Annotated in this window: 27 protein-coding genes (1 of these 27 running past the window's edge); 12 read left to right on the top strand and 15 right to left on the bottom strand. The window is 73.0% G+C overall.

Annotation, left to right across the window (positions count from 1 at the left end):
- The 4 genes from GXP76_RS04545 to GXP76_RS04530 form a co-directional block, all read right to left on the bottom strand.
- Positions 1–1,499: the 5' portion of a PQQ-dependent sugar dehydrogenase gene (locus GXP76_RS04545; RefSeq protein ID WP_242570100.1), read on the bottom strand. It extends 1,780 nt beyond the left edge of the window; only the first 1,499 of its 3,279 coding nucleotides appear in the window; it begins with the start codon at positions 1,497–1,499; its stop codon lies off the left edge, out of view.
- Positions 1,500–1,618: 119 nt separating this feature from the next.
- Positions 1,619–2,590, bottom strand: a complete 972-nt coding sequence (locus tag GXP76_RS04540; protein ID WP_308354094.1) for a sugar phosphate isomerase/epimerase — start codon at positions 2,588–2,590, stop codon at positions 1,619–1,621.
- A 182-nt stretch (positions 2,591–2,772) separates the two neighbouring features.
- A complete protein-coding gene (locus GXP76_RS04535; RefSeq protein WP_242570099.1) occupies positions 2,773–3,726 on the bottom strand; it encodes a hypothetical protein in 954 nt (317 codons plus the stop codon).
- Positions 3,727–4,170: 444 nt separating this feature from the next.
- On the bottom strand, positions 4,171–4,569 hold the full coding sequence (locus GXP76_RS04530) for a helix-turn-helix domain-containing protein (RefSeq protein WP_242570098.1): 399 nt from the start codon (positions 4,567–4,569) through the stop codon (positions 4,171–4,173).
- Positions 4,570–4,688: 119 nt separating this feature from the next.
- On the opposite strand from GXP76_RS04530, the gene GXP76_RS04525 reads away from it, so the two are divergent.
- The 3 genes from GXP76_RS04525 (at position 4,689) to GXP76_RS04515 (ending at position 8,033) form a co-directional block, all read left to right on the top strand.
- On the top strand, positions 4,689–5,549 hold the full coding sequence (locus GXP76_RS04525) for an SDR family oxidoreductase (RefSeq protein WP_242570097.1): 861 nt from the start codon (positions 4,689–4,691) through the stop codon (positions 5,547–5,549).
- Between the two features lie 678 nt (positions 5,550–6,227).
- Positions 6,228–6,995: an NPP1 family protein gene (locus GXP76_RS04520; RefSeq protein ID WP_242570096.1), complete on the top strand. Its 768-nt coding sequence runs from the start codon at positions 6,228–6,230 to the stop codon at positions 6,993–6,995.
- A gap of 204 nt (positions 6,996–7,199) precedes the next feature.
- Positions 7,200–8,033 carry an SDR family oxidoreductase gene (locus GXP76_RS04515; RefSeq protein ID WP_242570095.1) on the top strand — a complete coding sequence of 278 codons (834 nt, stop codon included), beginning with the start codon at positions 7,200–7,202 and terminating at the stop codon, positions 8,031–8,033.
- A 40-nt stretch (positions 8,034–8,073) separates the two neighbouring features.
- Here GXP76_RS04515 and GXP76_RS04510 read toward each other — a convergent pair whose 3' ends face one another.
- The 5 genes from GXP76_RS04510 to GXP76_RS04490 are packed head-to-tail and all read right to left on the bottom strand — an operon-like array spanning position 8,074 to position 15,294.
- Positions 8,074–10,893, bottom strand: coding sequence for a DUF5682 family protein (locus GXP76_RS04510; RefSeq protein ID WP_242570094.1), 2,820 nt, complete (start codon positions 10,891–10,893; stop codon positions 8,074–8,076).
- Complete coding sequence (locus tag GXP76_RS04505; protein ID WP_242570093.1) at positions 10,890–12,002, bottom strand: AAA family ATPase; 1,113 nt, start codon at positions 12,000–12,002, stop codon at positions 10,890–10,892. The genes GXP76_RS04510 and GXP76_RS04505 overlap by 4 nt, the downstream gene beginning before the upstream one ends.
- Before the next feature lie 39 nt (positions 12,003–12,041).
- On the bottom strand, positions 12,042–13,406 hold the full coding sequence (locus GXP76_RS04500) for a VWA domain-containing protein (RefSeq protein WP_242570092.1): 1,365 nt from the start codon (positions 13,404–13,406) through the stop codon (positions 12,042–12,044).
- The gene (locus GXP76_RS04495; RefSeq protein ID WP_242570091.1) at positions 13,403–14,821 is read right to left on the bottom strand and encodes a hypothetical protein; all 1,419 of its coding nucleotides are present in this window, start codon (positions 14,819–14,821) and stop codon (positions 13,403–13,405) included. The genes GXP76_RS04500 and GXP76_RS04495 overlap by 4 nt, the downstream gene beginning before the upstream one ends.
- Entirely contained in the window at positions 14,791–15,294 is a 504-nt protein-coding gene (locus GXP76_RS04490; protein WP_242570090.1) for a hypothetical protein, read from the bottom strand. Before GXP76_RS04490 ends, GXP76_RS04495 begins: the two co-directional genes overlap by 31 nt.
- Positions 15,295–15,517: 223 nt before the next feature.
- Here GXP76_RS04490 and GXP76_RS04485 point away from each other — a divergent pair, with 223 nt between their 5' ends.
- Positions 15,518–16,546, top strand: coding sequence for an aldo/keto reductase (locus GXP76_RS04485; protein WP_242570089.1), 1,029 nt, complete (start codon positions 15,518–15,520; stop codon positions 16,544–16,546).
- 79 nt (positions 16,547–16,625) lie between these two features.
- Here the strand turns inward: GXP76_RS04485 and GXP76_RS04480 are convergent, their stop codons facing one another.
- On the bottom strand, positions 16,626–17,492 hold the full coding sequence (locus tag GXP76_RS04480) for an SDR family oxidoreductase (protein WP_242570088.1): 867 nt from the start codon (positions 17,490–17,492) through the stop codon (positions 16,626–16,628).
- A 304-nt stretch (positions 17,493–17,796) separates the two neighbouring features.
- Between GXP76_RS04480 and GXP76_RS04475 the strand changes: the two genes are divergently transcribed.
- From GXP76_RS04475 to GXP76_RS04455, 4 genes are all read left to right on the top strand, one after another.
- Positions 17,797–23,262: a type I polyketide synthase gene (locus GXP76_RS04475; RefSeq protein ID WP_242570087.1), complete on the top strand. Its 5,466-nt coding sequence runs from the start codon at positions 17,797–17,799 to the stop codon at positions 23,260–23,262.
- Positions 23,205–28,016 carry a type I polyketide synthase gene (locus GXP76_RS35515; RefSeq protein ID WP_374359815.1) on the top strand — a complete coding sequence of 1,604 codons (4,812 nt, stop codon included), beginning with the start codon at positions 23,205–23,207 and terminating at the stop codon, positions 28,014–28,016. The genes GXP76_RS04475 and GXP76_RS35515 overlap by 58 nt, the downstream gene beginning before the upstream one ends.
- A 64-nt stretch (positions 28,017–28,080) precedes the next feature.
- A complete protein-coding gene (locus tag GXP76_RS04460) occupies positions 28,081–43,860 on the top strand; it encodes a type I polyketide synthase (RefSeq protein ID WP_242570086.1) in 15,780 nt (5,259 codons plus the stop codon).
- Positions 43,861–43,899: 39 nt separating this feature from the next.
- Positions 43,900–47,808, top strand: coding sequence for a type I polyketide synthase (locus GXP76_RS04455; RefSeq protein WP_242570085.1), 3,909 nt, complete (start codon positions 43,900–43,902; stop codon positions 47,806–47,808).
- Positions 47,809–47,902: 94 nt separating this feature from the next.
- Here GXP76_RS04455 and GXP76_RS04450 read toward each other — a convergent pair whose 3' ends face one another.
- Positions 47,903–48,169 (bottom strand): hypothetical protein, encoded by a 267-nt coding sequence (locus GXP76_RS04450; RefSeq protein ID WP_242570084.1) that lies wholly within the window; start codon positions 48,167–48,169, stop codon positions 47,903–47,905.
- A gap of 361 nt (positions 48,170–48,530) precedes the next feature.
- On the opposite strand from GXP76_RS04450, the gene GXP76_RS04445 reads away from it, so the two are divergent.
- From GXP76_RS04445 to GXP76_RS04430, 4 genes are all read left to right on the top strand, one after another.
- Positions 48,531–49,331 carry an ABC transporter ATP-binding protein gene (locus GXP76_RS04445; RefSeq protein ID WP_242570083.1) on the top strand — a complete coding sequence of 267 codons (801 nt, stop codon included), beginning with the start codon at positions 48,531–48,533 and terminating at the stop codon, positions 49,329–49,331.
- Positions 49,331–51,856 carry an FtsX-like permease family protein gene (locus GXP76_RS04440; protein WP_242570082.1) on the top strand — a complete coding sequence of 842 codons (2,526 nt, stop codon included), beginning with the start codon at positions 49,331–49,333 and terminating at the stop codon, positions 51,854–51,856. Before GXP76_RS04445 ends, GXP76_RS04440 begins: the two co-directional genes overlap by 1 nt.
- A gap of 164 nt (positions 51,857–52,020) precedes the next feature.
- Positions 52,021–53,301, top strand: a complete 1,281-nt coding sequence (locus tag GXP76_RS04435; protein WP_242570081.1) for a sensor histidine kinase — start codon at positions 52,021–52,023, stop codon at positions 53,299–53,301.
- Complete coding sequence (locus GXP76_RS04430; RefSeq protein WP_242570080.1) at positions 53,265–53,909, top strand: response regulator transcription factor; 645 nt, start codon at positions 53,265–53,267, stop codon at positions 53,907–53,909. The genes GXP76_RS04435 and GXP76_RS04430 overlap by 37 nt, the downstream gene beginning before the upstream one ends.
- An 82-nt stretch (positions 53,910–53,991) precedes the next feature.
- On the opposite strand, the gene GXP76_RS04425 is transcribed toward GXP76_RS04430, so the two are convergent.
- The 4 genes from GXP76_RS04425 to GXP76_RS04410 all read right to left on the bottom strand — a co-directional run bounded on the left by GXP76_RS04425 (position 53,992) and on the right by GXP76_RS04410 (position 57,539).
- Positions 53,992–54,756, bottom strand: a complete 765-nt coding sequence (locus GXP76_RS04425) for a thioesterase II family protein (RefSeq protein WP_242570079.1) — start codon at positions 54,754–54,756, stop codon at positions 53,992–53,994.
- Positions 54,757–54,775: 19 nt separating this feature from the next.
- Positions 54,776–54,967, bottom strand: coding sequence for a ferredoxin (locus GXP76_RS04420; protein WP_242570078.1), 192 nt, complete (start codon positions 54,965–54,967; stop codon positions 54,776–54,778).
- A 28-nt stretch (positions 54,968–54,995) separates the two neighbouring features.
- Positions 54,996–56,225 (bottom strand): cytochrome P450, encoded by a 1,230-nt coding sequence (locus GXP76_RS04415; RefSeq protein WP_242570077.1) that lies wholly within the window; start codon positions 56,223–56,225, stop codon positions 54,996–54,998.
- A 90-nt stretch (positions 56,226–56,315) separates the two neighbouring features.
- Positions 56,316–57,539: a cytochrome P450 gene (locus tag GXP76_RS04410; RefSeq protein ID WP_242570076.1), complete on the bottom strand. Its 1,224-nt coding sequence runs from the start codon at positions 57,537–57,539 to the stop codon at positions 56,316–56,318.
- Positions 57,540–57,671 lie beyond the last annotated feature (132 nt).

Genomic DNA, 57,671 nt, shown 5'->3' with positions numbered 1-57,671 from the left:
CCCGCGTCGGGGTTCTGCCGGAAGAACCCGTCGCCGTAGTCGAGGACGTAGAGGGCCCCGTCCGGGCCGAACTCCAGGTCCATCGGGTTGTCCCACTGCGGGATGCCGTTCTGCGAACGCTCGCTGTTCGGCAGCACGTTCTCCAGCTTGCTCACGGGGCCGTCGGGCCCGTCGAGCGTGAACGCCGCGACGTAGTCCTGGGAGAACTCCGCGAAGAACGCCTTGCCGTCCCAGTACTCCGGGAACTTGCCCGGCGACGGGTTGTCCGCGTCGTAGTGGTAGACCGGACCGCCCATCGGGGCCTGGCCACCGGGACCGCCCGGACCGCGGAAGGAGGTCAGCTCGGGCCACGGCTGGTCGGTGTCCCTGTCGCCGTACCAGAGCGTGGCCGGCGCGGACTCGGGCAGCTCGGTCAGACCGGTGTTCCAGCGGGAGTCGTTGACCGGCTTCGCGCAGTCGAACGCGGGGCCGGGCGTGAGGGTGGCGAAGTCGAAGTCCCGGTAGGGCTTGGTGTTGTCACCCGTGCAGAACGGCCAGCCGCTGTTCAGCGCCTTGGTGGTGGTCTGCCACTCGACGTACCCCATCGGCCCGCGGTTCGGGTCGGCGGTACCGGCGTCGGGGCCGTAGTCGCCCCACATCACGGCGTCGGTCTTCTGGTCGACCGCGAGCCGGAAGGGGTTGCGCAGACCCATCACGAAGATCTCGGGACGCGTCTTGGCCGTGCCCGGCTCGAAGAGGTTCCCCTCCGGGATCTCGTAACTGCCGTCCTCCTGGACGTCGATCCGCAGGATCTTGCCCCGCAGGTCGTTGGTGTTGCCCGCGCCGCGGCGCTCGTCCAGACCCGGGTTGAAGCCGGCCGCGTCGTTGATCGGCGTGTAGCCGTTGACGTTCGGGCCGGACGCCGGGGTGTTGCCGCCCGTCGCGAGGTAGAGGTTGCCCTTGCTGTCGAAGTCCACGTCACCGGCCACGTGGCAGCACTGGCCGCGGTTGGCGTCGACCCGGATGATCTCCTGGGCGGTGGAGAGGTCGAGCTTGTCGCCGGTCCACTTGAAGCGGGTCAGGGTGTCGTACCCCTCCCACTGCTTCCAGTACGCGTCGGTCTGCCCGGCGGGCAGCGTCTGCGGTGCGGAGCCGGCCGGTGTGTTCAGCGGCGGCGAGTAGTACAGGTAGACCCACTTGTTGGTGGCGAAGTCCGGGTCCAGCGTGACCGTCTGCAACCCCATCTCGGAGTTCTGGTACACGTCGATGTGGTTGACGACCTTCGTGACACCCGTGCCGGGGTCGGTGAGCCGTACGTCGCCGTTGCGGGCGGTGTGCAGGACACGGCTGTCGGGCAGCACGGCGAGGTCGATCGGCTCGCCCGTGTCCTTCGTGAGGGTGACCTTCTCGTAGTTCGACCAGTCCAGGGCGTGTTCGTGGCCCGGGTGCGCCTGGGCGGCGGGCGCGACGGCCACACCACCCAGCGCGGGCAGTGCCACGAGCAGGACCCCTGTGATCATGCGTCTCAGGGTGCGGTGCACGGTGATGCGTCTCCTCGATCGCTGACGGTAAGGAGCGGAAGTGACGGTCGGGCGCCCCCGCGCGCGGAGGCGCCCGACTGCCTTCGGGGGAAGCCCTCTCAGCCGAGGAGCCCCTTGAGCGCGGTGAAGCTGCGCTCGGCCGCGCCGAGCGAACCCGGCGGATTGGGCTGGGTGTTGGGCGCGGTGTCCTGCTCCCAGATACCGACGTGCGAGGCGCGCGGGCCGATGTCGCGCACGAACTTCTCGTACGGAAGGTCGCCGGCACCGAACTCGACGATGTCGAAGCCGTTGGCGTTCGCCGAGTTGGCGTCGCCGTCCTTCATGTGGAACAGCGGGTAGCGGTAGGGCTGGTTGCGCACGTACGCGGCCGGGTCGAACCCGGGGTAGCGGTACTGGCCGACGTACGCCCAGTAGATGTCCAGCTCCAGATAGACATGGCGCGGGTCGGTGTTCTTGAGGAACACGTCGTACAGCCGGACCGACGGCTGGTCGGTGGCGAACGCGAACTCGCCCGCGTGGTTGTGCTGGTAGAGCTTCAGACCGCGCGCGGTCGCCGCGGCTCCCCAGACGTTGAACTCGTCGGCGGCGGCGCGGTAGCCCGCGACGGTGTTGACGTTCGTCGGTGCGTTGGCCGTACCCACGTGGGGCATGCCGAGGATCTGCGCGGCGTCCAGCTCGCCCTGGAGGTTGGAGCGGAAGTTGCCGATGCCGACGTGGCTGCCGACCGCGCGCAGACCGTTGTCGTCGAGCAGGGTGCGGATCTCCGGGAGGGTGATCTGCCGGCCCAGGATGGAGGTGTTCTGGGTGTATCCGGCGAACTCGATCTCCTTGTAGCCGATCCGCGCCAACTCGGGCAGGACGACGCCGAATCCGAGGGCGCTGACCTTGTCGCGGATGCTGTAGAGCTGGATGCCGATGCGGTCCTTCGGGATGGACAGGTTCTTCTTGGACACGGCGGCGGCGGAGGTCGCGGCGGCCCCGGTGACGGAGGCGGCGGCGAGCGCCACCGTGGTGCCGGCGGTGGCGCGCAGGAAGTCCCTGCGGTCGAACGACTTGCGTATGTGGCTCACGGTCACTCCTGGGGATGCGGAGAAGAGGGTAGGACCGGGGCGCGCGGCCGGGGCACTGCCCGGTGGTGCGCGCCACTGCGGCGGAGGGTGGGCCGCCGTGACCTGCCGGTGTCGCCGCGTCAGCCGCGACACACGCCGGGACAGGCGCCCTTACGGGCGCTGTCGCGGGCGTCGTCTGGGGGTCAGAGGCGGGACTTGCCCGCCTCGTGGGCGTCGGCACGCGCCTCGGCGGCGCGCTCGGCGGCCCGCTCGGCGAGGTCGGCGCCGCGGTCCTGCGGTGCGGCCTTCCTGGCGGAGCCGGCTGACGAGTCGCCGGGGGCGGCGGTCTCGCCGGTGACGGCGCCACGGACACGCGCCAACTCGCCCACGACCAGGACGGGGTTGTTGCCGGTCGCGGTGAGTGCTCCGCGCACGATCGAGTTGTCGAGCACGGAGTTGGCGGTGTTGTCGGTGACCGACAGGTTGCCGCCGAAGTACGAGGCGCCCGCGCAGGATCCGAGCAGGCCCTCGCCGCCGATCTGGAGGTTGTCGGCGTTGCCCGAGTACGTGGCCGCGCCGTACACCTCGCTGGCGCAGAACACGCCGCCGAGGGCGTTCCCGTCGACGGTGAGCGCGCCCTTGACGGTGGAGTCGTACACGTCGCTGTACTGGTTGTCCGCACCGGTCAGCGAGCCGTTGAGGGTGCTGCCGGAGACGTACAGCTCGCCCGCCGAGGTGTTGACGTTCCCGCCGAGCGTCGAGTCGACCGCGTAGATGAAGCCCTCGGTGACGTCGACCGCCTTGAGGCTGGACTTCTCCAGGTGCGTGCCGAACGCGGAGTCGGTGGTCAGCACACCCTTGACGGTGGAGTCGGTGAGGTCGAGATAGGCGTCCTCCTCGACGTTGACCGCGCCGTTGAAGGTGGCACCCGCCGCCACGAGGTCGGCGCCGGCCTCGACCGTCACCGTGCCCTTGACCTTCGTACCGGTGAGGGTGCAGGACTTCCCGGCCGGTACGACCAGGTCGTTGCTGACGGTCACGGCCCCGCCGTCACCGACACAGGTGGTGTAAAGAGCCGCCTGGGCCGAACCGGAGAAGGCCACCAGGCTCCCGGATGCCACCAGTGAGGCCGTGGCGATGAACGTACGGATCTTCATGTCGCTTCCCTTCAGCTGCGGTCACGGCAGAGTCGGTGACCCGGCCGGTTTCCCGTGTTTCGACGGGGGTGCTGCACGGTGCGTGTGCGACGACCGCGGTGACGACGGTCGCGCAGCGCCTCGTGACGGGCGGTGGCCCGGCCATGGGGGGAGAGACGTGGAAAGACTCGTGGGGTGAGGGGCGTTCGGGTGAACGCCGATCGGCTGCGGTGTTACCGCGACGAAACACATGTCCCGGTGGGCCGAGACATTAGAGCGACGCGTGGGGACTGTCCAGAGGTTCGGTACGAATCTCTGGAACTTTCTAATGATTCATCAAAAGATGTGAGGTGCCGGGAGAAAACGCGACGGACCGCACCCGGTGTCCGGCAGGGGAACGCTCAACGGCCGCGCCGCGCGTCGCTGTTCGCGGTAGTGAAGAAGGTGGGTGCGCGGGGCCGCCCGTCAGGTCGTCGCGGCGGGTGGCATGGGCTCGTGCGCCTCGTCGTACGCCTCGCGGGCCGTGAACACCGCGTCCAGCCGCCGCTCCGTCCAGCGCGCCAGTCCCCACACCTGCTCGGCCGCCTCGCGGCCCAGCTCGGTGAGCGAGTAGTCCACGCGCGGCGGGATCACGGGTTTGGCGTCGCGGTGGACGAAGCCGTCCCGCTCCAGGGTCTGAAGGGTCTGGGCGAGCATCTTCTCGCTGACGCCGTCGACCTGTCGGCGCAGTTCGCTGAACCGGTACGAGCGCTCCAGCAGCGCGGCGAGCACCAGTACCCCCCAGCGGCTGGTGACATGTTCCAGCACGAGCCGGGAGGGGCACATCCGCCGGTTGACGTTCGGTGGGGCAGCGCTTTCATCCATTCCGGTACCTTACTTCAAGGTGGGTACTTCCTCTTGGTTAGTGCGGCACATATCGTGGATCCGGACCGCCCGGAAACGGGCTGGATCATCCCGAACCGCACTCGTCAGATGGGCGCCACATGAGCATCGTCGTCACCGGAGCGACCGGACACCTCGGCCGTCTCGCCATCGAATCCCTGCTGGCCGCCGACGTACCGGCCGTCGAGATCGCCGCCGTCGCGCGGGACAGGGCGAAGGCCGCGCCGCTAGCGGCGCTCGGCGTCGAGGTGCGGAGCGGCGACTACGACAGCCCCGAGTCGCTGACGGACGTCTTCCGGGCCGGTGACCGCGTCCTGTTCGTCTCGGGCAGCGAGGCGGGCCGGCGCGTACCTCAGCACACCGCCGTCGTCGCCGCCGCGAAGGCGGCGGGCGTGGCCCAACTCGCCTACACCGGCGTACTGGGCGGACCCGACGCCGACTTCGACCTGGCCGCCGAACACAAGGTCACCGAGCGGCTGATCATCGAGTCCGGGCTGCCGTACACTTTCCTGCGCAACGGCTGGTACACCGAGAACTACACCGAGAACCTGGGACCCGTGCTGGAGCACGGCGCCGTCGTCGCCGCCGCGGGCGACGGGCGGGTGGCGAGCGCGAGCCGCGCGGACTACGCGGCGGCGGCAGCCGCGGTGCTGACCGGCGAGGGGCATCTGAACAAGGCGTACGAGCTGTGCGGCGACACGGCGTGGTCGTTCGCCGAGTACGCGGCGGAGCTGTCGGAGGCGACCGGGCGGACGATCGCGTACAACGACGTCCCCGGCGGGACGATGCTGGGCATCCTCACGGGCGCCGGGGTGCCGGAGCCGATGGCCGCCGTTCTCGTGGACGTGGACAGGGCCATCGAGCGCGGGCTCCTGGTCGGTACGACGGGTGATCTGTCCCGGCTCGCGGGCCGGCCGACGACGCCGCTCGCGGAGTCGATCGCCGAGGCGCTGAAAGCCTGACCGCGAGCCTGTCGCGGCGGGGCGCGGAGGTGCGGGGCGGGTCCGTGGTGGGCGCCGCCCGCGTCCGCTCGATCGCCGTCGTACGGTCGCCGGCCCCGCCCCGGACGGGTGGCGGCCCACCGATGTGGCGACTGTGCCGGGGCGTGCCGAGAACGCCCGCACCCCGGAGCCCGGCCCCGGCGCGTCCGGTCGGACCGCGGCTGTTTTCTGTTCGCAAGCGTGAAGTAGCCGAGGTGATTCGGTGGTGAACGGGGTCCTGGCCGGGGCCGGTACGGCCCAACAGGACGCCGCGCGTCCGCTCTCCGTGTCCGGCGCGCGCGCCGGACCGGCTCGCCGTCCGCACCGATGACCGGCCGGCCGCTGCGCGTGGAGTGAGCGCGGGCGGACGGTGCCGGTTCGCCGCCGCCGTGCGGTCCTCGGCGCCGGTGATCATCAGGTCGATGCCGCGGCCCGGGTAAGGGCCGAAGGCGTCGACGGGAGTGCGCGCGGAATCGGCGCCGGCGCGGCGGTACGGCGGCCCGGTCCGTGTGCGCCCAAGTCGCCTGATCCTTCTATTGGTTGATCTTTCACCACGCCGACACCTGTCGACGCTCGGGACGTCAACAAAGACCCAAGAAGATGATCCGAGCATGTCAAAATGACCGGTGCCCCCACGCCGCGGTCGATCAGGAGGACGCAGTGAAGAAAAGCTCGCGCATCCGCAAGGTCTCGTTCACCCTTGGCAGCGCCCTCGCGCTGGTCATCGCATTCCCCGGCAGTGCTCTCGCCGATCCGCCAGGTGCCCTGCCCGCCAACGCGGACGGGCTGGAGCAGACGTTCCAGCCGGCGTACGACTACGACACCGACGGCTGCTACCCCACCCCGGCCATCGGCCCGGACGGCACCGTCAACCCCGGCCTCAATCCCAGCGGCGCCCTCAACGGCCAGTGCCGCGACTCCTGGGACCTCGACAACACCAACGGATACTCGCGGTCCAAGTGCAACAACGGCTGGTGCGCGATCATGTACGGCCTCTACTTTGAGAAGGACCAGGCCGTGGTGGGCAGTTCGCTCGGCGGGCACCGTCACGACTGGGAGCACGTCGTGGTGTGGGTGCAGAACGACCAGGCCCAGTACGTCTCCACCTCCGCCCACGGCAACTTCGACATCCATTCCCGTGACCAGATCCGGTGGGACGGGACGCACCCCAAGGTCGTCTACCACAAGGACGGCATCGGGACGCACGCCTTCCGCGCCGCCAACAACAACGACGAGCCGCCGGAGAACCACCACGGCGGTTGGCAGTTCCCGCGACTGGTCGGCTGGAACGGATACCCGGCGGGTCTGCGCGACAAGCTGAGCCAGGCCAACTTCGGCAGCGCCGTCTTCGGCCTCAAGGACGGCAACTTCAACGGCCACCTGCAGAAGGCCAAGCCGGCCGGCATCCCGTTCGACCCCAACGCCTGACGATCGCCGCGATCGGGTCCGGGGGTGTGGCGTACACCCCCGGCCCGACGCCGGCGCCCGGAACCTCCTCAAGACCGCGACGGCTGCCCGCGTCGCGGTCTTTCGCCGTCCCCCGGGCTTCTTGACCTGAAGTCCGGTTGAGGTCCTAGCGTCGGTTCTGGCGCATCACCGCGCACCGCCGCCGCACCACAGGAGAAGCGACTCATGATCCTCGTGACCGGAGCCACCGGAAACATAGGGAGCACTCTCGTGCGGGAGCTCCAGGAGTCCGGTGCCGGACCGCTGCGGGCTCTCACCCGGGACCCCGCGCGGGCGGCTCTCCCGGCAGGGACCGAGGCCATGGAGGGCGACCTCGCCCGGCCGGCGTCGCTGAAGAGCGCGCTGGAAGGCGCGCGTTCGCTGTTTCTCGTCTCACGTATCGGCCCGGACGCCGAGATCATCCGGGCGGCCCGGTCGGCGGGCGTGGAGCACGTGGTGCTGGTGTCGTCCATCACCGTCCGGACCCATCCGCACCTCGGTCCCGCCGACGAGAACCTGACCGTCGAGCGGCTCCTCAAGGACAGCGGTATGACCTGGACGATCCTGCGGCCCACGCAGTTCGCCTCGAACGCCCTGTGGTGGGCGGCGGCCATCCGTGAGCGGGAGACGGTGCGCGTGCCGTACGCGGACGTCGGTCTCCCCACGATCCACCCCGCGGACATCGCGTCCGTGGCGCGGAAGGCGCTGACCGAGGACGGCCACCGGGGCCAGACCTACGCGCTCACCGGGCCGGAGCGGATCACGGCCCGGCAGCAGGTGGAGACCATCGCGACGGTACTGGGCCGGGACATCCCCTTCGCCGGCGTCGGCAGGGCGGAGGCCCGTCGCACGATGGCCGCCTTCCTGGGGGACGAAGCGGCGGACGCGGTCCTCGACGTGACGGGCGGCGACGTCAACGACGAACTGCTCGCCGTGCGCGACACCGTGCCCCGGATCGTCGGTGTCCCGGCCAGGACGTTCCGGCAATGGGCCACGGAGAACGCCGCCGCCTTCGGCTGAACCGGCCGGCCAGGGTGCCGCCCCGGCCGGCCGGTCCGCGTCAGGTGCCGGCCAGCAGCACCTCCAACGCCGCAGCCGTGTCCGGGTGACGGGCCGCGAGCAGCACGCCCGAGGGCGCGGGGTCCGCAGGCTGCCACGATCCCTCGCAGCCGAGCAGACCCGCCAGCGCGTCGCACGTCGCGGGGTGCGCGGCGAGCAGCGCGGCACCGGCCCCGGCACCGGGGGCGGACCGGGGTACCGCGGTCTCCGGCACTTCCCGCCAGGGCGGTGTCCACGCGTCCAGCGCGTCGAGCCGGCCGGGGAAGACCCGGCCCGCCTCACGGATCAGCAGCGGCGCCAGGTCCGCGCCGTCGGACCGCAGCGTACTGATCAGCTTCGGCAGCCACGGCAGCAGCACCGGATCGGGCAGCCGTGCGAACGCGTTGGACACCGCCTCCACGACGAAGTCCGCCAACTGCGGCACGGGCTCCAGCGCGTGCAGGAATCCGCTGAGATGACGCGGATAGGCGGGCACCACCAGGGGGTTGTCCAGCAGCTCGTCGCAGCGCGCCCGGAGATCGGCGCGCGAGAGCTGTCCGAGCTGGACCTGGGCCGCCCACAGCAGCGCCACCTTGGCCGGCTCGCGCGGATGCGACTGCGCGAACGCCAGCTCCAGTTGGGTCCGGTCGCAGCCCAGCGACAGCGCCAGGGTCTCCATGCTGAACAGGAAGCCCAGCATCGCGGCCACCTGCCGGACCTTCGCGTCCTCGTCGGTGAACGCCGTCGGCAGCAGGGTGCAGTAGTGCGCGTAACCGGTCTTGACGAAGGACTCGATCCACGGCGGCAGCACCGGCTCGGCCGTCCGGTAGTACGCGAGCAGCCTCCGCACCCGCCGCAGAACCTCCGGCGCGCCGTCGACGCTGCGCTCGGTCGCCAGGACCTCCAGGGCACGGGTGCCCAGCTCGTCGGCGAGGCGGCGGCTGCCCAGATACAGCGTCGCGTTCTCGACGGCCTCCAGGACGTCCGCCGTGGTCGCCTGCGGATCGTACGCGCGGCGCCGCAGGCGCTGCTCCAGGACCTGCTCGATGCTGACGCCCTCGTAACCCAGCTCGATCAGCGCCCGCTGATGGGTGCCCAGCGCCAGGTCCCACGACTCCTGGATGGGCCGCTCGCCGAGCCGCCGTTCGCCCATGATCGCCCGCGCGGCGCCGTACGGCAGCAGATGCCGCAGCATCCACAGCACGTCGGAGCACCGCTCCAGTTCCGGACTGGAGGCCATGTCCAGCAACGCCCGCTGTACACCGCGCTGTTCGAGCTTCAGCCCGAGCGGCGCGAGCCGGTCGTGCACATCGCGCGCGAGCGGCGGCAGCGCGTCGTAGCCGACCTGCCCGATCCGGTCGCCGCCCATCATGATCTCGACGATGCGGCGCACGTCGCGCCGCCCCGGCACGGTGTCCTTCTCGATACAGGTGATCGCCGCGTCCTGGAAGTCGTACGGCGTGGGCCTGGCCCGGTCGCGCATACCGGCCAGCAGGATCGACGTCTCGAACACGGCGATGGCGTCGGCGGTGGAGGAGAGATAGCCGTTGCGGCGCGCGGCGCGCACGATCTCCACCGACCAGCCGAGCAGCTCCGCCTCGTCCAGCCGGTCGAGCACGGGCGGGCGCCGCAGGAAACCGGACAGCTGGTCCGCGGGTGCGCCGGCGGCCTCGGGGAGGCCCGGCAGCGCGGCCTTCCCCGCTTTCGCCGCCTTCTTCGCGCCCGCCTGCCCCACCAGCCGGAACGGCTGGACCTTGGTGCGCTTCAGGTTCTTCGTCCACTGGGTCGCGGCGATGGACACGGAGCCGGGGGTGAGGCCGAACTGAGCCTCGATCGCCGTGTGGCTGGAGGGGATCAGCCCGTGCTGCCACACCGTCGCGCTGGGCGGCCCGATCTCGAAGGTCCCGGCGCCGTGGACGCCGAACTCCTCGACCCTGCTGGCCGCGTGGAACGCCCCGCAGATGTAGAGACAGTCCGCCGCGTCGGTGCCGGAGGCGGCGAGGTGCTCGCGCATCCTCGTCCACATGTAGCGCTCGCGGTCCTCGTCCACGCGCACCCGCCGCGCGTCGCCCGGCGCCAGCCTGCGGAACAGGCTGCCGATCAGCAGCATGACCTGCCGGTAGGTGTCGTGGTCGCTGTCGCCGAGCGGCAGCTCGACGTACTGGTGCCACCACTCCGACCAGTGCCGCACCCGGCCGTGGCGCAGCAGATGCTCCTCCAACTCGGCGAAGCGCGGCCGGAGGTCGCCGATCTCCACGCCGACGGCGTCGCCGTGCAGACCGGCCTCCTCCTCGGCCGGCGGCGACTCCGGGTCGGCCGGTTCGGCGGAGTCCGCCGAGCCCGCCGAGTCCGTCCCGTCGGTCTGCCACTGGAACACGTGGTCCGACGAGCGGTCCACCAGGACCAGCTCCACACCCGGTGTGTCCAGCGCGTAGGCGATCGCCTGGTACTCGGCCGACGCCTCGGTGATCGGCGCGACGACCGACAGCGGCGCCCAGTCGGCCGGGAAGCCCTCGACCTCGCTCGCGAACGCCTGGACCGCCACCGGGAGCCGGCAGTTGCGCAGCTCGGACAGGAGCGGCGCCATGTCCTCGCACAGCTCCAGATAGACGACCTTCGGCCGCTTCTCCCGCAGCCGCCGTGCCATGGCGACCGCCGAGGCCGGCGAGTGGTGGCAGACGGGGAAGATCTCCAGTGGTTCGCGGACCGCGCGGTCGACGTCGTCGACGATGCCGAGAAGGATGCCCTCCAGCGCCTCGGGCCCGTCGGCCAGCGTCGCGGCGGCCTCGCTCAACTGCGAACGCAGCGCGTCGAAGGCCGCCTCCTGCGGCGGGGCGCTCACGAGAGGGTGGCGATCGCGTCCCGACCGCCCTCCAGGAACTCGGGCCAGGCCCCGCCCTTGTCCTTGCTGCGCGGCTCGACCACCCCGTGCAGGTACTTGTTGAGGATCGCCAGGTCCTCGGGCTCGCGCCGGGCCAGGGAGCCGACGAGCGAGGAGGCGAGGGTACGGGCGGTCAGCTCGCGCTCACCGAAGAAGTTGCTGTGCAGGATCGCGTCCTCCAGCACGCCGATCTGCTCGGCGCTCGACAGGGCCGACTCCAGCTTCTCGTCGTCGCTGCCCGCCGCCGCGGCGGAGGCCCGCAGATCGGCGAAGCTCTGCAGAAGGACGTCCAGCAGTGTGGGGGGCACGTCCAGCTCGATCCGGTGCCTGCGCAGCAGCTCCTCGGTGCGGAAGCGGACGATCTCCGCCTCGCTCTTCCTGTTCGTCACCACCGGGATGCGGACGAAGTTGAACCGGCGCTTGAGCGCCGACGACAGGTCGTTGACACCCCGGTCGCGGCTGTTGGCGGTGGCGATGACCGAGAATCCGGGCTTGGCGAAGACGATGCTGTCGCTGTCCAGCTCCGGGACCGAGACGTACTTCTCCGACAGGATCGAGATAAGGGCGTCCTGGACGTCGCTGGTGGAGCGGGTGAGCTCCTCGAACCTGCCGATCGCGCCGGTCTCCATGGCCGTCATGATCGGGGAGGGGATCATCGACTCACGCGACTGGCCCTTGGCGATCACCATGGACACGTTCCACGAGTACTTGATGTGGTCCTCGGTGGTGCCGGCGGTGCCCTGCACCACCAGGGTGGAGCTGCGGCATATCGCGGCGGACAGCAGCTCGGCCAGCCAGCTCTTGCCCGTCCCCGGGTCACCGATCAGCAGCAGGCCGCGGTCGGACGCCAGCGTGACGACGGCGCGCTCGACCAGGCTGCGGTCGCCGAACCACTTCTGCGCGATCTCCCGGTCGAGACCGTCGGAGCGCTCGGACCCCAGGATGAAGAGACGGACCATCTTCGGCGACAGACGCCAGGAGAACGGCTTGGGGCCGTCGTCGACCGACTCCAGCCAGTCCAGTTCCTCGGCGTACTTGATCTCGGCGGGGGCGCGCAACAGGTCTGACATATTCGGGCCTTTCTTCTTACTGGGTCTCAAAGGTCGTGGCTAGGTGAGGAAGGTCTTGAGTTCGTGGACGAGTCCCCGGATGTGGCCGGAGAGGACCGGGGTTCCGAGCGCCTTGAAGCGCTCGCGGAACCACGGGTTGACCTCCTGGCGGCCGGAGCTGGTGACCGAGCCGACGGGTATGAACTTCACCCCGGAGCGGTGGACCGCCTCGATGCCCTCGAACAGGGGCTGGGAGCGGCCGAATTCGTAGAAGTCCGAGATCCACACCATCACCGTGCTGCGGGGTTCGGTGATCTTCGGGCGGGCCATCGCCATCGCCACGGGACCGTCGTTGCCGCCCCCGAGGTTGGTGCGCAGCAGCGTCTCGAACGGGTCGTCGACCCACGGAGTCAGGTCGATCGCCCGGGTGTCGTACGCGATCAGATGGACGTCCACCTTCGGCAGCCCGGCGAAGATGGAGGCCAGGATGGTGCAGTTGACCATCGAGTCGACCATGGAACCCGACTGGTCCACGACCACGATCAGCCGTTGCGGTGTCGTCTTGCGCGCGGTGTGCCGGTAGTAGAGGCGGTCGACGTAGAGCCGCTCCTCCTCGGGGCTCCAGTTGGTGAGGTTCTTCCAGATGGTGCGGTCGAGATCGAGGTTGCGGAACACCCGTTTGGGCGGCACGGAGCGATCCAGGGCGCCGACGGTGGACTTCTCCACCTGCGTGCGCAGCACCTCGGCGACCTCGTCCACGAAACGCCTGATCAGGGATTTCGCGTTGGCCAGTGCCACCCCGGACAAGTTGCCCTTGTCGCGGAGCAGTTGCTCGATCAGCGACATGCTCGGGGTGAGCCGCGAGGCGAGCGCGGGGTCGGCCAGCACCTCGCGCAGATGCATCCGCCTGACCAGATCGGCTTCGATGGCGCCCAGCTCCGGGCCGATCTCCGGGACCGTCCCGCCCGCGCGGCCGCCGCGCAGGGCGCCGGGCTCGCAGCCCAGTGCGCGCTCCAGCCAGCCGGCGTCGGCCTGCCACTGCGAGAGCTGTCCGGCGGTGACCGTGCCGGAGCCGGAGGCGAAGACGTTGAGCAGCACCTTCGACACCAGCGCCGCGCGCCGTACCTCGGCGGCGCGGTCGCGTTCGCCGGCGCCGTCGTCGTCCGCCGCGTTGGCGGACTCCGGGTCCGGCACCATCAGACCGTCGAACTCGGCCGCCAGCTCCGGGTGTCGCTGCACCGTCGTGTCCACCGACACCTTCGGGTCGAGCAGCGCGGGCGGCAGGCCGATGTCCTCGACGACGGCGAGGCTCGCCGACTCCAGCGCAGCCTGCTCCTCGGGGTCGAAGAGCCTGGCGAGAAGTCGCCAGTAGAGGACCTGGCGGCGGCTGTCGTGCGAACTCGTGTCAGCGTTCTGTCCGGTCATTTCCGCAGCAGCCTTCCCGCGCGCTCGCGCAGCACCGCCGCCGCGTCGGTGGCCGCCTTCTCCGCCTTGGCTCCGGCCTTGTCGGCCGTACCGCCCGCCCATGCCCCGGCGTGGACCGCGACGGGCTTCTTCCGCACGGTGGTCTCCACGGCGAGCGGCTGGACGGTGAACACCCCGGCGTCCCAGCGAAGGAGACCGACGCACGCCCCCGAAGCGGCGACGGCCTCGGCGGTGAGCGGTCCGGCGGCCGGAACACGGTCGGTGTCGACGGCCAGCCGGTGTCCCGTGACGGTGAACGCCACCCCCTCGCCGTCCTTCTCGGCCTCGTAGCCCTCCAGGAACACGGGCACCGCGATGCGCGACGGGTGCCGGTCCAGGGGAGCGGTCGCGGAAGCCGTGGCGGTGGACAGGGCGACGCGTGCGGTGGCGAGGGCGTCGGCGGGCTCGCCCGTACGGGCCCGCGCGTCGTCCCAGACCAGGTCGCCCTCGGCGGTGACCGGCATGTCGGTGAGGTCCATCGAGCGGCCTTCGCTCACGGCGGTCAGGAGCGACATGTGCGGACGCAGGAGCTGCCAGAGACCCGCTCCGACGACCGTGTCGGGCTTCGGCGCCGAGACGCTCGCACGGACCAGACGCGGCGCCGCGCCGTCCGCCGGCTCGAACACGGCGTGGACCTGGGCCTGTACGGCGGTCGCGTGCTCCTGCACGTCGACGCCCAGGGGCAGCAGACGGCCGGTGGCCGTACCGGTCGCGGGCACGTCGGCCGCACCGGGCACGGTCAGCACCATCGCCCGCGACCAGAGGTCCGCCCAGCGGCGGACGGGAACGCGCTCCAGGGCCGAACCCGGGCAGGACGCGGCGAGTTCGGCGGCGAAACCGTCGAGCAGCGCCGCCAGCCGGCGCAGTGCCGGGTCCGGCAGCATCGCGGACACGACGGGCGCCGCCCCCGCGACCACGTCGTGATCGATGCCCTGCCAGCCGCAGCGCGCCAGATCGGACAGCCAGGTACGGGCGGCCGTCAGCAGGTTCCCCGCCGGCTGTCCCGCGGGCGCGGGGACGCTCTCCTCCGCGCGGGGCCGGCCGATCGCCTCCTCGACACGGGCCGTCAGCGCGTCATGGACGGAGCCGAGGAGGGCGGTGCGGGCGGCGGCGAGCGCCACGAAGTGGTCCTCGCCCGCGGCGCCGGCCACCGCCTTGTCCGCCGCCTCGGTGACCACGCCGGCCAGCGGCGTCCCCGCGACGGCGCCGGCGAGTCCGGTCAGGCCGGTGTCCCGCACGGCGTGGGGACGGAGCAGGCCCACGACCAGGGCCCGGTCGAATGAGTCGACGGCCGCCAGGGCTTCGTCGAGCCCGTCGATGCTCTCACCGAGCAGGTCGGCTCGCATCACGCCACCGCCCTGGTCGGCGGGAACCACTGCATCTCCGGCAACGGCGCGGTGGTCGGGGCGAGTTCCAGATAGGCGAGGTGGCGCAGGAACCGGCTGAAGACGGTCGCCGCGGCGGTGGTGTCGCCCTGCGGTGGACGGGTGCCCGTCATCCCCGCGGTGAGGGTCTGCGCGGTCGGCTCGCCCTCGGCGGTCTCGACCCGCAGATAGCGGGCGACGCGCTCGGCGCCGTACTGGAGCACCGCCTCCTGGACGAGGGTGCGGATGTGGTTGCAGAACCCGCCCCGCGCGCCACCGCAGGGCCGGTTGTTGTTGGTGCTGCAGGCGTAGGCGTACGTGACGGCCGCGACCGACGAGACGTAGACCCGCGCGATGTCCGAGCCACTGGACACGACACCCTGCAGACGCCCGTCGGCCAGCTCGACGAACGGCACCTTCGCGAGCTTGCGCGGCCGCGCGGGTGGTACCACCCGCGCCGTGCTCGACCTCTCCCAATGTGACACCGCACCATCTCCTTTGCACCAGGGGGGAGTTCCTCGCCAGAACGGCGGAACACCCAAGAACCTAGCGGTGACCACTGACAACGCCGGTCGGGGCCTGTCCGCGGATACGCGGAGAGTCCTCGTTGCTAAACGGAACGATGTTCCGTATCGTCGATGTGGAACACGGTTCCGTTTCCGTCGGCGTACCGCGCCGCGACGGCATCCCCGATTCCGCAGGAGCGACATGAAGTACCGCACGCTGGGCCGCACCGGCATCAAGGTCAGCCCTTACTGCCTGGGCGCGATGATGTTCGGCGTCCTGGGCAACCCCGACCACGAGGACTGCGTCCGCATCATCCACAAGGCGCTCGACGCGGGCGTCAACTTCGTCGACACCGCCGACGCCTACTCGCGCGGCGAGTCCGAGACCATCCTCGGCAAGGCCCTCAAGGGCCGCAGGGACAACGTCGTACTCGCCACCAAGGCGCACCTCCCCATGGGGGACGACCCCAACCAGCAGGGCAACTCACGGCGCTGGCTCACCCGCGCGCTCGACGACTCGCTGCGCCGGCTCGGCACCGACCACGTCGACCTGTTCCAGATCCACCGGCCCGCGCCGGACACCGATGTCGAGGAGACCCTCTCGGCCCTCACCGACATGATCCGCGCGGGCAAGGTCCGGGCCATCGGCACCTCGTCCTTCCCCGCGTCGGACATCGTCGAGGCGCAGTGGGTCGCCGAGCGGCGCGGCCTGGCGCGGTTCCGTACGGAGCAGCCGACGTACTCGATCCTCAACCGGGGGATCGAGCGCGAGGTACTGCCCGTCTGCGAGCGCTACGGCATGGGCGCCCTGGTCTTCAGCCCGCTGGCCGGAGGTCTGCTCACGGGCCGCTACCGCAAGGGGCGGCCCAACGACACCCACCGGGCCGGCTTCGGCTTCAGACACCTCGCCGACGAGCGCCGCCTCGACGCCGTCGAGCAGCTCATCCCGGTCGCCCAGGAGGCCGGGATGTCGCTGACGCACCTGGCGACGGCCTTCGCGATCTCCCACCCAGGCGTCACCTCGGCGATCATCGGCCCGCGCACGACGGACCACCTGGACGACCTCCTCGCGGGCGCCGGAACCGTCCTGAGCGACGACATCCTCGACCGGATCGACGCCGTCGTGGCCCCCGGCACCGATGTGGGGACGCTGGACATGGCCTACGCCCCGCCCGCCGTCGGACAGGCCCGTCTGCGCCGCCGGGAGGTCGAGGAGCGCACCGCCGCCTGATCCGCCGGGCCACGCGGACATTCCGCCGGGCCGCGCCCTGCCCGCCGGGCCGCGCGTCCGATACGTCGCGCCGCCGGACTCAGCGACCGTGCTCCGGGGCGGGGGGACGGGGACCCGCCAGGGTCTGCGCGTACTCGACGAACTGGGGGAGCCAGTCGTCGAAGGCGACCTTGCCCACCATCTCGATCGCCGCCTCCGCCCCGTCGCCGACCGGCGCGTGCAGTGGTGTGGCGGGGTCCTCGGCGGCGGCGACGACGGCGTCCGCGACCACTCCCGCGTCGCCGGCCCCCTCGGCCGTGCCGAGCATGAACCGCCTCAGCCACGCCTCGTCGGCGCCGTACGGTCCGTCGCCGGCCACCTCACGCGCGAGCGCGTTGGTGTGGACGTCCGTCGCGAAGCTGCCGGGCTCCAGGCACACGACACGGATCCCGAACCGTCCGACCTCACCGGCGAGGGCCTCGCTGACGGCTCCGAGTCCCGACTTGCCGGCCGCGTAGAAGCCGCCGTAGGGCACCGACCAGGTGCGTCCCGCGAGCGAGCTGACGTTGACGACGACCCCACCACCCTGTCGTCGCATGGCGGGCAGGACGGCCCGTGTGGTCCGCAGCGCTCCCCAGAAGTTCGTCTCCATCACGGTCCGCGCCTCGTCGAGAGGCGTGGTCTCGACGGCGCCCACATGGTTGACCCCGGCGTTGTTGACGAGGACGTCGACGGCCCCGTGCGCGCTCTCCACCTCGCGCACGGCGGCCGTCGTCGAAGCGTCGTCGGTGACGTCCAGGGCGATGATCCGAAGATCGAGACTCTCCGCCTCGGCCCGCTCGCGAAGCCGGGCCGCCTTCGCGACGTTCCGCATCGAGGCGTACGTACGGTCACCGCGACGCGCGAACGCCAGCGCCGTCTCCAGACCGATCCCGCTGCTGCACCCGGTGATGAGTACCGTCGCCACGCCGACTCCCTTGTCCCTCGATGAGAAGCGGTTCCGGCCAGCAGATTAGAAGAGGGAACCGGACCCGGTTCAGCCCCTACGCGCCCCTACGGCGGGGCCCCGAACGCTCGCCGCGCCGCGCGGAACGCCGGCCGTGCCGGCCCCCGGATCACCGGGCGGGACCGCGCACGGGCCGCTGGGGGGGTTAGGGGGTGTTGGCCCTCCGGGCCCCTGCCTAGCCTCACTGGAGCGGGGAGACGTGATCACGAAGCCGTCTCGTCCGCTGCTCGGAGAGCTTCTTCGATTCCGATCGGATGGCGCGTTGGTGAACAACGACGATCAACTCCTCGACTACCTCAAGCGAACGGCCTCCGATCTTCGGGAGGCCAGGCGCCGGCTGCGCGAGTGGGAGCAGCGGGCCCACGGACCCGTCGCGATTGTGGGCATGGCCTGCCGCTACCCCGGCGGTGTCAGCACGCCCGAGGAGCTGTGGCGCCTGGTGGCGTCCGGGACCGACGCGGTCTCGGACTTCCCCGCCGACCGCGGGTGGGACGTGGAGGCGCTCTACGACCCCGACCCCGACGCACCCGGCAAGACGTACGCGCGCACCGGCGGATTCCTGCACGACGCCGCCGACTTCGACCCCGACTTCTTCGGGATCAGCCCCCGCGAGGCACTGGCCATGGACCCGCAGCAGCGCCTGCTGCTGGAGGTGAGTCACGAGGCGTTCGAGAACGCCGGGATCCTCCCCGCCGACCTGCGCGGCAGCAGGACCGGGGTGTTCGCGGGCGTCATGTACAACGACTACGCCACCCGCCTCGCGACCGTGCCCGACGACCTCGACGGCTATCTGAGCAACGGCAGCGCGGCCAGCATCGCCTCGGGCCGGGTCGCGTACACGCTCGGGCTCGAAGGGCCCGCCGTCACCGTCGACACCGCGTGCTCCTCCTCGCTCGTCGCCCTGCACTGGGCCGTCAGGGCGCTCCAGTCCGGTGAGTGCACGCTCGCGCTGGCCGGCGGAGTGACCGTCATGTCGACACCCGAGACATTCGTGGACTTCAGCCGACAGCGCGGTCTGTCCCCGGACGGCAGGTGCAAGGCGTTCGGCGCGTCGGCGGACGGCACCGGCTGGGGCGAGGGCGTCGGCATGCTGGTGGTCGAACGGCTCGCGGACGCCCGGCGCAACGGACATCCGGTGCTCGCCGTCGTCAAGGGCAGCGCGATCAACTCCGACGGGGCCAGCAGCACGCTCACCGCGCCCAACGGCCCCTCCCAGCAGCGCGTCATCCGCCAGGCGCTGGCCGGCGCCGGACTCACCCCGGCCGACGTGGACGTCGTCGAGGCACACGGCACCGGCACCTCCCTCGGCGACCCCATCGAGGCCCACGCGCTGCTCGCCTCCTACGGCCGCGAACACCCCGCCGACCGTCCCCTGCTCCTCGGTTCGGTGAAGTCGAACCTGGGGCACACCCAGGCCGCCGCCGGGGTGGCGGGGGTGATGAAGATGGTCATGGCGATGCGGCACGGCACCGTCCCGCCCACCCTGCACGCCGAGGAACCCTCCACCGAGGTCGACTGGGAGTCCGGCGCCGTCGCGCTCGTCACCGAACCGCGGGCGTGGCCCGCGACCGGCCGGCCGCGCCGGTCGGCGGTCTCCTCGTTCGGCATCAGCGGCACCAACGCGCATCTGATCCTCGAACAGGCCCCGGAGTCCGAGGCGGAAGCGGTCCCCGGGGCGACGGAGGCGGACGCGCCGTCCCCGCGCGCCGCCACCGTGCCGTGGCTGCTCTGCGCCCGTACGCCGGAGGCGCTGACCGCGCAGGCGCACAAGCTCCGCACCCACCTCACCCGCCCCGGCGCCGACGGTGCCCCTCCCGCCGACGTCGGATACGCGCTCGCCACCACCCGGACGCACTACGGCCACCGCGCGGTCGTCCTCGGCGCCACCACCGACGAACTGCTCGCCGGACTCGACACCGTCACCGCGCGGCGCGTCACCGACGGCGGCACGGCGTTCCTCTTCACCGGACAGGGGTCCCAGCGTGTCGGCATGGGACGCGAACTGCGCGCCGCCTTCCCGGTGTTCGCCGACGCCTTCGACGCCGTCGCCGCGCTCGCGGACCCCGATCTGGAGCGACCCCTCGCCGAACTGATCGAGGGCGACGCCGAACAGCTCACCCGCACCGACCACGCCCAGGTGGCGATCTTCGCCGTGGAGGTCGCGCTCTTCCGGCTCCTCGAATCACTCGGCGTACGGCCCGACCTGCTCGCCGGGCACTCCGTCGGCGAGATCGCCGCCGCACATGTGGCGGGGGTGCTCTCCCTCCCGGACGCCGTCACGCTCGTCACGGCGCGCGGCCGGCTGATGCGCCCGCTCCCGGCGGGCGGCGCCATGGCGGCGATCCGCGCCACCGAGGCCGAGGTCCTGCCGCACCTGACGGACGGCGTCGCGCTCGCCGCCGTCAACGGACCGGCGTCCGTGGTCGTCTCGGGCGTGGCGGCCGAAGTCGACGCCGTCGCCGCGCGGTTCACCAAGAGCCGCAGGCTGAGCGTGTCGCACGCCTTCCACTCACCGCTGATGGAACCGATGCTGGCCGAGTTCGAACGGGTCGTGCGCACCCTCACCTTCCACCCGCCGGCCGTCCCCATCGTCTCGGCGCTCACCGGAGCCGCCGCGGACAGTGAACTCGCCACCCCCGGCTACTGGGTGAGGCACGTCCGCGAACCGGTGCGCTTCGCCGCCGCCGTCACCGCCCTGCACGCACTGGGCGCGCGCCGGTACGTGGAGCTCGGCCCCGACGCGGTCCTGACCGCCATGGCCCGCGACTGCCTCGACAGCCAGAGCCACAGCGACGGAGACATCGCCGCCGTCGCCACCATGCGCCGCGACGGCGCGGAGGAGCGCGACCTCGTCGCCGCCCTCGGCCACCTCCACTCGGCGGGCTCCGCCGTCGACTGGGGCGCCTTCTTCGCACCGCACCGCCCCCGCCGCACCACCCTGCCGACCTATGCCTTCCAGCGCGACAGGTACTGGCTGGAGGCGGGCGCCGGAGTCCGTGACGTACAGGGCTTCGGCCAGCAGCCCACCGGCCACCCGCTGCTCGGCGCCGTCAGTGAACTCCCCGACACCGGCGGCCTGTTGCTCACCGGACGGCTGTCCCTCGCCGACCAGCCCTGGCTCGCGGACCACGCGGTCCTCGGGTCGGTGCTGCTGCCCGGCACGGCCTTCGTCGAGATGGCCGTCCAGGCCGCCGACCGTTCCGGCTGCGCCGCTGTCGACGAACTCACCCTGCACGCACCGCTGTTGCTGTCCGCCGACGGATCCGTCGCCGTGCAGGCCGCGGTCGGCGCCGAGGCCGGCGGCCGCCGCACGCTGACCATCTTCTCGCGGCGTGCCGACCTGCCCGACGCACCCTGGACCCGTAACGCCGACGGCGTCCTCGCCGTCGACCAGGACCAGGACGGCGCGCCCCCCGCCCAGGGGGACGTATGGCCGCCCGAGGGCGCCGAGCCCGTCCCGCTCGGCGACCTCTACCCCCGGCTCGCCCGCGTCGGTTACGGCTACGGCGCCGCCTTCCAGGGTCTGAAAGCCGTGTGGAAGCGCGGCGACGACCTCTTCGCGGAGGCCGAACTCCCGCAGGACGCGGGCGCGGACCCCGCGGCCGGCGCCACCGCCTTCGGACTCCACCCCGCGCTCCTCGACGCCGTCCTCCACGTCAACCTGGTCGAACTCGCCGAGGGCGAGGCCGTCCTGCCCTTCTCCTGGAGCGGGGTCACCCTGCACGCGGCGGGCGCCCGCGTGCTGCGGCTGCGCATGACCGAGTCCGAGGGTGACGGTGTCGCCCTCGAACTCTCCGACGGCCGCGGCACGCCCGTCGCGACGGTACGGGGACTCGTCGCCCGCCCCGTCAGCGCCGCCCAACTCGCCGCGGGCGCCGACGAGTCGCTGTTCGCCCTGGAACGCGTACCGCTGCCGGGCGGCACGCCCACCCCCGTACGTACCGCCGTATGGGGCGCCACCGACCTCGGCCTCGGCGTCCCCGCCCACCAGGACCTCGGTGAACTCGCCGCCCTCACGCCCGTTCCCGATGTGATCGTGCTGCCCGCCGCCCCCGGCCCCGGCGCCGAACCCGTGCCCGCCGCAGCACGTGCCGGACTGCACCGCGTCCTGGGCGCCGTCCGCTCCCACCTCGCCGACGAACGCCTCGCCCGCACCCGCCTCGCCGTCCTCGTACACGACGACGACCTCACGCACGCCCCGCTCACCGGGCTGCTGCGCGCGGCCGAGTCGGAGAACCCCGGCCGGTTCCTGCTGGTGCACACCGACCGCCTCCCCTCCGGCAGCGACGAACCGGGCGGCGCCGCAAGTCTCCTGGCGGCGGCACTCGGCTGCGACGAACCCGAAGTCTTCGTGGGAGAAGGGGAGATACGTGTTCCACGCCTCGCCCGCGCCAAGACGGGGGAGGGGCCCCGGTGGGAGACCGCCGGCACCGTCCTGGTCACCGGAGGCACCGGCGGACTCGGCGGCGTCATCGCCCGCCACCTCGTCACCCGGCACCGCGTGAGACGCCTGCTGCTGACCAGCCGGCGCGGCGAACAGGCCCCCGGGGCAACGGAGTTGCGCGCCGAACTCACCGCCCTCGGCGCCGAGGTGGACATCGCCCGCTGCGACGCCGCCGACCGGGGCCAACTCGCCGCGCTCTTCGACGCCCACGACATCCGGGGCGTCGTGCACGCGGCCGGTGTCGTCGACAACGCCACCCTCACCGGCCTCACCACCGACCAGATCGACCGCGTGCTGCGGCCCAAGGTCGACGCCGCCTGGCATCTGCACGAACTCACCAAGGACCGGGACACGGTCGCCTTCGTCCTGCTCTCCTCGACGGCCTCGCTGCTCGTCGGCGGCGGCCAGGCCGGTTACGCGGCGGCCAACGCCTTCCTCGACGCCCTCGCCGCCCACCGGGCCGCCGGGAAACTGCCCGCCGTGTCGATGGCCTTCGGCCTCTGGTCGGGCACCGGCGGCATGGCCGACGAGATGGACGCGGCCGACCTGGAACGCATGGGCCGGCTCGGTCTGCCCGCACTGCCCGTCGCCCAGGGCCTCGCCCTCTTCGACGCCGCCGCCGGCGGCCCCGACCCCGTCCTGGTCCCCACCCGCATCGACACCCCGGCCGTGGCCGCCCGCCCGGACGGCATCCCGCCGCTCCTGCGCGCACTGGTCAGGCCCGCCCGCCGCCGTACCACCGCGACCGGCACCGCCGAGGCCGGTACGCCCTGGCGGGAGCGGCTCGCGCCCCTCGCCGACGACGAGCGGGACCGCGCCCTGCTCACGCTCGTCCGCACCCACGTCGCCGGTGTACTCGGGCACACCTCCGAGCGGTCCGTCGAGCCCGGCCGCGCCTTCCAGGAGATGGGCTTCGACTCGCTGGCCGCCGTGGAACTGCGCAACCTCCTCGGCAGGGCGACCGGACTCACCCTCCCGGCGACCCTCGTCTTCGACCGGCCCACACCCCTGGCACTGGCCGCGTACCTCAAGGCACAACTCGTCCCCGGCCCCGCCGACCTGGTCCGGTCGCTGCTCGTCGGAGTGGACCGGCTCGAAACCGAACTCACCGCACTGCCCGACCTCGACGGCGCCCACGCCCGCGTCGGCGCGCGCCTGGAGGCGCTGCTGCGCACCTGGTACGACACCCACGCCGCGGCCGGCCCGGGGGCCGGGCCCGCCGACCTCGGATCCGCCACCGACGAGGAACTCTTCGCGAAGATCGACAACGAACTGGGAGCCCGGTAATGGAAGAGTCCGCCACTCAGGACAAGCTCCGCGACTACCTCAAGCGGGCCACGACCGAGCTGGAGCGAAGCCGCCTGCGGGTGCGCGAACTGGAGGAGCGGTACCGCGAGCCGATCGCCGTCATCGGCATGGGCTGCCGCTACCCCGGCGGGGCACGCACCCCCGAGGACCTGTGGCGGATCGTCGCCGACGGCACCGACGTCGTCTCCGGCTTCCCGCTCGACCGCGGCTGGGACATCGACGCGCTGTACGACCCCGAGCCCGGCGTGCCCGGCAAGAGCTACGTACGGCACGGCGGCTTCCTGCACGACGCCGCCGAGTCCGACCCGTCCTTCTTCGGTATCAGCCCCAAGGACGCGGCGGGTACCGACCCGCAGCAGCGGCTCCTGCTGGAGACCTCCTGGGAGGCGTTCGAGCGGGCGGGCATCGACCCGCTCTCCGTGAAGGGCACCCCGACCGGTGTCTTCGTCGGCCTCATGCACCACGACTACGTCGGCGGCACCATCTCCGGCAGCATCGTCTCCGGGCGCATCGCCTACACCCTCGGTCTCGAAGGCCCCGCCGTCACCATGGACACGGCCTGCTCCTCCTCCCTCGTCGCCCTGCACAACGCCTGCCTGGCGCTGCGCCGGGGCGAATGCACCCTCGCGCTCGCCGGCGGCGCCGCCGTGATGGCGAGCCCCGAGATGTTCGTGGAGTTCAGCGAGCGCCGCGCGCTGTCGCCCGACGGGCGCTGCCACTCCTTCTCCGAGGACGCGGCGGGCGCCGCGTGGGCCGAGGGCGCCGGCATGCTCCTCGTCGAACGGCTCTCCGACGCGCGCCGCAACGGCCACGAGGTGCTCGCCGTGATCCGCGGCAGCGCCATCAACCAGGACGGCGCCTCCAACGGCATGACCGCCCCCAGCGGCCCCGCGCAGATCCGTGTCATCCGCCAGGCACTCGCCGACGCGCGACTCGCCCCGCACCAGATCGACCTCGTCGAGGCGCACGGCACCGGCACCACCCTGGGCGACCCCATCGAGGCGCAGGCCGTCATCGCCACCTACGGCCAGGACCGCCCGAAGGACCGGCCCGTCCGGCTCGGCTCCATCAAGTCCAACATGGGCCACCCGCAGGCGGCGGCGGGAGTGGCCGCCGTCATCAAGGTCGTCATGGCCATGCGCGCCGGAGTGCTCCCCAAGACCCTGCACGCCGAGCGGCCCTCCACCGCCGTGGACTGGACGGCGGGCGACATCGAACTCCTCACCGAGGCGCTGCCCTGGGACTCCGCCGACGCGCCGCGCCGCGCGGGCGTCTCCTCCTTCGGCATCTCCGGCACCAACGCGCACATCATCGTCGAGGAGGCCACCGGGCCCGAGGCGCCGCGGCCCGAGCCCGGCCCCGAACTGCCCGTGGTGCCCTGGGTGCTGTCGGGCCGCACCGCGGAAGCCGTACGCGCGCAGGCGGGCCGGCTGCTCGACACCGTCGACCCGTACGACCCCGCCGACGTGGGCCTCTCGCTCGCCACCACCCGTTCCGCCTTCCCCCACCGCGCCGCCGTCACCGGCCGCGACCTGGCCGAACTCCGCGCCGGGCTCGACGCGCTGGCCGACGGACGGGAGACCCCCAGGACCGTGCCGGAACCGGGCAGACTCGCCGTCCTGTTCTCCGGGCAGGGCTCGCAGCGCCCCGGCATGGGACGCGAACTGCACGCCGCGCACCCCGTGTTCGCCCGCGTACTCGACGAGATCTCCGAGGCGTTCGGCGAACATCTCGAACAGCCCCTGCGCGACGTCATGTTCGACCCCGAGTCCGCGCTCCTGCACCAGACCGCGTACACGCAGGCCGCGCTGTTCGCCTTCGAGACCGCCCTCCACCGGCAGCTGGAGAGCTGGGGCGTACGGCCCGACCTGCTCGGCGGCCACTCCATCGGCGAGATCGTCGCCGCCCATGTCGCGGGTGTCCTGTCCCTGCCCGACGCCGTCACCCTGGTCTCCGCGCGCGGCCGGCTCATGCAGGCCCTGCCCACCGGCGGCGCCATGATCGCCGTCGCCGCGCCCGAGAGCGACGTCGCCCCGCTGCTGACCGACGGTGTCGACATCGCCGCCGTCAACGGCCCCCGGAGCGTGGTCGTCTCGGGCGACGAGGAGGCGGCCCTCGCCGTCGCCGCGCGGTTCGAGAAGACGAACCGGCTCAAGGTCTCCCACGCCTTCCACTCCCACCGCATGGACGGCATGCTCGACGCCTTCCGCGACGTCCTCGCCACACTCACCTTCCACCCGCCGAAGGTGCCCGTCGTCTCCAACGTCACCGGCCTCGTCGCGGGCGCCGAACTCACCACCCCCGACTACTGGGTACGCCACGTACGCGGCTCCGTCCGCTTCCACGACGGCGTCACCACCCTCGCCGCCGAAGGCGCCACCCGGTTCCTGGAGGTCGGCCCGGACGCGATCCTCACCGGCATGGCCCAGGACGTCGTCCCCGACGTCATCGGCACCCAGCGCAGGGACCGCGCGGAGACCCAGGCCCTCATGGACGCCCTGTGCCTGCTGCACACCAGCGGCCAAGGGCCCGACTGGCACGCGGTGTTCGCGGGCGCGCGGCGCGTGCCGCTGCCCACGTACCCCTTCCGGCGCGACCGCCACTGGGAGAACGCGCCGTCGCTCGGATTCGGAGCCCCCGGACAGCCCGACGCGGAGCGCGGCGACGCCTTCTGGCAACTCGTCACCGACGGCGACGTCGGCGCGGTGGCCGCGACCCTCGGCGTCACCGACGAGAGGGCGGTCGGCGCCGTGCTGCCCGCGCTCGCCGACTGGCACGGCAAGCGGCAGGCCAACTCCGAGGTGGACGGCTGGCGTTACCGCGTCGGCTGGCGCCCGCTCCCCGTGTCGGACACCGCCGTACGGGGCCGCTGGCTCGCCGTCGTACCCCAGACGTCCGCCGACGACCCGTGGCTCAAGACCGTCCTGACCGGGCTCGCCGACCGGGGACTGGACATCGACACGCTCCCGGTGCCGGACGACGCCCAGGACCGCGCCGCGCTCGCCGCGCTGCTCACGAGTCGTGCGGACACGACCGACGCCACAGGCCCAGACGGCGTGCTGTCGCTGCTCGCGCCGGACCACCCCGTCACCACCACGGCGGCCCTGGTCCAGGCACTCGGCGACGCGGGGATCCCCGCACCCCTGTGGTGCGTCACCCGCGACAGCGTCGCGCACGCGCCCGGCGACACACCGACCGGCTTCCGGCAGGCCGGGGTCTGGGGGCTCGGCAGGGTCGCCGCGCTCGAACACCCCGACCGGTGGGGCGGCCTCGTCGACCTCCCGGCCGAACCGGGCCACCGCACCCCCGCCCTCCTCGCCGGCGTGCTGACCGCCGGCGGCGGCGAGGACCAGATCGTGGTCCGCGAATCCGGCGCCTACGCACGGCGCCTCGAACACGCCCCGCACCGTCCGGGCGGCGCCCCCTGGCAGCCCACCGGCACCGTCCTGGTGACCGGCGCCACCGGAGCCGTCGGACAGCACGTCGCCCGCCGGCTCGCCGCCGACGGGGCCGAACACCTCCTGCTCGTCAGCCGGCGCGGCCCCGACGCGCCGGGCGCCGGTGACCTCGTCGCCGAACTCACCGCCACCGGAGTCCAGGTCACCCTCGCCGCCTGCGACACCGCCGACCGCGCCGCGCTCGCCGCGCTCCTCGACACCGTGCCCGCCGCCCACCCGCTGACCGCCGTGATCCACCTGGCGGGCGTCCTGGACGACGGCGTACTCGACGCCCTGACCCCCGAGCGTTTCGCCGCCGTCCTCGACGCCAAGGCCGAGACCGCCCGGCACCTGCACGAACTCACCGCCGACACCGACCTCTCCGCGTTCGTCCTGTTCTCCTCGCTCACCGCCACCGTCGGCGGCGCCGGACAGGCCAACTACGCGGCGGCCAACGCCTCACTCGACGCGCTCGCCGAGTACCGGCGCGCCACCGGACTCCCCGCCACATCGGTGGCCTGGGGCCCCTGGGGCGGCGGCGGCATGGCCTCCGACCACACGGTCCGCGACGCGGGCCGGGCGCTGGGCATCCGGCAGCTCGACCCGGACCGCGCGCTGACCGCGCTGCGCCGCGCCCTGGAGAGCGGCGACACCGTCGTGACCGTCGCCGACGTCGACTGGACGAAGTTCGCGCCCGCGTTCGCCGCCGGCCGGCCCGCGCCGCTCTTCGGCGACCTGCCCGAAGTACAGGCGGCCCCCGCCACGGCGGACGCGCCCGTCGCCGACGACTTCGCGCGGAAACTGGCCGGACTGACCGCGGGCGAACGCGACCGCGCCCTGGAGGAGCTGGTCCGCGGCCAGGCCGCCACGGTCCTCGGCCACAGCAGCGCCGACGGGGTCGAGGCCACCGCCGCCTTCCGCGACCTCGGCTTCGACTCGCTCAGCTCCGTCGACCTGCGCAACCGCATCAGCGCGGCGGCCGGAGTCCCGCTGCCCGCCACGCTGATCTTCGACTACGCGACACCCGCGGCGCTCGCCAAGTACCTCGGCACCGAACTCGCGGGCGCCGAGGAGTCCGTGGACTCCGTCCTGGCCGAACTGGACCGGCTGGCGGCCCGACTGGCCGATCTGTCCGCCGAGGACCTCCAGGAAGGCCGGGTCACCTCCCGGGTCCGCGCCGTGCTGAACGGTCTCGACGAGCGGGTCGCGGACGGCGGGAGCGCCGCCGGACAACTCGAAGAGGCCACCGCCGACGACGTCTTCGCGTTCATCGACAGAGAACTCGGCTCCGCGTGACCTGGACCCGCCCGTCCACCACGCCCACGGCCCCCTCCCTTCCGCACAGAAGTGGCGACATCCGATGACAGACGATGACAAGCTGCTCAGCTACCTCAAGCGGGTCTCGGCGGAGCTCCACGAGACGCGCCGGAGGCTGCACGAGGCCGAGTCCGAGAACCAGGAACCGATCGCGATCGTCGGTATGAGCTGCCGCTTCCCCGGCGGTGTCAGCACACCCGACGAGCTGTGGCGGCTGCTGTCCGAGGGCACCGACGCCATCACGGAGTTCCCCGCCGACCGGGGCTGGGACGTGGAGGGCCTGTACGACCCCGACCCGGACGCCGCCGGCAAGAGTTATGTGCGCCGGGGCGGATTCCTGGAGTCCGTCGCGGACTTCGAGCCCGACTTCTTCGGCATCTCGCCCCGCGAGGCCGTCACCATGGACCCGCAGCAGCGCCTGCTGCTGGAGACGTCCTGGGAGGCGCTCGAAGACGCCGGGATCGCGCCCGGTTCCGTACGCGGCGCCCGCGTCGGTGTCTTCACCGGAACCAACGGCCAGGACTACCGCGACCTGCTGGCCCGCTCCACCGACGAGGGCGAGGCGCTGGGCACCGGCACGCTCGCCGCGGTCATCTCCGGCCGCGTCTCCTACACCCTGGGCGTCGAGGGCCCCGCCGTCACCGTCGACACCGCCTGCTCCTCCGCGCTCGTCGCGCTCCACCTCGCCGCGCAGGCGTTGCGGCAGGAGGAGTGCACCCTCGCCCTGGCCGGCGGCGTCTCGGTGATGACCACGCCCAACTCCTTCATCGCCTTCAGCCGGCAGCGCGGGCTCGCCCTCGACGGCCGCTGCAAGTCCTTCTCCGACGACGCCGACGGCACCGGCTGGGGCGAGGGTGTCGGCATGCTCGTACTGGAGCGGCTGTCGGACGCCCGGCGCAACGGCCACGAGGTACTGGCCGTGCTGCGCGGCTCCGCCGTCAACCAGGACGGCGCGTCCAACGGACTCACCGCGCCCAACGGCCCCTCCCAGCGGCGAGTCATCCGCCAGGCACTGGACAGCGCCGGTCTCACGCCCGCCGACATCGACGCCGTCGAGGCACACGGCACCGGCACCCCGCTGGGCGACCCGATCGAGGCGCGGGCGCTGCTCGCCACGTACGGCCACGACCGGCCGCGGGGGCGGCCGTTGTGGCTCGGCTCCGTCAAGTCGAACATCGGTCACACCCAGGCCGCCGCCGGTGTCGCCGGAGTCATCAAGATGGTGCTGGCGCTGCGGCACGGCGTACTGCCGAAGACGCTCCACGCCGACGAGGCGTCGACGCGGGTCGACTGGACCGAGGGCGACGTCCGCCTCCTCACCGAGAAGCGGCCCTGGCCCGAGTCCGGCCGGCCGCGCCGCGCGGCCGTCTCCTCCTTCGGCGTCAGCGGCACCAACGCGCACACCATCATCGAGCAGGCGCCCGAGCCGGTACCCGCCGACGAGCAGGCGGCCCCCGGGCCGCGCGTGGCGCCGTCCCCGCTGCCCTGGCTCGTGTCGGGCCGGACCGAGGAGGCACTGCGCGAGCAGGCCGCCCGGATCGTCGCGGCGGTGGCGGAGCGGGACCCCGCCGATGTCGCCCACGCCCTCGCGACCACCCGGACCCCGCAGCAGTACCGCGCCGTCGTCATCGGCGCCGACCGCGACGCGCTGCTGCACGGCATGGGCCGGGTCGCCGACGGCGCGCCCGGTACGGTCACCGGCCGCGCGGCCAAGGGGCTCACCGCCTTCCTCTTCACCGGTCAGGGCTCCCAACGGACGGGAATGGGGCGGGAGTTGCACGACCGGTTCCCGGTCTTCGCCCGGGCCTTCGACGAGATCTGCGCCCGCTTCGACGACGGCCTGCGCGAGACCGTCTTCGGCACCGGTACGGGAACCGGGAGCGGCACCGGTAGGGGAACCGGAACCGGGAGCGGCACCGACACAGGCGACACCGAACCGCTGAACCGGACCGACCGCACCCAGGCCGCGCTCTTCGCCCACGAGGTCGCGCTGTACCGCCTCGTGGAGTCCTGGGGCATCACGCCCGACTATCTCGCCGGGCACTCCATCGGCGAGATCGCCGCCGCGCACGTCGCCGGGGTCCTGACGCTGGACGACGCCTGCACCCTCGTCGCCGCCCGGGGCCGCCTGATGCGCGAACTCCCCGCGGGCGGCGCCATGATCGCCGTCCAGGCCACCGAACAGGACGTCCTGCCCCTGCTGTCGGAGCGGGTCGGCATCGCGGCGGTGAACGGACCGGACGCCGTCGTCGTCTCCGGCGCCGAGGCCGAAGTCACCGAGCTGGCAGCCCACTTCGCCAAGACCAGGCGACTCGCGGTCTCGCACGCCTTCCACTCGCCCCTGATGGAACCGATGCTGGCGGAGTTCCGCGCCGTCGCCGAGAGCCTCACGTACCACCGGCCCACCGTGCCCGTCGTGTCGAACGTGACCGGAGCCCTCGCGGGCGACGCGCTCGCCACCGCCGGCCACTGGGTCCGGCACGTACGGGACACCGTCCGCTTCCAGGACGGCGTCCGGACCCTCGAACAGGCCGGTGTCACCCGCTTCCTGGAGCTGGGCCCCGACGCGGTCCTCACGGCCATGGCCCGCGCGAGCCTGGAATCCGCCGACGCCGTGCTGGCCGCCACCGCGCGGCGCGAACGCCCCGAGGCCGAGACACTGCTCACCGCCGTCGGCCGGCTCCACACCGCCGGACTCGACGTCGACTGGGGAGCCCTCTTCCAGGGCGCCCGCCGGGTCGCGCTGCCCACCACCGCCTTCCGGCGTGAGCGCTACTGGGCCGATCCCGCGACGGCCGGGGGCGATGTCTCCTCCGCCGGACTCGACTCCGCCGACCACCCGCTGCTCGGCGCCGCCACCCTGCTCGCCGACACCGACGGGGCCGTACTCACCGGCCGTCTCTCGGCGCACACCCACCCATGGCTCGCCGACCACGTCGTCGGCGGCCGGATCGTGGTGCCCGGCACCGCCATGGTCGAACTCGCCATCCGCGCGGGCGATCAGGTCGGCAGTGGCCGGCTCGAAGAACTCGCCCTGGAGGTGCCCCTCGTCGTACCGGCGGGCGAGGCCGTGCGTGTCCAGGTCGCCGTGGGCCCGCCCCGTACCGACGGCACACGTACCGTCGCCGTCCACGCGCGCCCCGAGGACGCGACCGCCGACCGGCCCTGGACCCTGCACGCCGGGGGACTCCTCGGCGAGGCGGCAGCGCCGGCCGGCGCGCCGGGCTACTCGCCCGGTGAACCGCTGAGCGAGTGGCCCCCGCCCGAGGCGGAAGCCCTCGATCTCACCGGCCTCTACGAGCGGCACGCCGCGTCCGGCCTCGACTACGGCCCCGTCTTCCGCGCCCTGCGCGGTGCCTGGCGCCGGGGCGACGAACTCTTCGCCGAGGTACGGCTCGACGAGCGCCCCGCCGCGGACGCCGCCTCCTTCGGTCTCCACCCCGCCGCCTTCGACGCCGCCCTGCACGCCCTCGCGCTGCTCGGCGACGGCTCCGACGACGACACCGCGCGCCTGCCCTTCATGTTCGCGGGTGTCTCCCTGCACGCCGTCGGCGCGTCGGCGCTGCGCGCCCGGCTCGTCCCCACCGGCATCGACACCTTCACCCTCGACCTGGCCGACGCCACCGGCGCACCCGTCGCGACGGTCGCCTCCCTCGCCGCCCGGCCGCTGACCAATCTGCGGGGCGACGAGGACGCGGACGGCGCCCGGGTGACCGACGCGCTGTACCGCACCGGCTGGCAGCCGGTGCCCTGGCTCGGCGACACGGGCGGCGACGGCGACGACGTCTACGACACGGGCACCGACTCCGACACCGACATGGACCCCGACTTCGCGGGGGAGGGCGGTGCGGGTGGCCCCCGCGTCCTGCACAGCCTGCCCGGCGCGGACGCCGGCGCCGTTCACGCCGCGACGCACACCGCGCTCGCCGCCCTCCAGGAGGACGATCCGCGCCCGCTGGTCGTCGTCACACGCCGCGCCGTGTCCGTCGGCGGCGAGGACGTGGCCGACCTCGCGGGCGCAGCCGTCTGGGGGCTCGTCCGCTCGGCGCAGTCCGAGACACCCGGCCGCTTCACCCTCCTCGACCTCGACCCGGCGGCCGACGCGGATCTCGCCGTACCGCTCGCGCTCGCCTCGGGCGAGCACCAGATCGCCGTCCGCGAGGGCGCCGCCCACGCGCCCCGGCTGCTCACCACCGGCACCCTGCCGACGGGGGACCGCGCGGCCCTCGACCCGGACGGGACCGTGCTGCTCACCGGCGCCACCGGCGGCCTCGGCCCGGTCATCGCCCGCCAGTTGGTCTCCGCCCACGGCGCCCGCCACCTCGCACTGGTCAGCAGGAGCGGACGCGCCGACGACGCGCTCGTCGCCGAACTCACCGCGCTCGGCGCCCACATCACCGTCCACGCGTGCGACGTCGCCGACCGCGCGGCGCTCGCCGCGCTGCTCGACCGGATCCCCGCCGCCCACCCGCTCACCGCAGTCGTGCACGCCGCCGGTGTCCTGGACGACGGGGTGGTCTCCGCCCTCACCCCGGAGCGACTCGACGCCGTACTGCGGCCCAAGGCCGACGGCGCGCTGAACCTGCACGAACTCACCGCGGACCTGGACCTGCGCGCCTTCGTGCTGTTCTCCTCCGTCGCCGGCGTCGTCGGTTCGCCCGGCCAGGGCAACTACGCGGCGGCCAACGCCTTCCTCGACGCGCTCGCCGCGCACCGGTCCGCGCACGGCGCCGCCGCCCTCTCGCTCGCCTGGGGCCCCTGGACCCCGCTCGGCGGTATGACCAGCAGCCTCGCCGACGCCGACCTCGCCCGGATCTCCCGCGGCGGCATGGCCCAGCTCTCCGCCGAGGACGGCGCGGCCCTCTTCTCGCTCGCCCTCGGCTCCGGTCTGCCCGCCCTCGCACCCGTCCGGCTCAACACCGCCTCCCTGCGCGCCCAGGGCGCTGCGGTGGCGCCCGTCTTCCGTTCGCTGACCGGCCGCACGGTACGCCGCGAGGCCCTGGCGGAGGGCGCCGACGTGCCCTTCACGGAGCGGATGGCCGCGCTCGGCGAACAGGAACGCGCCGACGCGCTGCTGCGCACCGTACGCACCCACGTCGCCGCCGTCCTCGGCCACGCCTCACCGGACGCCGTCGACCCCGAACGCGCCTTCAAGGACTCCGGGTTCGACTCGCTGGCCGCGATCGAACTGCGTAACTCCCTCGCGGCGGAGACCGCCCTGCGGCTGCCCGCCACCCTCGTCTTCGACTACCCGTCCGCCGCCGCGCTCGCGGCCTTCCTCGGTACGAAGGTCGGCGACACGCCGACGCTCCGGCGCCCGGCCGGCCGCGACACGCGGCGCCGTACCGACGAACCGCTCGCGATCGTCGGCATGGCCTGCCGCTACCCCGGCGACGTACGCACCCCCGAGGACCTGTGGCGGCTGGTCGCCGACGGGACCGAGGCGATCACCACCTTCCCCTCCAACCGGGGCTGGGACACCGACCGTGTCTACGACCCCACGCGGCAGCGCCCCGACACCAGTTACGTGCACAAGGGCGGATTCCTGCACGACGCGGGGGAGTTCGACGCCGCGTTCTTCGGTATCTCGCCGCGCGAGGCGCTGGTGATGGACCCGCAGCAGCGGCTGCTGCTGGAGACCTCGTGGGAGGCCCTGGAGAGCGCGGGCATCGACCCCGCCTCGCTCAAGGGCAGCAGGACCGGCGTCTTCGCCGGGGTGATGTACCACGACTACTTCGGCGCCTTCGGCACCGGCAGCATCGTGACCGGCCGCGTCGCCTACACCCTCGGTCTGGAAGGCCCGACGCTCTCCGTCGACACGGCCTGCTCGTCGTCGCTCGTCGCGCTCCACCTCGCGGCGCAGTCGCTGAACCGTGGCGAGTCCGACCTGATGCTCGTCGGCGGTGTCGCCGTCATGGCGACCCCCGAGACCTTCATCGAGTTCAGCAGGCAGGGCGCGCTCGCCCCCGACGGCCGGTGCAGCGCGTTCGCGACCTCCGCCGGGGGCACCGTGTGGGGCGAGGGCGTCGGCGTTCTCGCCGTCGAACGGCTGTCGGACGCACGGCGAAACGGGCACGAGGTACTGGCCGTGCTGCGCGGCTCCGCCGTCAACCAGGACGGCGCGTCCAACGGACTCACCGCGCCCAACGGCCCGTCCCAGGAGCGCGTCATCGAACAGGCCCTGGCCAGTGCCCGGTTGAGGCCGTCCGACGTCGACGTGGTCGAGGCCCACGGCACCGGTACGACCCTCGGCGACCCCATCGAGGCGCAGGCGCTGCTCAACACGTACGGGCAGAGCCGGACGGACGAGCCCCTGTGGCTCGGCTCGGTCAAGTCGAACATCGGTCACACCCAGGCCGCCGCCGGTGTCGCCGGGGTCATCAAGATGATCATGGCGATGCGGCACGGCGTGCTGCCGAGGACCATCAACGTCGACGAGCCCTCCGACCAGGTCGACTGGACGGCGGGCGAGGTCGAACTGCTCACCGAGGCGCGGGCATGGCCCGACCGTACGAGGCCGCGCCGCGCGGCGGTGTCCTCGTTCGGCATCAGCGGCACCAACGCCCACGTCATCATCGAGCGCGCGCCCGAACCCGCCACCGTACAGAGCGACATGGACACGGACGCGGCGACGGAGGCGCAGACGGACGCGTCGGCGGAGGCCGGGGCCGGTGCCCCCGTGCCGTGGGTGCTGACCGCCAAGTCGCCCGCCGCGCTGCCCGCACAGGCCGCCCGCCTGCTCGCCCATCTCGACACCCACCCGCGCGCGCGTCCCGCCGACATCGGCCACTCGCTGGCCACCACGCGCGGCCACTTCGCCCACCGCGCCGTCGTCGTCGGCGCCGACGCGGCCGAACTGCGCGACTCACTCGCCGCGCTGGCCGCCGGCGCCACCGCCCCCGGCCTGGTCGAGGGCACCGCCGCCGGGCACGCCAGGCCGCTGTTCGTCTTCCCCGGCCAGGGCTCCCAGTGGACCGGTATGGCCACCGGACTCCTGGACGAATCACCGGAGTTCGCGGCCAAGATGCACGAGTGCTTCACCGCCTGCGCCCCGCACATCGACTGGGACCCGATGACGGAGCTGAGCGGACCGCTCGACCGCGTCGATGTCGTCCAGCCGCTGCTCTGGTCGGTGATGGTCTCCCTCGCCCACACCTGGGCGGCCCACGGCGTACGCCCCGCCGGCGTCATCGGCCACTCCCAGGGCGAGATCGCGGCGGCCGTCGTCGCCGGGGCGCTCTCCGTCGAGGACGGCGCCCGCATCGTCACCCTGCGCAGCAAGGCCATCGCCGAGGACCTGGCGGGCAGCGGCGGCATGATGTCCGTCGCCCTCGCCGCCGACGAGATAGGCGAGCGCATCGCCGCGTGGGACGGCCGGGTCTCGGTCGCCGCCGTCAACGGCTCCGCGTCCGTCGTCGTCTCCGGCGACCCCGGGGCACTGGACGAGCTGAAGGCACGCCTCAAGGCCGACAACATCCGCGCCAAGCGGCTCCCGGTGGACTACGCGTCGCACTCCGCCCACGTCGAGACGCTACGGGCCCGGCTGCTGACCGACCTGGCCGACGTCAGCCCCCGTACCTCGGACGTACCGCTGTACTCGACCGTCACCGGCGAACTCCTCGACACCGCCACGATGGACGCCGCCTACTGGTTCACCAACCTGCGCGAGACCGTCCTGTTCGAGCGGGCCACCCGCGCGGCCGTCGCCGCCGGCCACACCCTCTTCGTCGAGTCCAGCCCGCACCCGGTCCTGACCATCGGCGTCCGCGAGACCGACGAGTCCGTGACCGCCGTCGGCTCGCTGCGCCGCGAGGAGGGCGGACTCACCCGCTTCGTCACCGCGCTCGGCGAGGCCTTCACCGGCGGGGCCGCCGTCGACTGGGACACCGTCCTCGCCGCACACGCCCCGCGCCGCGTCCCCCTGCCGTCGTACGCCTTCCAGCACGACTGGTACTGGCTCGACAGCGTCTCCGGCAACGGCGACGTCACCTCCGCCGGACTCGACAGCACCGGGCACCCCCTGCTCGGCGCGGCCATGGCGCGCGCCGACGGCCAGGGTGTCGTCCTCACCGGCAGGCTGTCCGCAGGTACGCACCCGTGGCTCGCCGAACACGTCGTCGCGGGCCAGATCCTCTTCCCCGGCACCGGCCATCTCGAACTCGCCCTGCGCGCCGGCGACCAGGTCGGCTGCGGACGGATCGCCGAACTCACCCTGGAAGCACCGCTCGTCCTGCCCGAGCAGGGCGCCGTACAGCTCCAGACCGTCGTCGGCGCCGACGACGGCCACGGCAACCGCCCCGTCACCATCCACTCCCGCCCCGAGAGCCCCGACAGCCCCGGCGACGACCTCGCCTGGACCCGCCACGCGGAGGGACTGCTCGCCGCCGCGACACCGGTCACCGACGACCCCGGCCTCGCCGTGTGGCCGCCCGAAGGCGCCCGACCGGTCCCGCTGGACGGGCTCTACGAGCAGCTGCTCGACGTCGGGCTCTCCTACGGGCCCCTCTTCCAGGGCCTCAAGGCCGCCTGGCGGCTCGGCGCGGAGATCTACGCCGAGGTCGCCTTCGACCAGCAGACCGACGGCTACGGTCTGCACCCGGCGCTCGCCGACGCGGCCCTGCACACCGTCAGCCTCACCGACGCGGCGGGCGACGCCGCCCTCCTGCCGTTCGCCTGGTCCGGCGTCCAGCTCCACGCGACAGGCGCGACCGCTCTGCGCGTGCGCCTGCGCCCCGCCGACGGCGCCGGGCCGGACGGCGCCGTGGCGCTGGACCTCACCGACCCGACGGGCGCCCCCGTGGCGAGCGTCGGCTCCCTCGCGCTGCGCGCGATCTCCACCGAACAGATCGCCGCCGCCGCGCGCGTGAACCTGGCGGGCTCGCTGCACCGGGTCGCCTGGGAGCCGGTCGCACCGATCACGCCGGCCGACCCGGCGGACACAGCGCCCGACCGCCCCGTCAGGATCCTGCGCGCACCGGCCGGCACGGACGCCGCCGGGGTACGCGCGAGCTTCGACGCCGTCCTCGGCGAACTCGGCGACGCCCTCGCCGACGAGACGAGCGCCGACGCCCACCTGCTGGTGGTCACCGGCACCGACCTCGCGGGCGCGGCCGTCGGCGGCCTCGTGCGCTCGGCGCAGACCGAGAACCCCGACCGGATCGTGCTCCTGTCCTACGCGGGACCCGCCGCCGGACCGCTGCCGGACGGCCTGGCCGCCGCCGCCCTCGCCACCGGCGAACCGCACCTGGCCGCCGACGGGAACGGCGCGCTGTCCGTACCGAGGATCGTCAGGACCGCACCCGCCGACGACACCCGCGACGCCCGCCCCGACCTGACCGGGGGCACCGTGCTGGTGACCGGCGCCGCGGGCGCCCTCGGCCGCGTCATCACCCGGCACCTCGTCACCGACTGGGGCGTACGACGGCTCCTGCTGCTCAGCAGGCGCGGCGCCGACGACGCACTCGTGGCCGAACTCACCGCGCTGGGAGCCGAGGTCGACACCGCGCCCTGCGACGTCGCGGACCGCGACGCGCTCGCCGCCGTGCTGGCCGCCCTTCCCGAACAGGCGCCGCTGACCGGCGTGGTGCACGCCGCGGGCGTCCTCGCCGACGGCGTCCTGTCCTCCCTCACCCCGGAGCGCGTCGACACCGTCTTCCGGCCCAAGGTCGACGCCGCCTGGCATCTGCACGAACTCACCGCCGGCCTCGGACTGCGGGCGTTCGTCGTGTTCTCCTCGGCCGCCGCCACCCTCGGCTCGCCCGGTCAGGGCAACTACGCCGCGGCCAACGCCTTCCTCGACGCGCTCGCCGTGCACCGCCGCGCCCGCGGACTGCCCGCGCACGCCCTGGCCTGGGGACTGTGGGAGCAGGCGAGCGGAATGACCGGCGCGCTCGACGGCACCGACAAGTCCCGTATCGCGCGCGGCGGAGTCGCCCCGCTGGCCACCGAGGAAGGACTCGCCCTCTTCGACGCCGCCCTCGCCGGGGACGAGCCCGCACTACTGCCGGTCAAACTCGACCTGGCCGGTCTCCGCGCCCAGGGCGACGCGCTCGCGCCGCTGCTGCGCCGACTGGTCCCCGTACGGCGCGGGGCAGCGGCGGCGGGCGGCGGACAGAGCGCCGACTCGCTGCGCGGCAGGCTCGCCGGACTCCTCGACAGCGAGCGCGAACCGCTGCTCGTCGACCTCGTCCGCTCCCAGGTCGCGGCCATCCTCGGCCACCGCTCGGCCGACGCGGTCGATCGCACCAGCCCCTTCAAGGAGTTGGGCTTCGACTCGCTCGCCGCCGTCGAACTGCGCAACGGCCTGGGCGCGGCCACCGGACTCCGGCTCCCCGCGACGCTCGTCTTCGACCACCCGACGCCCACCGCGCTCGCCGGCTTCCTGCTCGCCCAGCTCACCGACAACCTGGAGCCCGGCGCGGCCACCGGCACCACGCGGGCGGGCACCGGCCGGTCCGCCGCCGACCCCGACGAACCCATCGCCGTCATCGGCATGGGCTGCCGCTTCCCCGGCGGCGTCGAGTCCCCCGAGGACCTGTGGCGGCTCGTCGCCGACGGCGCCGACGCGGTCGGCGACTTCCCCGACGACCGGGGCTGGGACCTCGACGCGCTGTACGACCCCACCCTCGACCGCCCCGGCACCAGCTACACCCGCGAAGGCGGATTCCTGCACGGCGCCGCCGACTTCGACGCCGGGTTCTTCGCCATGGACGGCGAGGAGTCCCTCGTCACCGACCCGCAGCAGCGCGTCCTGCTGGAGACCTCCTGGGAGGCCCTGGAGCGCGCCGCGATCGACCCCGCGACACTCCGCGGCTCCCAGACCGGAGTCTTCGCCGGCGTCATGTACCACGACTACTTCGGCAGTTTCGGCTCCGGCAGCGTCGTGTCCGGGCGCATCGCCTACACCCTCGGTCTCGAAGGCCCGACCCTGTCCGTGGACACCGCCTGCTCCTCGTCCCTCGTCGCCATGCACCTCGCCGCCCAGTCGCTGCGCCAGGGCGACTGCTCGCTCGCGCTGGCCGGTGGCGTGACCGTGATGGCGACGCCGGGAGTCTTCGTCGAGTTCAGCCGCCACCGTGGGCTGTCGAGCGACGGACGGTGCCGGTCCTTCGCCGACTCGGCGGGCGGCACCGGCTTCAGCGAGGGCGCCGGCGTCCTCGTACTGGAACGGCTCTCCGACGCCCGCCGCAACGGCCACCGGGTCCTGGCGGTCCTGCGCGGCACGGCCGTCAACCAGGACGGCGCCTCCAACGGAATCACCGCGCCCAACGGGCCCGCCCAGCAGAAGGTCATCCGCAAGGCGCTCGAATCGGCCGGGCTCACCGGCGCCGACGTCGACGCCGTCGAGGCCCACGGCACCGCCACCACCCTCGGCGACCCGATCGAGGCGCAGGCGATCATCGCCACCTACGGCGCCGAACACAGCGAGGAACGGCCGCTGTGGCTGGGCTCGGTGAAGTCCAACATCGGCCACGCCCAGGCGGCGGCCGGTGTCGCGGGCGTCATCAAGATGGTGCAGGCGCTGCGCAACGGCGTCCTGCCGCCGACCCTGCACGTCGACGCGCCGTCCCGGCACATCGACTGGGAGGACGGCAACGTACGGCTGCTCACCGAGTCACGCGAGTGGCCCGAGTACGACAACAGGCCCCGGCGCGCGGGCATATCCTCCTTCGGTCTCAGCGGCACCAACGCGCACGTGGTCATCGAGGCGGCGGCCGAACCCGCGCCGGAGCCCTCGGCCACCGGAGCCGGTGACACCCCGGCGGCGCCGGACACCGTGCCGTGGCTGATCTCCGGGCACACCGCCGAAGCCCTGCGCGCCCAGGCCGCCCGGCTGCTCGACCGTTTCGAGGGTCTTCCGCGCGAGAACGCCGACCCGGCGGGGGACCTCCTCGGCGGGGCCCGGCCCGTCGCCGGCGCCCTCGCCACCACCCGCGCCCACCACCCGCACCGCGCCGCCGTCGTGGGCCGTACCCCGGCCGAACTCCTCGACGGGCTGCGGGCTTTGGCGGACGGCACCGGCGCGCCCACCGTGCTGACCGGGACCGCCGGTGACGGCAGACTCGCCTTCCTCTTCTCGGGGCAGGGCTCCCAGACCGCGGGCATGGGGCGCGAACTCGCCGCCGCCTTCCCGGTCTTCGCCCGCGCCCTGGACGACGTACGCGGCGTCCTCGACCCGCTGCTCCCCCAGCCGCTCGCCGAGGTCATGGAGTCCGAAGAGGCCCTGGCCCGGACGGAGTTCACCCAGCCCGCCCTCTTCGCCGTCGAGGTCGCGCTCCACCGTCTGCTCGAATCCCTCGGCGTGACACCCGACATCGTGACCGGCCACTCCGTCGGCGAGTTCGCCGCCGCGCACGTGGCCGGGATCCTCACGCTGGAGGACGCCTGCGCCCTGGTCGCCGCCCGCGGCCGGCTGATGCAGCAACTCCCGCCGGGCGGCGTCATGGTGGCCGTCAAGGCGACGGAGGACGAGATCCGGCCGCTGCTCACCGAAGGCGTCGGCATCGCCGCCGTCAACGGGCCCGACGCGGTGGTCGTCTCGGGCGGCGCCGACGCCGTACGCGCCCTGGCAGGCCGCTTCGGGCGGACCAGGGAACTGACCGTCAGCCACGCCTTCCACTCACCGCTGATGGACCCGATGCTCGCCGCGTTCGAGGACGTCGCGAACAGCGTCACCTACCACCGGCCCCGGCTGCCCGTCGTCTCGGCGCTCACCGGCGCCCCGGCGGCGGAGGACGACCTCCGTACGGCCGCCTACTGGGTGCGGCACGCCCGTGAGGCCGTACGGTTCCACGACGCCGTACGCGGCCTGGAGGAGGCGGGCGTGCGGCGGTTCGTGGAGGTGGGGCCGGGCGCCGCGCTGACCCCCATGGCCGTGGGCTCCCTGACCGGCGACGCGCTCGTGGTGCCCGCACTGCGCAAGGACCGCGACGAGCCGTCCTCGGTCGTCGCGGCGCTCGCCGCGCTGCACGTGCGCGGCGGCCACGTCGACTGGGCACGGCTGCTGCCCGGCGGCGCCGGTGTCGACCTGCCGACCTACGCCTTCCAGCGCCGCAGGTACTGGATGGACAGCGAGCCGCGGACGGGCGGCGCCGGTGGCGGACACCCGCTGCTCGGCAGCGAGGTGGACCTCGCCGGATCCGGCGGCACCCTCTACACGGGCACCCTGTCGCCCCGCGAGCGCCCCTGGCTGGCCGACCACACCATCGGCGGCGCCACCCTGCTGCCCGGAACCGCCTTCGTCGAGATGGCGCTCGCGGCCGGTGCCCGCGCCGGATGCGACACCGTCGGCGAACTCACCCTCGCCGAACCGCTGTTCCTGCCCGAGAAGGGCTCCGTCCCGATCCAGTGCGCGGTCGGCGCCCCCGACGAGAGCGGCGCGCGCCCGTTCCACGTGTACTCCTCCCCGGTCGCCGGTGGCCCCTGGACCGAGCACGCCGCAGGGATGCTGAGGCCCGCCACCGACCCGGCCCCGCGAACGGAGGCGGCCGTCTGGCCGCCGGTGGGCGCGGAGCCGGTCGAGGTGACCGGTATGTACGAGCGGCTGGCCGGGATCGGCGCCGACTACGGCCCCGCGTTCCAAGGGCTGCGCGCCGCCTGGCGACTCGGCGACGAGGTCTTCGCCGAGGTGACGGCCGATCAGGAAGCGGACCCCGTCGGCCCGTTCGGACTGCACCCGGCCCTGTTCGACGCCGCGCTGCACGCCGTGGGACTGCGCGAGGGCGCGGCCGAGCGGCTGGCCCTGCCCTTCGTGTGGAGCGGTGTACGGCTCCACGCCACGGGCGCGACCGCCCTGCGGGTACGGATCGGGCCGAACGGCCCCGGAGCCGTACGCGTCGAGGCCACCGACACGCTCGGCACGCCCGTCGTCCAGGTCGGCTCACTGGCCCTCCGGGAGCCGCCCCGCGACCTCGCCGCACGTGCGGCCGACGGCGAGGACACCCTCTTCACCCAGGGCTGGGCCGAACTGCCGGTGCGCGAACTGCCGGGAGCGGCAGCGCTGTCCGGCCGGCACTGGGCCGTCGTCGGCGCCACCGGCGGTGACCTCGTGGATGCCCTCACGGGCCGGGTCGGCCGGGTGACAACGGCGGACTCGCTCGACGGGGCACCGGACGCCGACACCGTCGTCCTGCCCTACGCCTCGGGCGCGGAACCCGCCGAGGTCCACGACTCACTCGCCGTACTCCTCGGCCGGTTGAGCGCCTGGCTCACCGACGAGCGGCGCGCGGACACCACCCTGGCCGTCGTGACGTCGGGCGCCATCGCCGGTGACGGCGGCGCGGACGCCGATCCGGGAGCGGCGGCGGCCTGGGGCCTCGTCAGGTCCGCCCAGTCCGAACACCCGGACCGCGTCGTGCTGGTCGACACCGACCTCGCGGACGCGTCATGGGCGCTGCTGCCCCAGGCAGTCGCCTCCGCCGTCGCGTCCGGCGAACCCCAGGTCGTCGTACGGAACGGAACGCTCGCCGTACCCCGGCTCGTCCGGGCCCCGCGCATCCCCGCGCCCACCGCACCCGACTGGCGCGGCGGGGTCCTGATCACCGGCGGCACCGGCGCGCTCGGCCGGCTGGTGGCCCGCCATCTTGTCACCACGCACGGCGCGGACCGCCTCGTACTCCTCAGCAGGCGCGGCCCGGAGGCCGAAGGAGCGGCCGAACTCGTGGCGGAACTCGCAGAGTTGGGCGCCGAGGCGACCGTCGTCGGCTGCGACGCCGCCGATCCCGGCGCCCTGGCGGAGGTGTTCGCCGAGCACCCCGTCTCCGCCGTGGTGCACGCCGCGGGCGTCCTGGGCGACGCCACCCTCACCACCCTCACCCCCGAGCGCCTGGCCGCCGTCCTGCGGCCGAAGGTGGACGCCGCCTGGAACCTCCACCGGCTCACGCGGGACCTGGACCTCGGCGCGTTCGTCCTGTTCTCCTCGGCGGCGGGTCTCCTCGGCAGCCCCGGACAGGCCGGTTACGCGGCGGCCAACGCCTACCTGGACGCGCTGGCCGCCCACCGGTCGGCGCTCGGGCTGCCCGCCGTGTCCCTGGCCTGGGGCGCGTGGGCGGGCAGCGGCGGCATGGCCGACCGCCTCGGTGACACCGATACGCGCCGACTGGCGCAGGGCGGCGTGAGCGCGCTCGACGAGAAGACGGGACTCGCCCTCTTCGACGCCTGCGCCGGACGGCCCGAACCGGTCCTGATGCCCGCCGCCCTCGACCTGGGTGCCATGGCGCGCGGCGGGCGGATCCCGCCGCCGCTGCGCGGTCTCGTCCGGCCCTCCCGCCGGCCGGCCTGCGCCGCTTCCACCGCATCGGCGGCGCTGCGCACCGCCCTGGTCGGACTGACGCCCGACGAGCGGACAGCCGCGCTGCTCGACGTCGTCACCGAACAGGCACAGGCGGTGCTCGGTACCGGCGACATCGATCCTCAACTGGCTTTCAGCGAGCTGGGGTTCGACTCGCTCACGGCGGTGGAGTTCCGTAACCGGCTCAACGAGGTGAGCGGCCTCAGGCTGCCCGCCACGCTCATCTTCGACCACCCGAGCCCGTCGGTCCTCGCCGTCGAACTGGCGGGACAGCTCGCCCCGGAGACGACGGAGACCGCACCGACCGGTGGGGGCACGGACGAGGAGTCGGTCCGCCGGGCCTTCGCCACGATCCCGCTCGCCGATCTGAAGGAGTCCGGCCTCATGGAGGGGCTGCTGCGGCTCGCGGGCGTGCGCGCCGACGGGGCGGCGGAGCAGGACGGGGACGGCCGCGCATCGATCGACGCCATGGACGCGGAGAGCCTGATCAGCCTCGCTCTGGACGACCTCGTCAAGGACGACGACGCCCTGTGACGAGACCGCGCGAGGAGAACCGTGACGAGGAGTAGGAACGTGGCCGAGCCCGCCAAGCCCGACACCAGGATGCTCGAAGCGCTGCGCGCTTCGCTCAAGGAGACCGAGCGGCTGCGCGAGCAGAACCGCGCGCTCATCGCCGCGCGGCGCGAGCCCGTCGCGATCGTGGGCATGGCCTGCCGTTACCCCGGCGGCGTCACATCTCCTGACGATCTGTGGGAGCTGCTGGCCGGCGGCCGGGACGGCGTCACGGGATTCCCCGCCGACCGGGGCTGGGAGCAGGCGCTGCACGACGCCGACGGGCGCAGCAGGTCGGTCACCGAAGAGGGCGGATTCCTGCACGACGCGGGGGAGTTCGACGCCGCCTTCTTCGGGATCTCGCCCCGCGAGGCCCTGGTCATGGACCCGCAGCAGCGGCTCCTCCTCGAAGGATCGTGGGAGGCGCTGGAGCACGCGGGCATCGACCCGGCGACCCTGAGGGGCAGCCGGACCGGTGTCTACGCCGGGGTGATGTACCACGACTACTTCGGCAGTTTCGGTACCGGCAGCATGGTCGCGGGCCGGGTCGCCTACACCTTGGGCCTCGAAGGGCCCACCCTGTCGGTCGACACGGCGTGTTCGTCGTCCCTGGTCGCGCTGCACCTGGCCGCGCAGGCACTTCAGCAGGGTGAGGCGGACCTCGCCCTGGCCGGCGGGGTCACGGTGATGGCGTCGCCCGGCACCTTCGTCGAGTTCAGCAGACAGGGCGCCATCTCCCCGGACGGCCGCTGCAAGTCGTACGCCGCCGACGCCGACGGCACCGGTTTCGCCGAGGGACTGGGCGTCCTCGTCCTCGAACGGCTGTCGGACGCACGGCGGTCGGGGCACGAGGTGCTCGCCGTCGTACGCGGCTCGGCGGTGAACCAGGACGGCGCCTCGAACGGTCTCACGGCGCCGAACGGGCCCTCGCAGCAGCGGGTGATCCGTGCCGCGCTGTCGCGGGCCCGGCTGTCCGCCGCCGAGGTCGACGTGGTCGACGGACATGGCACGGGCACCACCCTCGGTGACCCGATCGAGGCGCAGGCGTTGCTGGCGACGTACGGCCAAGGGCGCCCGGACGGCGAGCCGTTGCTGCTCGGCTCGGTCAAGTCCAACCTCGGGCACACCCAGGCCGCGGCGGGTGTCGCGGGCGTGATGAAGATGGTGCTCGCCATGCGCCACGGCGTGGTCCCGGCGACGCTGCACGCCGACGAGCCGTCCCGTCAGGTCGACTGGGCGGCGGGGGCCGTGGAGTTGGTGTCGGAGCCACGGCAGTGGCCGGAGGCCGGCCGGCCGCGCCGCGCGGGCGTCTCGTCCTTCGGGATCAGCGGCACCAACGCCCATGTCGTCCTCGAACAGGCCCCGGCGGCTCCGGAGTCCCCACACCCGGACCCGGCGGCACCAGACCCCGAAACGGCCGCACCCGCCCACGGACCGGCCGAACCACCCGTCCTCATCTGGCCGTTGTCCGCCCGTACCCCCGAGGCGCTGGCCGCCCAGGCCGCCCGGCTCCGGGACTTCACCGCCGCGCGCCCCGAGCACACCCCCGCCGCCGTGGCGCGGGCCCTCGGCACCCGGCGTACCGCCTTCGCCCACCGGGCCGCCGTCACCGGCACCGACCCCGCCGGTCTCCACGCCGCCCTGGACGCGCTGGCACGGGGGGACAGCGGCCCCGCGGTCGTACGCGGCCGTACGCGCGCCAAGGCCCGCACCGCCTACCTGTTCACCGGCCAGGGCGCGCAGCGGCTCGGCATGGGCGCCGAACTCCGCGCCCGCTTCCCGGTGTTCGCCGCCGCCTTCGACGAGGCGGAGTCGGCACTCGGCGTCGGACTGAGCGAGGTCCTGGCCGGCACGGACGCCGACGCCGCCGACCGCACCCTGTACGCACAGGCCGGGCTGTTCGCCTTCGAGGTCGCGATGTTCCGTCTGCTGGAGTCCTGGGGCGTCCGGCCCGACCTCCTGGCCGGCCACTCCATCGGCGAACTCGCCGCCGCGCATGTGGCGGGCGTACTCGGTCTCGGCGACGCGGGGCGGCTGGTCGCCGCCCGGGGGCGGCTCATGCAGGCGCTCCCGGAGGGCGGGGCGATGGTCGCCGTCCAGGCCACCGAGGACGAGATCCGGCCCCTGCTCACCGAACGCGTGGCCATCGCCGCCGTCAACAGTCCCTCCTCGGTGGTGATCTCGGGTGAGGCCGACGCCGTGCACGCCGTCGCGGACAACTTCGCCCGGACGAAGCGGCTCACGGTCTCGCACGCCTTCCACTCCTCCCTGATGGACGCCATGCTCGACGACTTCCGCGCGGTCTGCGAGAAGGCGGTCCTCCACGAGCCCCGCATCCCGCTCGTCTCCGGGGTCACCGGGGACATCGCCCCGCCCGGTCTGCTCACCGACCCCGGGTACTGGGTCCGGCACGTGCGCGAGCCCGTGCGGTTCGCGGACGCCGTCCGGACACTCGCCGAGCGTGGCGCCGGCCGCTTCGTGGAACTGGGCCCCGACGCCGTGCTGACCGGCATGGCGCGCGAGTGCGCGGTCCCCGACGACGCGCTGTTCGTCGCGCTCGGCCGCCGCAGGACCGCGGAGAGCGCCGCGGTCGCCACCGGTCTCGCCCGGCTGTACGCGGACGGGCTCACGCCCGACTGGTCCGCCGTCGTCCCCGGTACGGCGGTATCGCCGCTGCCCACGTACGCCTTCCAGCACGAGCGTTACTGGATCCCGTCGGACGTCGCCCTCACCGCGCCCGCCCTCGACACACCGCGCCACCTGTCCACGGCGCCCACCGAGGCCCGCGAACCACTGCGCGACCGGCTGGCCGGGCTGGCCCCGGAAGAGGCGGCCGAGGTGCTGACCGAACTGGTGAGCGCCGAGGCGGCCGCGCTGCTCGGATACGCGGCGGACGGCGGCATCGGCCCCGACACGGTCTTCCTCGAAGCCGGCATGGACTCGGTGACCGCCGCCGAACTGCGCGGTGCGGTACGCGCCGCCACCGGACTCACCCTGACGACAGGGGCCGTGTTCGACCACGGCACACCCGCCCGGCTCGCCGCCGTTCTCCAGGAGGAGTACGCCCGCGCGGGCGCGTCCGGCCCCGACGAGGAAGCCGGGACCGACGAGGAAGCCGTGACCGGCGGCCGGATGGCGAAGGGCATGGACCTGCTCGGCGCGGTGGCCGCCATCCTGCCCGGCTTCACCACCGTCGCCGAACTGGGCCGCGTCGCACCGCCCGTACGCCTGTCGCGCGGCCCCGCCGAACGGCGCCTGATCTGCGTGCCCTCGCCCATGGCGCTCGGCGGCGCGCACCAGTACGCCCGCTTCGCCGCGCACTTCCACGGCCGCAGGGAGGTCGCGGTGCCGGCCGTCCCCGGCTTCGGGCGTGACGAGCCGCTGCCGCTGTCCTTCGACGCGGTCGTGGACGTCCTGACCGAGGGGACACGGGCCGCGGCCGGCGACGCGCCCTTCGTGCTGCTCGGCTACTCCTCGGGCGGTCAGTTCGCCCACGCGGTCGCCGAGACCCTGGAGAAGGCGGGCACCCCCGCCGACGCGGTCGTCCTGCTGGACACCTATCTGCCCGACGGCGGCGGCAACGACGACCTGTGGCGGGAGATGTTCGAGGGAATGCTGGACCGCGAGGACAGCTTCGGCGGTTTCAGCGCCCCACGGCTCGCCGCCATGAGCCGCTACAGCGAGCTGATCCTCGACCGGTCGCCCGGCGCTCTCACAGCGCCCGTCCTGTTCGTACGGCCCGCCGAGTCGTTCACGTCCGCCGGGGCGGACACCGGCGACTGGCGGGCCGGCTGGGACGCTGAGCACACCCTGAGGGAGGTGCCCGGCAACCACTTCACGCTCCTGGAGGAGTCGTCGACCACGACGGCGGTCGCGGTCGACGACTGGCTCGCCGGGCTGCCGGGCGCCGGCCGTGCGACCGGCGGATGACCTCAGCCCACGCCGTGCACGGACGTACGCGGCGCGCCGGCCCGCGTACGGGCCGTGGCGACCCGCGCGGGGGCCGCCACGGCCGGCCGGTGGGTCACGCCGAACACCGGCGCACCAGACCCTCGTTCTGGAAGTGGCTCACCCAGGCGTCCACCTCGGGACGGAGCGACTCGGAGGCGATGCCCCACTGCTCGGCCAGGACCTCGGCCGCCTGCTCCGCCTGCCACTCCTGCCTCTGGAGAACGATCCACATCAAGGTGCCCGTCGGGCCGCAGCGATGCCGCAGACCCGTACGGGGAAGAAAGAAATCGACCTTGCCGTCGGGCCGAACTCGCGTCTCCAGACCACTTTCCGATCGCATGGCGACTCCATCCTCCAAAATGCCGTGGGGGGCTTTTTTCGTGTGCGGTTCGAGCATATTGACGGGCGCATCGCGGCGTAATGCAGCGGACTCCCGAAATTCGGGTGGACGAAACGACACCGACGGTAGTGGGGCTGCGTGCACCTTGACAGCGGGACCCCGCGAAACCCGGGTGAGAGGTGGCTGAAAACCGCTTCCATCAGGCGTGATGTGGTCCGCCGGGAGGTTTCTTACGGGCCGGAGGTAGAAGAACTTCTACCTCCGATACACCGTCTGGAGCCAATGTCCTGAAACCCTCGCACTGCCTACGCTTGTGCTTGACGACGAGTCACACATATCAAATTTCGGTAGGGGAGTCCCTGTGTACGCCAGTGAACACGCCACCCGGGAAACGGCGGTACGGCTCGACGCCGTCGCCAAGGTCTACGGTGACGGCGACAATCGGGTCGCCGCGCTCAAGGAATTGACCCTGAGCTTCGGCGCGGGGACCTTCACCGCCGTCATGGGCCCGTCCGGATCCGGCAAGAGCACCTTCCTGCACTGCGCCGCCGGCCTGGTCAAGCCCACCTCCGGCTCGGTGTCCGTCGGCGGTACGGATCTCGCGCACATGGACGAGGTCCAGCTGACGAAGCTGCGCCGGGACCGGATCGGCTTCATCTTCCAGGCGTTCAACCTGCTTCCGGCGCTGACCGTCATGCAGAACATCCTGCTGCCGCTCGAACTGGCCGGCCGCCGCCCCGACAAGGAGCTGATCCGCTCCGTCGTCGACCGGGTCGGCCTCACCGACCGGACCCGCCATCTGCCGGGCGAACTCTCCGGCGGCCAGCAGCAGCGGGTGGCGATCGCCCGCGCCCTGGTCACCCGGCCCGCCGTGGTCTTCGCCGACGAACCGACCGGCGCCCTCGACACCCGTACGGCGGGCGCGGTCCTCGCGCTGCTGCGCGAATCGGTGACCGTCGCCGGACAGACCCTGGTGATGGTCACCCACGACCCCGTCGCCGCCTCCTACGCGGACCGCGTGGTGTTCCTCGCGGACGGCATGCCGGCGGGCGAGCTCCACCGGCCGACCGCCGACGCCGTCGCCGCGCGCATGACCCGCCTCGGTGCCTGGGAGTCCGACGCGCAGCCGGCCGCGCCCGTCGCGACGGGCGGCCGGTTCTGATGGGTCTCCTCGCTCTCCGCACCCTCAAGTTCCGCAAGGCGAGCTTCATCGCGACCTTCGTCGCCATGTTCCTCGGCGCGGCGATCGTCATGGCCTGCGGCGGTCTCATGGAGACCGGCATCCGCATGGACGCGCAGCCCAAGCGGCTCGCCGCCGCCCCGATCGTGGTGACCGGCCACCAGACCGCCGGCTCCGACGCGCTGTCCGAGCGCGGGCGACTCGACGCGGGACTCGTCGACACCGTGCGCTCCGTACCCGGCGTGGCGAAGGCCCTGCCCGACGTCTCCTTCCCCGCCGTCGTGATCCCCGGCGGCTCCGGCGCCTCCGACATCGCCGACGGCGACGGCGGATCCACCGCCGGCCACAACTGGACCTCGGCCTCCCTGGCCCCGTACACCCTCGCCGACGGCGCCGCCCCCGAGGGCGCCGACCAGGTGGTGCTCGACAGGACCCTCGCCGAGCGCGCCGACGCCGCCGTCGGCTCCCGCGTCGAACTGGCCGTCCAGGGCGTCTCCCACTCCTACCTGGTCAGCGGTATCGTCACGCGTTCCGGCTCCGACGGCGACCCCGCCGTCTTCCTCTCCGACGACCGCGCGAACGAGCTGACCGGCGGGAGCGTCGACAACATCGGCGTGGTGCCCGGCGACGGTGCCTCCGCCGCGACCGTCACCGCCGCCGTCAAGGAAGCGGTCGACGGCGAGGCGAGTGTGCTCACCGGCGAACGCCTCGGCCTCGCCGAGGCACCGGGCGCCCTGACCGCCCAGCGCACCGTGATCATCCTCGCCGCCGTCTTCGGCAGCTGGGCGGTGCTCGTCGTCCTCTTCGGCGTCGCCTCCACTCTCGGCCTGACACTCCAGCAGCGCACCCGCGAGATGGCGCTGCTGCGCTCCATCGGTACGACGTCGGGTCAGCTGCGGCGGATGATCCTGTGGGAGACGTCCGTCCTGTCCGTCGTCGCCACCGCCCTCGCCGTGGCGCCCGGCTATCTGCTCGGCAGGCTCATCTGCTCGATCCTCACCGACAGCGGCGTCCTGTCCCCGGTGATCGCCTTCCACCAGGGCTGGGTCCCGATGCTGGTGGGGGCCGTCACCGCGATCCTCGCCGCCGCGGGAGCCACCCGTTTCGCGGGCCGCAGGGCGGCACGCACGGAACCCGTCGCGGCGCTCGCCGACAGCGAGGTACGGCCCCGCTGGTTCACCAGGAACCGTCTGCTGCTGGCCCTGTTCTTCCTCACCGTCGGTATCTCCCTGTCCGCCACCACCCTGCTGGTCATGGAGAACGGTCCGACGCTGGCGAGCACCGCGGGGCCCGCGTCCGTCTTCTTCAGCATCGGCATCGCCCTGCTGGCCCCCGGCATCTGCGCGGCCGTCGTCGCGGTCCTGGGCGGGCCCGTACGGCTGCTCACCGGGCTCCCCGGACGGCTCGCCGTACGCAACACGGCCACCAACCCCGTCCGGATGGCGAGCGCCGCGGCCCCCGTCATCATGCTGATCGCGATCGCCACCGGCACGCTCTACATGCAGTCCACCGAGGACAGCGTCTCCGCCGAGAGCTACGCCCGGGGCATCGGCGCCGACTACGTACTGGAGTCCGACGCCGGCGGATTCCGGTCCGACGTGGCCGGACAGGTCGCCGGACTGCCCGGTGTGGCCGCGGCGTCCGCGTTCGTCACCTCGCGGGGCTTCGTTGAGTCCGGGTCCGGGGCCGGCGGCATCGCCCTGCGCGGTGTCGACGCCGGCGGAGCGGACCGGAACCTGGCGCTGCGCGATGTCACCGGCTCGCTCGACGCGCTGAGCGGCGACACCGTCGCCCTGTCCACCGACCGGGCCGAGGAGTTCGGCGTCGCGCTGGGCGACCGGCTGCCCGTCCGGCTCGGCGACGGAACACGGTCGGAGCCGGAGGTCGTCGCCCTCTTCGCCGGTGACCCCGACGAGGAGTTCCTGCTGCTGCCGGCCGCCACACTCGCCCCGCACACCACCGCGGGCCTCGCCGAACACGTCCTCGTACGCGCCGACAAGGACGCGGACCGAAGCGCCCTCAGGACCGAACTGGCCTCCTTCGCCGGGGAGTTGCCCGGTGCCCGGGTGGCCGACAGCTCCACGCTGAGCGGCTCCAGCGACTCCATCCAGCAGATCCTCGTGACCGCCAACTACACCGTCGTCGCCATGATCGTGGGATACGCGGCCATCACCGTGATCAACACCCTGGTCGTGGTGACCCGCAAGCGGCGCAGGGAGATCGGGCTCTCCCGCCTGACGGGCGCGACCCGCGCCCAGGTCTTCGGCATGCTGAGCGTCGAAGGGGTACTGATCTCCGTCGTCGCGGTCGTGCTCGGCACGGCGGCCGCCGCCACCACGATCGTCCCGTACGCGATGGTCAAGAACGACTCGTTCCTGCCCTCCGGTTCCGTCGGGATCTACCTCGCCGTCGTCGGCGGATCCCTGCTGCTGATCTTCGGCGGTACGCTCTTCCCGTCCTGGCGCGGTATGCGCACCCCACCGGTCGAGACGGTGACCGCCGAGTGAGAGAGCGCACCATGGTGGCCGAAGGACCGGTGTCCGACCGCGAAAGGCCGGACACCGGACCACCGTCAGCCGGACCACCGTCAGCCGGGCCGCCCACCGGGGGCGGGCAGGCGCGGTCCGCACGCGAACGCGCCCTGGCCCTCGGCAGGTTCACCCTCGCCGCCGTGCGCCTGCGCACCCGGCGGGCCACGCTCGACACGGCCGTGGGGACCGTGGTCGGCGCGAGCACGATGCCGTCCCTGGCGCTCTTCCTGGTGACGGCCTACTTCGTGATCCTGTTCGTCATCGGTATCGGCGCCGTGGCGCTCCCCGTCTGCATCCCCGCCGTCCGCTGGCTCTGCAACCGGGCCCGGCGGGTAGCCGGTTGGACCGGTGTCCGCGTCGAGGTGCCGTACCAGCCCGAGCCGCCGGAGTTCGAGAAGGACATCGTCGGATGGATGCGCCGCTGCAAGTGGATCCTCACCGACCGGGCCACCTGGCGCGACCTCCTCTGGCTCTTCCTCAACACCGGTGTCGGCATGATCGGGTTCATCCCCGCCGCCCTCCTCTACTACGTGGGTGAGGGCCTGGTCCTGGCGGGCGGTCTCTGGCAGCCGCTGCTCGGCGACAACGGCACGGGACGCATGTACTGCGGCGTCGTCGTCGACAGCTGGCCGGCCGCCGTCGCCGCCGGTTTCCTGGCGCTCGGGGTCTTCGCCGTCTGGCTCTGGACCACCCCGTTCATCCTGAAGGGGTACGCCTACTTCACCCGCTATCTGCTGGGCCACACCGACACCACACGGCTGGCCTCCCGCGTCCGGCATCTCGCGGAGAGCCGCTCCGGCGCCCTGGACACCCAGGCCGCCGAACTGCGCCGGATCGAGCGCGATCTGCACGACGGCGCACAGGCCAGGCTCGTCGGCCTCGGCATGACCCTCGGCGCCGCCGACCGCCACCTCGACAAGGACACGGAGGAAGCCCGCCGGCTGCTCCGCGAGGCGCGCGCCTCGTCCGTTCTCGCCCTGCGTGAACTGCGCGATCTCGTACGGGGCATCCACCCGCCCGTCCTCGCCGAACGCGGACTGGCCGACGCCCTGCGCGCCCTCGCCATCGCCAGCCCGCTGCCGTTCGACGTGTCCGTGACCGTCCCCCCACAGCTCTCGGCGCCCGTCGAATCCGCCGTATACTTCTCGGTGTCCGAGCTGCTCACCAACGTGGCCAAACACGCCGGTGCGAGCCGCGGCGAACTGACCGTCGGATACGAACGCGGTGTGCTGCGTGCCCGCGTCAGCGACAACGGCCGGGGCGGCGCGAGCATGAGCGAGGGATCCGGCCTCGCCGGAATCCGGCGGCGGCTCGCCGCCTTCGACGGAACGATCGACATCAGCAGCCCACCCGGCGGCCCCACCGTGACCGAGTTGGAGATTCCGTGCGCGTCGTCCTCGCCGAGGACCTTTTCCTCCTGAGGCAGGGGCTCGTGCAGCTCCTCACATCGTTCGACTTCGAGGTCGCGGCGGCGGTGGACAACGGGGAGGACCTCGCGAAAGCCGTGGCTGAGCACCGCCCCGACATCGCCATCGTGGACGTACGGCTGCCGCCCACCTTCACCACCGAGGGCCTGCGGGCGGCGCTCCAGGCCCGCCGCGACATGCCGGGCCTGCCCATCCTCGTCCTGTCCCAGCACGTCGAGCAGATGTACGCGCGGGAGCTGCTCGCCGACGGCACGGGCGGTATCGGCTACCTGCTCAAGGACAGCGTCCTCGACGACGAGCAGTTCGTGGAGGCGATCCGCCGGGTGGCGAACGGCGGCACGGCCATGGACGCCGCCGTGGTCGCCCAGTTGATGGTCAGTCACTCCATGGACGAGGGCATCGAGACACTGACGCTGCGCGAGCGGCGGGTGCTGGAACTCATGGCCGAGGGATGCTCCAACGCCGCCATCGCCGGCCGGCTCACCGTGAGCGAGGGCGCCGTCGCGAAACACATCTCCGGCATCTTCACCAAGCTGACGCTCCCTCAGGACAGCGACGTGAACCGCCGGGTGATGGCAGTCCTCACCTATCTCAACGCCTGACGGGCAACCGGCACGGCGGAAGGCCCTCTGTGGGCGGTGCGCGCACCGCCCACAGAGGGCCTTTCCCCTCCTGCCGCCCTGTTCACGTCGTGCTGTGCGCCACCACCTCGTCGAGCCGCCGCCGCAGACTGCTCGTCAGCTCCTGCCGCCGCTCGGCCAGATAGAAGTGACCGCCGGGGAAGATCTCCAGGGAGAAGTCCGACGTGGTGTGCTCCCGCCAGCGGGCCGCCTCCTGCGAGGTGACCTTCGGATCGTCGTCGCCGATGAACGCGGTGACGGGGATGTCGAGTTCGGGCCCGGGCCGCTGGACGTAGGTCTCCACCGCCCGGTAGTCCGCCCGCAACGCCGGCATGACCATCGCGATGATCTCCTCGTTGTCCAGCAGCGCCCCCACCGTGCCGTCCAGCGACTTGAGTTCGGCGATCAGCGACGCGTCCGGCTTCAGATGCAGACGCTCGTCCCGGTGGGTCGACGGGGCGCGGCGGCCCGAGACGAACAGCGCCAGCGGACGGTGTCCCGCGGCGCGGAGCCGCCGGGCCACCTCGTACCCCAGCAGCGCTCCGTAACTGTGGCCGAACAGCGCGAACGGCCTGTCGGTCCACGGCCCCAGCGCCTCGGCGATCCGGTCCGCGAGCAGATGCAGATCGTCCACCGGCCGCTCGTGGCGCCGGTCGTGGCGCCCCGGATACTGCACGGACAGCACCTCGACGTCCGGGGCGAGGGCGGCCGACATCGGGAAGAAGTACGACGCAGCGCCGCCCGCGTGCGGGAGACACACCAGCCGGGTCCCGCTGCCCGGGTTCCGGTGCGCGACGCGTATCCAGGTGTTGTCGGTCGTGCCGGTCATGACGCGATTCCCCCGCTCCTCAGTCGGTGACGCTGATGACCTGCGTCGGACAGGTGAGGGACGCCTGGAGCACGTCCTCGTAACTGTCCTCCGGCGGCTCCTCCGTGAGGAGCAGGGTCAGACCGTCCTCGCCCTGGTCGAAGACCTCCGGGACGAGCAGCACGCACTGGCCGGAGCCGGTGCACCTGTCACGGTCGATATGGACGCGCATCGGTGTCCTCCTCGAAATGGGTGAACCGTCACCAGGTGACGGGCAGTTCGTAGACGCCGTAGACCATCGCGTCGTCCTTGAACGGCAGAGTGTCCACCGGCGCGGCCGTGCGCAGCCCGGGAATCCGGCGGAACAGCGTCTCGTAGACCACCTCCAGCTCCACCCGCGCCAGATTCTGTCCGATGCACTGGTGGATGCCGAAGCCGAACGCGAGATGGCCGCGGGCGTCGCGGCGCACATCGAGGGTGTCGGGGTCCGGGAAGACGCTCTCGTCGTGGTTCGCGGCGTTGTTGAGCGCCATGATGCCCTCGCCCGCGCGGATCACCGTGCCGTCCAGTTCGATGTCCTCGACCGCGACCCTGGCCGTGCCCGAGTCGGAGATGGAGAAGAAACGCAGCAGCTCCTCCACGGCCTTCGGCATCAGACCGGGCTCGTCCCTGACCGCGGCGAGCTGCTCCGGGTGTTCGAGCAGCGCCAGGACGCCCAGGGCGATCATGTTCGCCGTCGTCTCGTGCCCGCCGACCAGCATGAGCCGGGCCATCGTCACGATGTCGAGGTGGTCGCACGCCCCGGTCACCCGGTTCTTCTCGATGAACCGGCTGAGCAGATCGTCGCCCGGCTCGCTCTCCTTACGCGTGACCAGTTCGTCCAGATAACCGTCGAGCGTGGCCACGGCCGCGCCGTACTCCTCCTGGCTGAGGTCTCGGTTCATCAGCCGCGCCGACCACTCCTCGAACTTGGCGTGGTCGTCGTAGGGCACGCCGAGCAGTTCGCAGATGACGAGGGAGGGCACGGGCAGGGCGAGCGCCGCCACCAGGTCGACGGGACCGCCGGCCGCCAGCATCGTGTCGATCCGCTCGTCCACCAGCTCCTGGATCCGCGGACGCATCTCCCTGGCCTTGCGCGCGGTGAACTCCGAGAGCAGCATGCTGCGCTGGGCGGTGTGCTCCGGCGGGTCCATCGACAGCAGCATCAGGCGGATGTGCTGGAGCATCTCCTCCGGGATGTGGAACTGGTGCGGGTACCCCGGCAGTTTGAGATTGGAACTGGCCCGCGCGTCCCCGAGGACCTTGCGGACGTGGTCGTGGCGCGTGAGCAGCCACGTCGGCTTGCCGTTCACCTTGAGCGCGGCGCGCGAGACGGGTTCACCCGTGCGCAGCTTCGCGTACTCCTCCGGCGGCGCGAAGGGGCAGGTGCGGCGCATCGGGAACTCCGGCAGGCCGGTCGCGTCCGCGCTCGGGTCGGCTGACTGGGTCATGGTGCCCTCTCTGGCAGTCACTCTGACTCTGGCTCGCTGCGTACGGCCCGCTCGGCCGTACGGGACTCTCAGGACGCGGCCCGGGGGCCGCTACCAGCTCACCGGGAGTTCGTACAGACCCCACACGATCGCGTCGTCCTTGTAGCGCAGCTCGTCGGCCGGCTTCTCCAGACGCAGACCTGGGATCCGGCGCAGGAGCGTGTCGTAGACGACCTCCAGCTCCAGACGCGCCAGGTTCTGTCCGATGCACTGGTGGACGCCGTAGCCGAAGGCGAGATGGCTGCGCGTCGAACGGCGCACGTCGAGGGTGTCGGCGTCGGGGAAGACGCTCTCGTCGTGGTTCGCGGAGTTGTTGAGCGGCATGATGCCGTCACCGGCGCGGATCACCGTGCCGCCGATCTCGATGTCCTCCTTCGCCACCCGCGCGGTGCCCGCGTCGGAGATGCTGAAGAAACGCAGCAACTCCTCGACCGCCGTCGGCAGCAGCGCCGGATCGTCGCGCACCGCGGCGAGCTGCTCCGGGTGTTCGAGCAGGGCGAGCATGCCGAGGGCGATCATGTTCGCCGTCGTCTCGTGGCCCGTGACCAGCATCAGCCGCGCCATGCTCACGATGTCGGAGTGCTCGACCGCCGGCTCCGCGCGGTTCAGCGCGATCAGCCTGCTGATCATGTCGTCGCCCGGCTCGGTCTCCTTCAGGGTGACCAGCCCGTCGACGTACTTGTCGAGTTCGTAGTGCGCGGCGCCGCGCTCCTCGTCGCTGATGTCGTGGTTCATGATCTGCCACGCCCAGTGCTCGAACCGGCCGTGGTCCTCGTAGGGCACGCCGAGCAGTTCGCAGATGACGAGGGAGGGCACGGGCAGGGCGAGCGCCGCCACCAGGTCGACGGGGCCGCCCTCGGCCAGCATCGCGTCGACCCGCTCGTCCACGATCTCCTGCACCCGGGGCCGCATCGCCCGCATCTGGCGCAGGCTGAACTCCGGTGCCAGCATGCGTCGTTGGACGGTGTGGTCCGGCGGGTCCATGGACAGGAACGTCAGCGGCACCGCCTGGAGCATCTCGTCGGGGACCGGGACCTGGAGCGGATAGCCCGGCAGTTTCAGATTGGCGCTGACCCGCGAGTCACCCAGGATCTGCTTCACATGGTCGTGCCGCGTGATCAGCCACGCCGGCTTGCCGTTCACCTTCAGGGACGCCCGCGAGACGGGCTCGTTCTCCCGCAGTTCCGCGTAGCGCGCGGGAGGGGCGAAGGGGCAGGCCCGGGTCATGGGGAACGGCGGGTGCTCGGCCTCGCCGGCACGGTCGGCAGGGTTCATGGTGCCCTCTCGAACTCGATACGTGGGTGGTGGCGGGCGCGGACCGCCGGCGGTGCGCGGCAGACGTCCGCGGAGCGCGTGGCCGGCTCCGGGGGAGAGCGGTCACGCGCCCCGCGACGGCGGGGGCCTGAT

This window comes from Streptomyces sp. NP-1717 (assembly GCF_022695985.1).
Classification (GTDB): Bacteria; Actinomycetota; Actinomycetes; order Streptomycetales; family Streptomycetaceae; genus Streptomyces.
The sequence above is the reverse complement of the archived record's forward strand: the minus strand, read 5'-3'. Positions and strand labels throughout refer to the sequence as shown.

Excerpts from the sequence above, each read along its gene's own strand:
- GXP76_RS04450 (WP_242570084.1), bottom strand. The coding sequence starts at position 48,169 with ATGCGATCGGAAAGTGGTCTGGAGACGCGAGTTCGGCCCGACGGCAAG.
- GXP76_RS04485 (WP_242570089.1), top strand. The coding sequence starts at position 15,518 with ATGAAGTACCGCACGCTGGGCCGCACCGGCATCAAGGTCAGCCCTTAC.
- GXP76_RS04420 (WP_242570078.1), bottom strand. The coding sequence starts at position 54,967 with ATGCGCGTCCATATCGACCGTGACAGGTGCACCGGCTCCGGCCAGTGC.
- GXP76_RS04525 (WP_242570097.1), top strand. The coding sequence starts at position 4,689 with ATGAGCATCGTCGTCACCGGAGCGACCGGACACCTCGGCCGTCTCGCC.
- GXP76_RS04535 (WP_242570099.1), bottom strand. The coding sequence starts at position 3,726 with ATGAAGATCCGTACGTTCATCGCCACGGCCTCACTGGTGGCATCCGGG.
- GXP76_RS04505 (WP_242570093.1), bottom strand. The coding sequence starts at position 12,002 with ATGTCAGACCTGTTGCGCGCCCCCGCCGAGATCAAGTACGCCGAGGAA.
- GXP76_RS04530 (WP_242570098.1), bottom strand. The coding sequence starts at position 4,569 with ATGGATGAAAGCGCTGCCCCACCGAACGTCAACCGGCGGATGTGCCCC.
- GXP76_RS04415 (WP_242570077.1), bottom strand. The coding sequence starts at position 56,225 with ATGACCCAGTCAGCCGACCCGAGCGCGGACGCGACCGGCCTGCCGGAG.
- GXP76_RS04440 (WP_242570082.1), top strand. The coding sequence starts at position 49,331 with ATGGGTCTCCTCGCTCTCCGCACCCTCAAGTTCCGCAAGGCGAGCTTC.
- GXP76_RS04515 (WP_242570095.1), top strand. The coding sequence starts at position 7,200 with ATGATCCTCGTGACCGGAGCCACCGGAAACATAGGGAGCACTCTCGTG.
- GXP76_RS04460 (WP_242570086.1), top strand. The coding sequence starts at position 28,081 with ATGACAGACGATGACAAGCTGCTCAGCTACCTCAAGCGGGTCTCGGCG.
- GXP76_RS04500 (WP_242570092.1), bottom strand. The coding sequence starts at position 13,406 with ATGACCGGACAGAACGCTGACACGAGTTCGCACGACAGCCGCCGCCAG.
- GXP76_RS04410 (WP_242570076.1), bottom strand. The coding sequence starts at position 57,539 with ATGAACCCTGCCGACCGTGCCGGCGAGGCCGAGCACCCGCCGTTCCCC.
- GXP76_RS04425 (WP_242570079.1), bottom strand. The coding sequence starts at position 54,756 with ATGACCGGCACGACCGACAACACCTGGATACGCGTCGCGCACCGGAAC.